Origin of the sequence: Thermoactinomyces sp. DSM 45892, from assembly GCF_900107305.1 — a bacterium.
Taxonomy (GTDB): Bacteria; Bacillota; Bacilli; order Thermoactinomycetales; family Thermoactinomycetaceae; genus Baia.
On the sequence record NZ_FNPL01000019.1, the window covers coordinates 1 to 57,671 of the forward strand.

A 57,671-nucleotide genomic window follows, 5' to 3' on the forward strand; every position below is an offset into this window, starting at 1 on the left:
AACTAAATGCCTTTCGGCTAACGCCGAACCGAAATTCACCACCCACTTAACTAACGTTTGAAGTGGGTGTACTCTTTCAGAAGAGGGATAGAAATAAGGATTTATGCCAACCCATCTGGGTGTCTGGGAAGTAACTTGTAAAACCGTGATGACTCTTGACTTCCTTTGTCATCAAGGAGGATTCCTATTTTTCAAAGAGAAATGATACCTAACAATAAAAATGTTAGGAGGATCTTCATTGATCAATCAAAAGGAATTCCTCACTACTCGAGAAGTTTCAGAACACCTCCAAGTCCATGCGAGGACGATTCGTAAGTGGATTGATGTATTTGAAGACTATATTGGCCCCGATCTAAATGAGCGTGGGCACTATATCTTATCTGAAGATAGTTTAGAACGATTAATCGACATTAAAGAGCGGCTCGCGGTGCCGAATCAATCGATGAAGCAGGTTCGCGAGGATCTTAAATTTGAAGGGAAGTTAGCGATGCCTGCACCTGCAGTCTCTGTTTCACAAGAGGATGTCACTTTTTTGTCAACCGTTACACAAGAGAAGACCATGCAAAAGGTCATGTCGAGCATGAATCAGATGGGAGATTTAATGGAAGAGTTATTTGAGCGAATGGATCGTATGGAAGACCATATGTATACCATATTTGAGACATTTGAAGATATGGAACACAAGTTAGTCTCGCTCAACTTAGATCGTGTTTCGGGGAACGATGTTCATCAGATGTTTGATGAGATCCGGAAAAAGCAAGATCAACTAAAACTCGAACTACGAAATGTTCATTTTACACAGAAATTATCTGCCGCAGCTAGCGAACAACCGGTGGTTCCAAAGAGGCAGAAGAAAGGCAAATTTCTCTTTTTCTTCTAAAGCTTGCAAACTTCAATTCCTACGGTATAATGGGGCAGAATCCACACAGTGAAGGAGATAGCACCATGATGTTGGATGACTTCATGCACCTATACGATGATACGGTACAAACAAATACTCGTTTTGTCGGATTCATGGGTGAAACTGTCCGATTTGATCTCGTCATCATGAGAACAGATCGATTTTATGGAAAAATGGTCGTGATGGATATTCAATCCAGTAAATTTGCCATTATCGGAAAAGATGATTTAGAAGAAGAAGGTTATCTTGAGTTTGCATTTGGTATTAGTAGAGAGGCCGCGGAGGAATTAAAGTTCTTCTTGGAACAAACTTTTTAGATAAAGCAATGATCCGTACGTAGATAGCGTATGGATTTTATTTTTGTAAACAGAGAAAAACCCTCCCGAATGGAAAGGGTTCTCTTCGTCTTTTCTATTTACACCATAGTATCAGTTATGTTCAATTTTGCATCGTCTTGTGTAAATTTTTTTTGCAGAATAAAGTAAGAACAGCCAAAGTTACAGTATTCATTTAAATACTCTTCGAGGTAACTAATGCTTGTATCTGCTGTTGCTCGGATATGATCTTCGTGAAAAAATCCCTTTAAACGCAGTTGACCATATCCCCAATCCCCTACAATAAAATCATATTTACTTAAGATCTCGCTATAACGTTTTTTAAATACCTCTGGATTCCAACCTTCCCTATAGTCCATGACTACTTCAAAGGTAGATCCTTGAATTTCCACGATTTCCATAGAGATCCATCAACCTCAATCTTTTTTTCTGGGTCACCCCAAATATCCTTATTGAGCTAGGCGTTCTTCCGTCGTTTTTTGATGTCCCTTCACTTGCTCGTGAGCATGGTAGGAACTACGTACCAGTGGACCCGATTCCACGTGTGAAAAGCCAAGCCCCATGCCGTACTCTTTCCACTCTGCAAATTCTTCAGGTGTATAGTACTTCTCAATTTTGATATGTTTTTTTGTAGGCTGTAAATATTGACCGATTGTCAAAATGTTTACATCGTGATTACGTAAATCATGCATGGTTTCTTTTACTTCTTCGTACGTCTCGCCCACACCTACCATGATGCTGGATTTCGTTGGGATATCCGGTTGCATTTCTTTGGCACGCTTTAGCAGTTCGAGCGTCCGGTCATATTTTGCCTTGGATCGTACGCGATCAGAACGTCTACGAACGGTCTCAATGTTATGGTTGAGAATATCAGGCCTCGCATCCATCACTACTCGCAGGGCATCCCAATTCCCCATAAAATCAGGAATCAACACTTCTACACTTGTGAGTGGATTTTTAGCACGGACCGCTTTAATCGTAGCAGCAAAGATCCCTGCACCGCCATCCTTGAGATCGTCTCGTGCTACCGATGTGATGACAGCATGGCGTACTCTCATCTGCTGAACAGCTTCTGCTACACGTTCTGGTTCTGCTAAGTCTAATTCCGTAGGGAGTCCTGTTTTCACTGCACAAAAACGGCATGCACGTGTACAGATATCACCCAAAATCATGAAAGTAGCCGTACCGTTGGCCCAGCACTCATAGATATTTGGACAGCGCGCTTCCTCACATACAGTATGGAGTGTCTTACTACGCATCATTCGCTTTAATTCTTGATAGTTCTCACCTGTACTTAATTTTACTTTTAACCACTCGGGCTTACGCTCTTTCCCATCCATACGTTCCGTCGTCACCGACTACTCCTCCTCTATATCAACAGATGCAAAAAAATTCGTTTGGAGATGAAACTTTTCTTATCTCCCTATCTTACCACATTTGCCTTCAAAAAATAGAACCTGCCAAAAGAGGAATGCTTCATTCATGAAAACAACAAGGGACATGTTTAATTTCAGCAAAAAATGACAGACTAACAAACAGACTAATGGCTTAGAAATGGGGTGGTAGAGTGAAGGAAATGACCATAAACAAGAAGGTTGGCTCTCTATGTATTTGGTTCATCATTTTCTCTCTTCTTATTTATCCAATCGAAGGGTTTGCCTATAATCCCGAACCTGAATATGAAAAAAAAATCGCTCTCTTTCGTTCTGTAGAATCTCTAACCGGACTGCCTTGGGAGTATTTAGCTGCTATGGATCAATATGAGCAGAATATCCAAAAGAAAGATACCCAGCCCTTACCCAACCGGATTACTTCTATCCAGATTCTCGATTCCAAATGGTCCGGCTTATCGAATCCAGACTTACATAGCACAAACTCTACTAGCATTCACTTCTTTCAGGGGATGGGGCGCGATGGGAATGGGGATGGGATCGTCGATCCAGAAAACGATCAAGATGTACTCTATTCTGTGGCTCTCTTTCTGAGTAGCTCGGGAAATAGTGAGGATCAAATTCGTGAGCAACTTTGGAAGTATTATCAGCAACCTAGCACGGTTGACGTCATTACCCATATCGCACGCCTCTATCAAAAACATCAAACCCTTCAATTAGATACAAACTCATTTCCCATCCCGCTCCAATACAACTATACATACCGGGGAACGTGGGGTGCTAATCGGGGATGGGGAGGCCGTCGCATCCATGAAGGAACTGATATATTCGCCGGATATGGAACACCCGTTCTCAGTACATGCTACGGATATGTAGAGCTAGTCGGATGGAATGTGTTTGGAGGTTGGCGAATCGGCATTCGAGATGCAAAAAATCGATACCACTACTTTGCCCATCTGAAAGGATTTCGGAAAGGGTTGAAAAAAGGAGATCTTGTCACCCCGGGGGAAATCCTAGGAGCCGTAGGATCTTCTGGTTATGGCCCGCCCGGTACCTCTGGAAAATTTCCGCCTCATCTTCATTACGGAGTTTATAAGTTTAACGGAAGCCGTAATTACTCGTTTGACCCTTTTCCTCTTCTAAAAAAATGGGAGAAAGAGGCACGAATCAAGAAAAAGTCCACTCATAAAAAGAAAAAGCATTAGAAATCAAACGGAGCCCTTCCTTGTTAGTCGATCTAACTAAGGAAGGGCTCCGCACGTTTTAATATCTTCGCCCAAGCATCGATAAGATTGCATCAGGCTGCAAACCTGGAATTGCTTTTCCATTAATAACTGTAACAGGTACTCCAAGGAATCCTAACCTTTTCACTTCATCAATATATTTAGGGTTCTTACTCAAGTCACGAACCACAAAGTCGATCTGATAGTCACGCAAGAAACGTTTTAACACATTGCACTCTGGACAATGTGGCTTCGAATATACGATTATACTCATATAAGAAACTCCTTTTCTCTCTTATGCTAATACTATATCATAGGTACTACATAGAAAAATCATGACAATCAGGAGAGATTCCATTGCATAAAAATCTACGTTCCTTTTTGGATCAACTTCGTCAGGAGAGAGATCTTGTAGAGATTACAGCACCTGTCGATCCAAAACTTGAGCTTGCCGAAATCCATAGACGAGTCATTGATGAAGAAGGACCTGCCTTATTATTTACGAATGTAAAAGGTAGTCAATTCCCTGTCGTCACCAACCTTTTTGGTACCATCCGTAGGGTTCATTTAGCATTTGGAACTCGCCCAGAGGAATTAATGAAAAAAGTGGTGGAACTTACCCATACGATGCTTCCCCCCACTCCATCAGCCCTTTGGAAAGAGCGAAAAGTCCTTCAAGACTTACTAAAAGTCGGATTGAAAACCGTTTCCGAAAGTCAAGCCCCTGCTCTTGCTGCTAAGCAAATGCAGGTAAATCTAAACGAACTACCTGTCCTTACCTCTTGGCAAGAAGACGGGGGTCCTTTTTTTACTTTACCTCTCGTGTACACCGAGCATCCTGAGACGGGGCAACATAATCTAGGGATGTATCGGATGCAAGTGTATGATGCATGTACTACTGGGATGCACTGGCAAATCCATAAAGGGGGTGGGTTCCATCACTTCGAAGCTGAAAAAAGGGACCAGGATCTACCCGTTCGCATGTTCCTAGGTGGTCCTCCAGCATTAATCGCCTCTGCCATCGCACCCGTTCCTGAATTTTTACCTGAATTACTTCTTACTTCATTAATTGTAGGTGAAAAATTACCGGTTGTTCGTCCTGCAGATGGGGGCTATCCGATTATTGCGGAAGCTGAATTCGTACTCTCAGGATTAGTTACAGCTCATGAACGTCGATTAGAAGGGCCCTTTGGGGATCATTATGGATACTACTCATTAGCGCATGACTTCCCAGTCTTCCGCATAAAATCCGTTCATCATCGTACCGATGCTATTTATCCAGCTACTATTGTTGGGAAGCCGAAACAAGAAGATTATTATTTAGGAGACTTCCTCCAACGCCTTCTCTCTCCTGCATTCCCGATGGCCATGCCAGGTGTGCGGGATCTGTGGACATATGCAGAGACAGGCTTCCATCCATTAGCAGCTGCTGTGGTGCGAGAAAGCTATAAGCGAGAAGCTCTAGCAAATGCATTCCGCATCTTGGGCGAAGGACAGTTAACACTGACAAAATTCCTGATTGTCACGGATCAATCCGTAGATCTAGGCAACTTCTCTTCATTATTTGAAGCTGTAATGGAGCGTTTTGACCCACGAACTGATTTGTTCATCTTTAATCATACTTCGATGGATACATTAGACTATACGGGTCGTCGTCTTAATCATGGTAGTAAAGCAGTCTTAGTTGGAACCGGAGATCCTGTTAGAAGTCTGCCATCTGAGTATCACGGACCTGATATGAACGGAGTCCATGATATAGCTGTCTACTGCCGGGGAGCGCTCGTACTCCAAACAGATGCTTATGAGGTAAATCCAGACCTCCCTAACATCCTGCTAAAACACTACGGAGAACAGTTACAGGATTGGTGTTTCCTTTTCCTTGTAGACGACATAAAGGCGGCATCCGATCAAACTTCCTTCTTGTGGACAGCATTTACTCGATTTGATCCAGCATATGATATTTATGCCAAAGCGGAACTTGTCCGACACCATTCGAGCTATCAATGTCCGATTATCATTGATGCGCGAATGAAGCCCGGGTATCCGGATGAACTAGAGACACTACCGGAAATCAAAGAATTAGTTGATACACGTTGGAAAGAGTATTTCCCTTCTAGATAGTACTTTAAGAAAATGAGCATCGATTACATAAATCAATGCTCATTCTTTTTTTCGATAGGCGGTAGAGCAGGCTGGTTTCCAGTATGCTTGCCGTCTTCAGAGTTATAGTAGTAGCTTGGCACTTCACCGACTACCATGGTTTGTGCAATGGGATAGGAGGTGGTAAATTGGATCATTTCTTTATTAAATGGAACAATGATACCTAATTCGGTTTGCACTACCAGATTTACAGTAATGAGAACCATATTAATCCCTTGTGCTTGGAGTTTTGGCTCTAGGCTAATTTTTGCAGATCCTTCCTGCCACATTCGCACAGGAATATCGGGTCCAAAATCGGCAAACATGGTAGATTGCATCACTTGACCTAAGGATATTTCAATCGGTTTATCCTTCAGGTGCGCCATCGATTTTTCAATCTCCTTCGCACTGTTTGTATATATTTTTGCTTGGGTGAGTGGTTCTAATTGAACCGAAACAATCCTGCCGTCCTCTGCTTTTTGAACCTGTATGAGCTGATTTAACTCTTCCCCCATACGAACTTGCTGTTCAATCCCTTTCGTAATCGCAGCTTGAGCTTCCTTCTTCACTTCTGTAACGGCAATGTGCATAAGGACAGGATCAATATTTTGCTCCACCGTCCATAAGATCGGAATGAAGATGAGTAGCACGATGATCACAATGGAAATCCATCTATTTCGTGCAAAATGAGACGAAATATTCCAAGACTTGCGCATCGGACGTTTACGAGGCATCATCCTTCCACCTCTCTAACTACTTATATACATAATAAAATTGGATAATTATATATAGTACCAAGACGTTCATTCTAGTACTGATTGAAAAATAGGTTTTTTCTGTCGAAGAATAGAAGGGTAGGCGTCTAACTCATAGTAGCCGCCTACCCTTCTATTCTTCATCTATTGGATCCTATCCATTCCTCTCTCAATACCCCCATCTTTACAGAATCAAAGTACTTTCCTTCTACTATTCGGGCATTGCGAATTCGTCCCTCTTCCACCATTCCGACCTTTTTTGCTAATCCAATCATTCTTTCATTTCCAGACCATGTAGAGATGCCTACACGCACGATATCCATATTTTCAAATAAGTAATTTGTCCACATCTGAAAAGCCTCTGTACCATAACCACCAGACCAATAGTCTGAATCAAATATGACGATCCCGTTATTCAACCAATTTGTATTTTGATCTACCCAGTACCAACCTACTGTTCCGATAAGCTTATTACCTACTATAATAGCTAACTTTGATCTGACTTGATCCGTTTTTGCGGTATCTAAATGGAGTCGATACTCTTCTTCTATAAATTTTTCTATTGATTTTTCTTCTATAGGATAATAAGGAGCATTCCATTTAAGATGTTCCCGATCATCAGCTACATATCGCCAATAATATATTTTTTCTACATCCTCTATTTTGATATCTCTCAGGGTAACTTTATTTCCTCGTAATATAACCTCATTCTCAGACACTTTATCACCTTATTTCATTATTTAGGGGACCTATCATCGGCCCCCTATTACTTATTTTATATCAAGACGGCTCCTGATCCCAACGAGAAAACAGGCCACCAGTATATTCCATTTCTTCTTCGTTTACATTCAGACTTACTTGTTTTAATGCTTGCTCCTCCATCGGAATACGTAGCAAGACGAGGACTAATATATTAACAAATGTCATCACGATACAAGTTACATAGGCCCCGAAGAGAAGAGGGAACACTAAAAACTCAGCCACCACCGCTACATAGTTAGGATGCCTCATATATCGATAAGGCCCTTTTCGTTCAATAGGTGTATTAGGCATCACCCAGATCCTTGTATTCCAAAATCGCCCCAAAGAACGAATGGACCAGTACCGTAAAGCTTGAACGCCTACAAATAGGGTAAACGGAATCCACCACCAAGTAGGCGAAGTCGCATGGTATAAAAACATTTCAACGAGGATCCCTAGGAAAAACAGTACATGAACTCCTACTAGAATAGGGTAATGCTCTCTCCCTACTTCTTGTCCACCTCGTCTCCTCATCCATTCTCCATTTTGTTTGGCAACCCCAACTTCCCAGATCCTTTGCAACACAACCATCGACCAGAGGATCAGTGTCCATTTCATGTAAGTTCTACCTCCCAATCAGGAAGTTGTCTCTGGTATCGAGGATTCGCGTAAGGGATATGATCTGGTTTTATCAACTGACTCTCTTGCTGAATAGGGAGCCATTCTACTAATAAAAACTCTGCGCTAAATCCAGGACCCATTGCCATTAAGATGCCTTTTTCCTGTGCTAGATGTTGGTTTTGTAACTCATGTTGTAAGACAAACAGGACCGTTACTGAAGACATGTTACCAAAATCACGTAAAATTTCGGACGCGGAAGCAAAGGATTCGGCTGGCAATCCTGTAATCTCCTCATAAGCTTGTAATACTTTTTTGCCACCAGGATGCGCCATCCATCTTTGTATATCTTTGTGTGTTAGACCCTGATTTTGAAGAAAGGATTGTAAAACAGGACCCACTTCTTTTTTGACCAGAGTCGGGATCTCCTTAGAAAAAACGACCTTTAGACCGTCATCCTCTAAATCCCACCCCATTACATCTAAAGAATCAGGGAAAACTCGACTCTGAGATGAATGGTAATGCAAAAATGTGTCTTGAGGAACACGGATCGGTACTTCACTCCCTGTAACTAGAACTGCTGCCGCTCCATCAGCAAATAAGGACGTGGCTACTATATTGCTCTTGGAACGATCATTCTTACGAAAAGTAAGCCCACACAGCTCCACTGCTACCAGCAGTATCTTCTCATCTGGACACGCTCTTGCAAATTCCAAAGCTCGCGTTAAGCCAACTACTCCACCTGCACAGCCTAATCCCCAAATAGGGGTTCTTTTTATATGTGGATTCATGTTTAATCGATGAACGAGATGCGCGTCAATACTAGGAGTCGCCAGTCCTGTGGTCGATACAAATATTAGATGGTCGATTTCACGAGTTTGATACCCACTCTGAGCCAGACATCTAAGAATTGCTTCTTCTCCTAATTTACACGCCATCTCGATATAGATTTGATTCCGTTGTGCGAAGGTATGATCTTCTTGAAACCATTCTAACGGCTGACTCATTCTACGTTGTTGGATAGCCGTATTTTCAAAGATAGATAAGTATCGATCAATGTGCTCCACAGAGTCCGAAAAAGTATGTTCAACATAGGATTTTACGTCTGATTGTCTGAATATATGGGGAGGAACAGCAGTTCCTACAGCAACAATACGTGACACCATATCCCTCCTCAAGTCGTTTTCTATACTATTCCCATTCAAATTGGAAACATGTAGAAAAAATAGAAATGATGAGGGAAAATATGTTGAATCGTTTACAATCACATTTTATCTGCTTTCATCCCGTATCTACGTTCAGGTCGACCAATCGTTCCATATGCTAAATCTGCTCGAAGTCTCTCCGTCGAAACCAAATATTCGAGATAACGCCTCGCTGTCGTTCTACTCGCTCCTAGTTTTCTTCCTACTTGCTCAGCCGTCAATCCAGAGTCCCCATTCCCTAACACAACCCGCTCCACTTTTTCGAGTGTCGTCGGGTCAATCCCTTTCGGAAGTGACATCGTTTGGGATCCCTCTATTTCCCCCCGTACGCCCCGGTGTATGAGATAATCCACTTCGTCTTGGCCCATTACTTTCATTGAATGAATGAACTGAATTCGTTCTTTGTATTTATCCAGACTCTGTCTGAAACGATCCAACGTAATCGGCTTTACTAGATAATCAAAAACGCCACCACGCAAAGCTTCTTGGACAGTCCCCGTTTCTCCAGTAGCTGTCATCATGATAATATCTATGTCTTTATAAGTCTTTCTGATATACCATACTAAATCGCTTCCTGATATGTCTGGAAGATATACATCTAAAAGAACCAACTGTGGTCTCATCACTTCTAGATACTCTTTTGCTTCTTCCCCAGAACTCGCAATCGCTATTAATTTAAATCCTTTCATTTTCTCCAAAAAACGCCGATTAATCTCAGCAACTCGCCGATCATCCTCAATAATTAACACTTCTATCAAGTCTCACATCCCCCTTCAATGGTAGAGTAATGGCAAAGAGAGTCCCATCCCAATCCCCTCTTTCTACCAACACAGTGCCACCATGCTCCTCTACAATCTGTTTTACTTTCCACAATCCAAAACCCCGTTTCTCAGAAGGTGTGATCGGTTTAGTCGAAAACCCTTTTTCAAAGATAAACGGAACAACCTCATCTCGAATCCCAAAACCATTATCTTCCACTTCTAAAACCAATCTATCTTCTACACATTCCATGAAAATCCGTATCTTTCTTTCACCTTGCACCTTTTGCAATTCTTCCATTGCATTTAAGACCAAATTACCTAACAACGAGATAAATGATGTTATATTTAGAATATTAATATGTTCAGGAATATACGTAGCTGGATCAATCTGCAAAGCTACTTTCATTTCCCTTGCATGATTGTAATACCCAATTAAGATGGCAGATATTCTTTTATCTTTCACTTTTTTAGTCCATGCTACTATCTGATCCTGATGAAGCTGAGATTCTTGTTGGATAAGTGATATAGCCTCGTCATATGATTGTAGCTGTATTAAACCAGAAATCGCATAAAGAGTATTTTGAAACTCGTGCGCTTTGACTCTCATCGACTCCATATATTCATGAACTTGGGATAATTCCTTATGCAACTCATTATGAATACGCTTTTTTATGTACTTGGACAATTTGATCGTAGCAAACCATTCGATAGCTAGAATCCCTATAGGAACTCCAAACATCCATCCGATATCGATTTCCCTATGCTCTCGGTACAGAAAGAAGATACCAACCAAGATCGCTAACATGTTTATCATACTAATCCAAAGAATTACCTTTGTCCGCAATGTCCAGCACCGATTCAGCACTAAACGGGTACCTCCTTCATGTAAGTTCGGTCTTCAAGAATAAAAATATTTACAGTATCTAAATAACAACATTCTATTAAATTTACTTGGTAAACATTTTACCTCATATATCAAAAAAATGGCTATCATTTTGACTCTCAATCTATAAAAAAAATCAGGAGCCTATTGCAAGCTCCTGATTTTTATAATGCTAGCTCCATATTTTAAAGCGCATCAGCAAATAGCGAAATCCTCCTACCAGTCCCGCAAATAGAAAAGCATCTAACAACGAAAACTGATCTGATGCCCATATCACCGTAAAAGCTGCCACTCCCCATCCAAGCGGAATGATAAAGGGTCTTATGAAATAACTTATGATACACAAAAAGATAATACTCATGACCGCCACTGCGTTCCCAAAAGCGAATCCCATAAAGTAACTAATAAGAAAGATCTCAAGAAAAGGCCCTATTGTTTTTATTAGCTGTTTCACTCTCCACCACCCCAAACTGATGTCTGTTGAACAGATTTAATCATGGATGTTGTAGTTTTCGGTCATATATTCAGCAATTTGGGGATCAATCTCTTCAATGGGTCGGGCTTCAGCAGACTGCCTCATTATCTCTAATCCCCAATCCAATCCCCATCTCCTAGCAAACCCTAGTTCCTCTGTGCGGTGATCAGCTATTTTTCCATCTGGCAAATAAACAAACGGCGGATCATTTTCAACTACACACACTGTCGTATGACTACGTTGATTTTTCTTGGTCCGTAAATAAACGGCGACATTTCTCTCCTGTAATCGTTCTAAGAAGGTTGTCTTAACGGATCCGCGAGTCAGGCTTTCTACCTCATCGGCCCCCTCATGCTGGGCACAACTTAAAATCATTCCAATATTGCCCTTTATGGCCTGCATAAAATTCTCTTCATGAAATGAGTCAATATCTCTCGTAACCAGTCCGATCCCAAAATTATACTTTGCATCCTCTGATAATAAAGCCGTCACAACAGGGATCTGAACGAGATGAGCTTCTTCCACTAGCATAAGGTGGAATCTAGCACTGTAGTCGCGTTGTTTAGAATACTGATGGTAGAGATGAACGAGATGTCCAACGGTTACTTTCACTTCATTGTCTTGCATATCATACAAATCAAAAAGCACGAGGTGTCCTTCATCCATTGCCTTCTTGTAAGCAAACAATGACTCTTTTTGTAGGAAAATTCTTCGCATAGTCGGATCTTGTAGTAAAGGGTCAATTTGGGCCAAAATCGGTTCAATTTCCAAGTTCATCTGTTGATCAAATTTAGCCCAATACCTTTTTACATAAGGATCTTTTCCATTTTCAAGAACACTTTGACGAAACTTCTCATTACGGAAAAAATCATCGATTCCCAGCACTGTGTGAGTCACATTATCCTCTAGTAAACTATGAATTGCCATAGCTAATAAACGGCGTGTGCGAGCTTGTAAGTCACCTGGAATCTGTTTAAACAATAAGATATCAGCGATCTGTTCCGACAGCTCATTAACAGGAATATCGGGAATGGAATGTAGTAAATTAAGCCCTACTACATGTGTCGTATCAGTACTTAGATTAAAATGGTGTATCTTTTCTTTTGGAATATGGACTCCTGTTCCTTCTAAATAACGCAATCGATTTTCAATTATCGCAATAATTTCTCTAGCAGGATCGATTATGGTAAAGCCAGGGGCTTCTGGATTTTGAATCCAATCATCAATCATCGACTGAATGATTTCAGCTCCTGCACTCGATTTACCCATCCCACTCGCTCCTGTTAAAAGAAAGTGCCTACTAAGGTGCTCATGGGGTACTCTTACTTCTCGTGTGTAGAGAGGATGTTTCACTTTTCCAATCAAGACCCCATCCGTCCACTCATTTTCTGCTAAGGAACGTTGATTTTGAGAAATGTGTAAGAGCTTCCCTCGAGGATCTTCATCATTTAGCTCAGGGTCTTGGTAAATAAAATGAGTGGCAGGTGGCAAGTGAAATAAATTAGCCATCTCTTCTCCTGACCAAATCATGAAGCTACCTGGTAGTGGAGTCGGGATCGGGTTCGCATCCGCCATCGGATTCCAACGAGATTGTAGCCAGAATCGAATCGCACCATCATAATTCATCGTCGTTGTAATCGACTCTGCAGTGGATCGAATCACGGAAACAGCTTGTGGCGAATTCGACCAAATCGATAACCTCATTTTAAAAGGAAGTTCACGTCCTGTTGTACGTTTTATGAGACTAATCTTCCTTTGCTTTTCTTCGGGGTCCAAGTCACTCATTTTTTTATCTTTCAAATCATCATATGCACCTTCAAATCTCTTCTCAAATCTGCTCCATTTTACAGGAGAAAATTGAAGATCGATAAAAGATCCAGGTCGTAAACAGTTTAAGACATCTCCTAACATACTAGCCTTTTTTTGCTCTAGAGAAGCCAACGGCAAGCCCTTTCTCTTTCCCCATCGGTCGGTAAATATTCCGCCTACTCCACCCGCTGTAGGTTGTGGAAATTGGCTTGGTTTTAAATCGTGAATCTCCGCGTTTGGATACGTACCCCGAATCGTATCAATCACACTACTCTTTTTGTCGAGCGGAAATGAAAGATATATGCCGATCTCATTACTGCCAAGTGGCATAGCAAATCGTAATCGGAACCAAGGGGGACCCCATAAAATTCGGTGACGACGATGGCGATGCATCTCTCCAAAAGTACGAGTTAAGACCGTTATTTTTTCAATATCTAAAATCGTATCGTCGGAAGGCAAAATCCGAATATACCTGGCTTGCAGAAGAGCTTGTTGTCGGTAATAACGGTACAATATATAACCTCCAACCGCCCACAATACTGCTCCTATAGCCGCTACCAACAAACCCCAAAATAAAACTTGCAGTGCTACATCCCATAGAGAGCCAGCTGTATCCACTACCACCTTTTTCGTTTCGTTTGCAACAATCTGACCCGTTTTTCTTCCTTCTAACGTTTCTTCTAGATAAGGCCAAACTTGTACTAAGAGCAAAAGAACACCTACTGGTATGACCATATAGAGCAATACAATCCTAGGAATTCCTTTGAGCTGATTATCGCCGCCTTTGGGCTCTTTTAGCCAACTCATACCACGTAACCCCACCTTTTTTGAATCAACCATCACATTGATCCATAATCTTCTGGAAACAAAAGATTCTACCACTATTTACGTCGGATTTTCCCAAGCCTAGTAGAAGTGTTTGAAGCATACTGATTGATCTTATTTAGCATGTTGCGCAAGCCAGGGTCCGCAATCCCCTTGTCTGGCTTCCCAGAAAACGTTGTATTTAATACTCCATACAACTCTTTTCGTTTCCACATAACTCCTACCACTAAAATCAATTGCATAATGATGGTCCATGAGTATCCATAATCCTTAGGCGGAGTTAGGCGATAAAGGAAATTAGAGATCGTAAGTAAGATACTTAAAAAGACGCCTAATATGATTTTGATTAATTGATATCCTAAAAATGTTTTTAACCAATTGACCGCAATACTCGACCATGCAGGATAGAGTGCTAGCAGCAGCGCGATCGGAGCAAATAGAGCAAATATGATAAAGAAAAATTGATAGAGAATCACTGCCCCTGCTGTTAAAAAGAACACGATGCCAATGACAAAGTGGGTAATTCCGAGTAACAATAGAATGCTGAGTCGTTGGAAAGTTCCTTTGGTTGTCATCATGATATTAGGGGGATTTCCATCTGTCCCGAGTACTTCTTGTTTTACAACCTGTTTCCTAGCTTCACTACCAGGCTTTTGGCTTAGTAACTTCTTAGCCCTAGCATAATTAACAGCATCGGAGCCATCCACATTGCCATATTGAAGCATCAAGTAGGGTTCATAAATAAGTAGATGATACACTTGATCTGCTAAGCGAAACGGATAAGTAACAGGAGACGCTTTCACTTCATTTGAGTTTTGTGGTTTTCCAGCACCGTTTCGGATCCCATCTACTACATCATCTTCAGAACTTCCTCCATCGGTTCCCACATCACCTAGATTTAATGAAATCCCCATCAACTCCGTACTGATCCCACTACTAATCGCATTTAGATCCTTCATAATCCCACCAGCATTCGCAAAGAAGGCTAACGATGCCATGAAGATCACCATCATCGTAATAATGCTTGAAACCGCATTTGTCTGATCTCGTTTATATAGTCCTCTGTAAGCAAACCAAGCTCCAGAAATTACGATGACAAATAAGATGAATCCGCCCCATAACCCTTTGCCCGATACGATGGTAGTACCATTAAAGCCAGCAAACTGTTGAATCGTTTTTTCAACCGTTTCAGCAAATTCATTTACAATATCTAATGAAAATGCACTCTGGATAGCAGAAATAACGGTAAAGTCCCAGCTAAGGATTACTTGCCAGATCGTATTATCTAGTTGATACAAGGTATAATGCCCGATGTTTTCAGCCCTTTCGGCTATATCCCACCAGTTTTGTCCATCCGCTTCAAACTCCAAAGTGTACCGGCTCGAATCATATCTGGCATAGTTTACTTCATAACCTGCTTCTTTTGATTTCTTTATCTTTTCTTCCGGGAATCTTGTAAAAACATCAAACAACATATTGTTGCCTTCTGCGCTTTGTGTTTGGACTTCCCCTGTAGCTGTGGAGCTTTCTTGCCCTGTTTCTTCTGCATAGACCAGATCACGGCTACATATGAGGCAGATAAACAGAAGGATGAAGCTCATCGGTAGCCATCTTTTTTTGTTCATCCACTCTACTCCTTTTTTCTAAGAGGTACCAGTCCGCCTAGTGATCCGTTCAATTGTAATTCCTGTTTGAGGCTTCTTATTTGAACCCGGTCTGGTGTCGAATGCATGAAAAATTCGTTCCTCTACTATTTGAATCTCTAGTTCATTGACACGTTTTTCAAGATCCGATAGCAAGCACATTCCTGTTGGTAGATTACGAATTCTCTCCACATTGTACTCATTCGCTTCGATGCCTAAGATATCACAAGCGGCCTCTGCTTCTCGCTGGTCACGACATCGAAAAACAAATCGACAACCTAAATTGGATCGGATCTCTTCCCCTAGTAAATCCTTTGCATTCTGGCTAATTAGATAGATAGCCGCATTTTTACTTCTACCTGTTCGAACTAGCTCCTCTAAAATCGCTCTTCCTTCACGAACCTTCGCTAATCTCCACGATTCGTCAAAAAGAACAAGTTTAAAACCATCACCTGTCTGATGAGAGAATCTCCTTGAAAAGTCCGAGATTGCCATCAACAGAGCAATTCCCATACGTCCAAAATCCGTTTGACTCTCTTCTGGTAGCTGTAGATCCTCAATCTGCAAGATGGTTAGCGGCTTCGATAAATCGATTGCCTCTTGACTACCGTCACCAAACAAAAGCTGTCCTTGACCCGATGTCGCTAAATATTGAAGAACATCTACCATCTCTCCTAAACTCTCTTGCCGTTTCTCTGGTGCTAGTTTATTCGATTCGATCAAAGATTTTAGCACTGCTGTCATCGATGGCCTCGGATCATTTTGTACAACATAGTCCACCGCTTTTCCAATCGAAATCGCTTCATAGGTGCCATCAGCCGCTCTCGATAAAAATTGGAGAATTCGTTTGGCCGTTTCACCCGATGCGGTCAACTCGGTCGGATTATGAGCTCCTGATAAAGGGTCTAATTTCCCTCGATCCTCTATGCTTGCTCGTAGAGTAACCACCCGGGAGATCGGCTTTAACTCAGGTAATACCTCCGGCCAGTGACCTCGCTCATCTTTGGGGTCAAAAATAAGTACTTTTGAGCCATTTAAAAGGGCTTGGTAAGCCAGTAAGTTTGCGCCCAGTGACTTCCCAGCTCCGAGTGATCCTATAAAAGCAGCAGAAGCAGTCGTACTTAACCTAGGATCTTTAGGCCCACGATCATGCTGGAAAAACACCGGCAGGTTTTGTGACATCCCGATAAAGTGCCCTAGGCCATCCCCTAATTGACGCGTTGCACCAAACATCCCTGCCGCTACAGCAGTGGGGTCCATGTGATGAATATAATCCGTAATGTAACGCTTAGAGCCTGGTAAAAATTCATTAAATGCACGCCACTGGTCCCCGTATGGAACTTCAATTTGAACCATCATGTCACTATACAAATCTTTGATCAATTGAATTCGCATATGTAACTCTTCAACCGTTGTAGCAGAAACACATAGCACGATGGATGTCGTTAGTAACGGAAACTTGTCCGTTCGCAGATTGTTCTCTAACTCTAGAGCTTCTTGTCGACTGTTTAAGATATGAAAAGAAGTATCTTCTCCACTCTCAGACGCATGCTCATCTTCTGCTTTTAGCTCTTTTTTCTTATTTTGAACTTGAGCTAATGCCTTACTATACTCAATGGTTTCCGTTCTAACAGAAGCTTCAACGGGAAACGAAAGTTTTTGTAACTGATACAACCATTCAATCCCAGGAAACGGTGCTTTATCCGGGATGTGTGAGATGGTCAAAAAAGCCATGTATCCTTTTCGAGAAACTCCCTGAACAAATTGCTCTACTTCCAAGCGACGCCCCGCAGTAGCAGTAAACGATCCTTCTGCTAAAGTTAGAACATCACGTCCAGGACGGAGTGCTTTTTTTCCTTGTATGTGAACAGGAGTAGCCTCTGGTTTCCAATTTTTTCTCTTGGGAGTCCTAGCTATTCCTCGGTAAAAACTACGTCTAATCAACCACTCAAAATCTTCAGTCATCACTCTTCGTACACGAAAACAACTATTGATTCGAGAGTAAAACAGCTCCTCCTGAGTTCGGTATGTATGAATCTCTTCTTCAAAAATTTCAGGAATTTCAGTTCCCGAACGAGCCAGCAAATATCGCTTAAAATCCTTCCATACATATGTGAGATCTGCAAAAATAGAACCGTTTTTCACTTGGCTTTCCTTTAGCTTGATTCCTAAATAAAAGCGATGCGAATGTACACCCTTCCCCACTAGGTGGTCCATACTCGCCTCAATAAATCCAGCGCCCGCCTTCCCGAGATCAGGAGATAGCTGGTTACGTAGTCCCGATCGATGCTCTTCTAGGCTGTGAAATTCGGGGACGACAAGTGCATGTGTATCAGCTTGTATATTCCAGTAGAGGGTTTCCAGATTTCCAAGAAGATCCAGCTGCTCATCCACCGAGCGGAAATCGTAGTTAAAAGGTTGCAACTCATAATAGGCAGAGACGGTTCCATCAATGCCAAAAATAAGATTTTGCTCAAAGTATTTAATCGGAAAGGGAATGTTCGGCATCATCCGTCACCTCCTCATGTCTGCGATATACAACCGTACCTGTGTAGTGGTAGCTAGCCTTTTTGTCAACTGGGATTTCTTGATATCTAGCAAAATACTTTGGCTGTGATCGGTACTCGAGAAAGCGAATTAAAAATCGATGGGGCGCTTTACCATCTAGCGTTTTTCGGGTAAAAAACCATGCTACTAATAGCGGGATACCGATAAACTTAATTAGATAATAATCGACCCAACTAAACGGGGGAATTTCATTTAGCAGAAACATAAAGAATAAAGTCCCTGCAAAAAAAGCCAACTGTCGATACGAAACCGGAATAGGTAATTGAATCCCTTGAACAGAATAGACGGTCTTCTCAATACGAAACACCTGGTTGTAAACTCGAATTTGTTTCATGGCATCACTTCAAAAACGCTTCAAATAGCCATGAAAATCCATTTTCACCTAAGGATTGCACCAATTCTGGTTTGAAAACAAATACACTGACAAACATAGCAAACAAAGCAAATCCTAAGAAAGCGGTAAACGCACGCTTCCAAAATAACGTCACGCTGACAAAAATAACGATTAGCAAAAAAACAGATCCGATCTCTGCGCCTAAAGATTTCTCTAACTTAGCAGCAGGAGTATCAGCTAAATAAATAGCAAATGGATATAAAAAATCATTCATATTATCTCACTCCTTGCTTCATATTGGTTACATAGAAGCGGTCGCCTTCCTTTACTACTGTTAGCGAGTATTGATAGGATAGCTGGCCCCCACTAGGTAGATCAGTAAACGACACATCACACTTCACTTCTAACTTTCCTTGCTTTTTGGTAACAGCCACATTCTTTACTTCAGGTAAACCAACTAGCCCGGCCAATCCCTTTGAAATAACATTCTTTTCTTTTTCATAATAACCAATTTCATTCGCTGTCCCTGTGGTATACACCTTCCAAAACGTCTTTAAAAAATTCTCGATTTGGACTCGCTCTGCATCTGAAACAGCTTCTCCCAGTTCCGTTTTCACCTCAGGTAGTTCGATTTTGGCGGGGGCTGGTGGTGCCATTAAATAAGGCTTATCTATCACTACAAAAGACTCACCCGATCTCTGAATCGTAACAGCTAGATAACGAATCGCCCTACGCTGATCACTTTCGTTTTTCGTATGAGTTAATACAGTATCTACTGTGACGTATACCTTTTTCATCCCACCTTCGCCATCTTCTATTTTCCAAATTCCAACCGAACGAGGAAATGAATTATAAGTTGCATTTTTCATATCGATCCCAGCTTGTGGATCTACTGTGGAATGCAAATAAGGCTTCAATCGACTCGCTCGAATGGTCTCATTCCCTTGATTCCATGTAAAATATTCCCTTACAAATTGATCCACAAAAGCCGTTTCACTCAAAATGTCCCCCAGCCCACTGGTCTGTACTTGTTGTTTCGCCGCTGTTATGTTTCTGGGACTTGAAGGTACAATCCCAAATTGAATTAGCCATACAGCTGTTGTACTAACTGCCGTGTAGATCAATAGCAACCAAAATCCAAATATCGCAAATTTTCGCTTCGCTAATTGTGACATTGTCTTCCTCCTACTGAATTAATCCGAATTGGTCAATCGCTTCGTTAAATGGGCTTCAATGATATACCGTTCTGGGGCAGGACCAATATAAGAAAACGGATAACACGTAGTAAGAGTGAGGACAGGCTTTTCCCTTGGAACGATAACCGTACGATCGAGTGCATCTGTCGTCCACATCTTCTGAATCACATAGACAAACGTCTCACGAATTGTGACAACACGTAATTCGTCACCTAGTTGCATGTTCCCCATCTGCCTGAAAACGGTGTCACGATGGCCAGACAGTACAGCATTATCTGGTTCACCCGGTAAGACACTTTTCGAATAGTGCCCCACTCCCCGTTCCAGTTCATCTTCATTTGTACCTTCTATAATAGGTATCTTCGCTTCTAATCGAGGGATGACTAAATCTGCAAAATGCTCCCCCTTTTTAGGTCGTTCCATAGTAGGTACGGTACGCCATAAAACATCTTCTGATTTTTCTACATCCCCCTTCTTTGTTTGTAAGGAAGGGGGATGCGTTTGATTCTCCGTTTTCTCCACTACTTGTAATTGAAGAATGTAATTCACACCTGAATAGCTTGCATAGCCAATTCCAGCTGTTAAAAAAAAGATAGCTAGCCACCGATCCCATTTCACTGTGACTGAGCTCTTCTTGTATAAACTAAATACCAACCAGCCATAAGCGCTGTTGCGACGCCCACCATTACACCTTCCACATCATGCCCGGCTGTTTGTGGGAGTGCTCCACCTTGTTCCGTCTTAGGTAGAGGAGCATTTGTACTTACAGCAGGAGCTGAGGTAGAAACTTGTTTTTTAACTTCTGAGGATGCCGATAGTGGCTTCGATTGTTTAGACACTGCATTTTGTTTTTGCTCATTTTTTTTGGAAGAATAGTCAATTTTTTCCTTGTTAAAGCTAACTAAGGGGGCATTTTCCTTTGTTTTCGATTCGGCGATAGCACGTTCTACTTTCTTTTCGTAAGCTGGAGTCGTTTGGTTCGATGTAGATGGTATGGAAGGTGCTACAGGAAGAATCTCCTTCGAATCGGACTCAGAATTCCTTGGGGTTGTATTTCTTTCAAATGTGGATACGTTAGGCTTCACTTCTACCTGCTGAGAAGGCTTCGTACTCCACGGCACTTGATCAATCGCCCCATCATCCATCGATAGAGAACCTTTGGCAAATGCGCTGCCCGCCCCCATGGTCAAACCCGTAGCCACACAAAGCGCTAACAAAGTGGTAAGAGATATCTGTCTTTTGGGAGGAGATAGTGTAGTGGGCTCCAATAATCGATTTTTATCCTTATCAATTTGGAACATTCCCAAAACGAACTTCGGGTTTTTATCCATCATTCAACCTCCTTCTAGTTGAACCAACAAAAACACGTCATTTTCACGTTTATCACCACGGCATAATTTCTAGTTCTTTCCTTATCTTATTACAAATTAACTGTCTTTTTCAACAACTTTTCATATTTTTTGTAGTTTATCGACAACTCCTGTATCGCTTTACAACAAAGGGATTGGGGCCTCGAAAAATGGATATTGCTTTGGCTGAAGATCATTTTTTGTTTGACATAAAGAAACACTCTTTACATACATATGCTTCCGTGTCTATAAAGAGTGTTTCAATTATCAACTATCCAATCTTCACTAATCCTTCGGCACTACGCTTTGTAAAATCCCAGTTATCATAATAAGCGTTCGCCACTAGGATATTAGGGCCTGTACATTTTGCTTGTTCGCAGTAGCAATGATACTTTTTCGCCAACGGATGTTGTAACCATCGTTCAAAGACATCTGATAATCGATCGTGGTGGATGTTTCCTAGAGGTGGAACGTCTCCAAAGTCCGTTACAATGATATCACCCGTAAAACCATTTACATTTAGACGGTTGCGTCCATCGGGATCTTGACGAACGGTAACACTGGGAGTTTCGTGCAACCGTTTGTAAAGAGCACGATGTTCCCGATCATCACTACATGGAAAAAAGGGAAGGGTTCCAAATAAAATCCATGTATTCGGATCACGAACCTCAAGTAGACGATGAATCGCTTCTTCATATTGCTCTAGCGAGATCAGGTCCGCATGACGAGCAAAATCGCTCGGATAAAGAGGGTGAACTTCATGCCGTGCACATCCCATCTCCACCAGATCGTGATGCATTTGATCAATAAATTGAGAAGTAAATGGGCTTAATAAGGACTCTCCAGAGACAAATACACCTGCCTTAGCCAACGCTCGCGAGTTTTCTTTCATTCTCTCAAATAAGGTTTCAGCCGTTTTTAAATCCACTTCCCTATCCATTTTTGCAAAAACAATCCGGTGAAAATCGTGAACATCTCGATAGTTGTAGGAAATATGAAGAACATCTAAATCCTCAATCCAATCTTCATAACGCGAAAGTGGTAGAGTGAGATTGGAGTTTAACTGAGTATAAATCCCTCTCGATTTTGCATACTTCAATAACGGTTGAATGGTTTCCCTGACCACTTTCGGACTTACGATCGGTTCCCCGCCCGTAATACTGATCGTGCGTAACGAATCAATCTCGTCTAGTCTACGGATTAATACTTCAACTGGAATCGCAGCTCCTTCTCTTTCAACTAACTCTTCACCCACCGCACAATGCTCGCAACGTAAATTACATAAATTAGTTACCGTAAATTCGATACTCGTTAACTCATAGCGCCCTTTGGCCTGACGGGTCTGCCACACATCCCAAGGGTCAAACTGAGGCGAAATACGGCTTTTTATCGGAAATTTCTCATGCTGTTCCATCGGCTTCCCTCTCTTTTTTCTAACTCAATATGAAAAACCAGCCCTAAGCTGGTTTCCACATGTTGGTACCTTATTTTTTGCCTTCCGCAATCTTCATTTCTACGTACTCATCATAGGTCATCTGCTTGTCGAAAATCGTGCCATCTGGTTTCACTTCAATAATCCGATTCGCGATGGTTTGAACAAACTCATGATCATGCGAGATAAATAAGATCGTTCCTTGGTAATTGATCAAGCCCTTATTCAGTGCAGTAATGGATTCCAAATCCAAGTGGTTGGTTGGGTCATCCATCAATAAAACATTACCGCCTTTTAGCATCATCCGCGAGAGCATACAACGTACCTTTTCTCCCCCGGAAAGAACACTTGGTTTTTTCAATACTTCATCGCCCGAGAACAACATTCGACCTAGGAATCCACGCAGATAGGTCTCTGTCTGATCTTTCGAGAAAGGACGCAACCAATCGACAAGAGACTCTTCATTTCCTTGGAAATAATTCGACACATCTTTCGGGAAATAAGCTTGGGTTGTCGTAATTCCCCATGTGTACTCTCCAACATCTGGTTCCATCTCGCCCGCTAGAATTTCTAATAAGGCTGATTTCCCTACCTCATTTGTACCGACGATAGCGATTTTATCTCCTTTATTGACAGTAAAGCGTACATCTTTCAATACTTGCTCACCATCAATTGACTTACTTAGACCTTCTACGCGTACTAAATCATTCCCCGCTTCACGCTCTTGTTCAAAGTGAATAAAAGGATAACGACGAGAGGAAGGCTTGATATCTTCCAAGTTTAGCTTCTCTAGCATTTTCTTCCTTGAGGTAGCTTGCTTCGCTTTTGATTTATTGGAGCTAAATCGAGCAATAAAGTTTTCAAGGTCCTTTTTCTTTTCTTCGGCCTTTTTATTTTTCTCTTTCGCTAGTGCTAATGCCAATTGACTGGACTCATACCAAAAATCATAGTTACCTACGTACAATTTAATCTCAGCAAAATCAATATCTACTGTATGAGTACAAACCACATTTAAGAAGTGACGGTCATGGCTTACGACAATAACGGTATTCTCAAAATTAAGAAGAAAATCTTCTAACCAACGAATGGCCTCTAAGTCTAAATGGTTAGTAGGCTCATCGAGTAGTAAGATATCTGGTTTACCAAAAAGTGCTTGAGCTAACAACACTTTTACTTTCTGGCTACCGTCTAATTCACTCATCTTCTTATAATGAAGATCATCTGTGACTCCCAGCCCAGATAATAGGATAGCCGCATTTGACTCTGCTTCCCAGCCATTTAACTCAGCAAATTCACCCTCTAATTCAGCGGCACGCATGCCATCTTCCTCGGAGAAGTCAGCTTTTGCATAGAGAGCATCCTTTTCACTGGTAATCTCAGCTAAGCGCGCATGCCCCATAATAACGGTCTGCAACACTTCAAACTCTTCATATTGGAAATGATCTTGTTTTAAAACAGCAAGCCTTTCCCCTGGAGTCACGATTACCTCCCCTGTGTTCGGTTCAATTTCTCCAGCTAGTATCTTCAAGAAAGTAGATTTCCCAGCACCATTTGCTCCAATTACTCCATAGCAGTTGCCTGGAACAAACTTAATATTTACATCTTCAAAAAGCTTCCGTCCGCCAAAACGTAAGCCTACATTTTGCACCGTGATCATATCGCTAAATTCCTCCGTAACATCAAAATGATTCCAGTCTATTGTACCATGTTTCCTGCTTAACTCAATATTGGACAGGTAAACAGATCTCTTCTTATAAAAATGGAGTGAGCTTCATTTGCAACAAATACGTTGTCGTATGTCATATTTATCACCGTAACATTACACTTACATTACAAATAACCGAAACATGAGACTTGCTTCACTTCACCATGTAGAATACAAGTATCAAATCAAAACGGACGAATTTTTAGGAGGAAACAGCGATGAGAGAAATGACTGGCTTATTAAACGGACTATTACTAAGTATTCCAATGTGGAGCCTGATCGTTCTAGCTGTTCACTTCCTCTTCTAGTAAATAGATAAATATAGCCCTGATAGAAAAAACTCATCCTTGTCGATGAGTTTTTTTATGGGCAGAAAAATAGGAACACATTGCACATTGCTGGGCATTTACGAATAGTCTAGTAAGAAAAATAGACAATGCCTAGTGAGGTGTGGAGATGTCTCAAGCCAATATCCCTAATATTAGCCCTACCATCTCGATTAATCGAGACAATGCGGTCAACTTACTATTAGCCTCAATTGCAATGGAGGAGATAGGGCTTAGTCATATTATTAATGCTGAGGGTGAGAAGATACAGTATGTCTTAGGAAACTTGCCAGGAGCCACTACTCTCCACCCTGCTACCATTAGTGATGTACTTTTCATAAATAAGAGTGTTCGTGATATGATTCGTGAATTAGCGAAAAAAGAATGGGTTCTACTAGAAAAGTTAGAAAGTGTTCTCAGTATAGCGAGCATCCCAAGTCCCCGAACCGGTATAACTAGCACCATAAATACCACAAGCATCATAGAGCAGATCGAGTCAACAAAGCCGACCATATCCATAGAATCGATAGACACATTTACGACAGATAGCACTCTACTCCCAACATCCATACATTCGGATGAAGAAGAAATGGTTTTCATATCTTCAACCCATTCCAACACGGGTGAAACAACAGACGCGACGATAATAGATGAAACAGGCGATGGAATGCCAGAGTCAACAGGCAAAGATAAATCGAAAAAACTTGTGGGAACAGCGAAGATATCAAGAGCCATAAGATCAATCTGGAAAAGACCAGTCAAATCGAAGAAGGTATCGGGTGTAACTGAGACAACTAAGACAACTAGGAACAAAAAATTGTTGGACGAAACCGGACCGACGGAAGACCCAAGAATTCTAGGGCTCTCCGACGCGACGGGGGAATTTGGACCTACAGGAAACACAGGCGCCACTGGACCCCAAGGACCTGCCGGACCCGCTGGAGCTGTCTCTTCTACTGGCGCGACCGGACCAACGGGGGAATTTGGACCTACAGGAAACACAGGCGCCACTGGGCCCCAAGGGCCTGCCGGACCCGCCGGAGCTGCCTCTTCTACTGGCGCAACCGGACCAACGGGGGAATTTGGACCTACAGGAAACACAGGCGCCACTGGGCCCCAAGGGCCTGCCGGACCCGCTGGAGCTGTCTCTTCTACTGGCGCGACCGGACCAACGGGGGAATTTGGACCTGCCGGAAACACAGGCGCCACTGGGCCCCAAGGGCCTGCCGGACCCGCCGGAGCTGCCTCTTCTACTGGCGCGACCGGACCAACGGGGGAATTTGGACCTGCCGGAAACACAGGCGCCACTGGGCCCCAAGGGCCTGCCGGACCCGCCGGAGCTGCCACTGCCACAGGCGCGACCGGACCGACTGGGCCATCAGATTCACCTATATCAACCATATATGTCAGCAATTCTGGTAGTAATAATGTCTCCATCATTGACAGAATGACTCACATGATCGTCTCCACCGTACCGGTAGGCACGAATCCCAAAGGAATAGCAGTTAACACCACCACTAATCGGATCTATGTAGCAAATTTTGACGATAGTACTGTTTCCGTTATTGATGGCAATACTCATACCGTCGTTTCCACGTTTACAGTAGGAGTAGATATATCCGTGCTGAGCGTTGACTCCGCTAGAAATCGCATCTACGGAATTACCCAAACAAAAAATAATCTCTATGTAATCGATGGTGTTACAAATAGCGTATTTGTTAGAGTCCCAGTGGGCACAGGTCCGGAAGGTGTGTGTGTAAATTCTGTAACGAACCAGATCTATGTGGCCAATGCCGTAGATAATACAGTCTCCGTCATCAACGGAATGACCTTTACTGTATCCACGGTGATTCCGGTAGGAAACAGCCCTACACATATGGGAGTCAACTCGCTCTCCAACTGTATCTATGTCCTCAACACACTTGACGATACGATCTCTACAATAGATGGTCATTCCCACACAATCCTCGCCACTATTCCGGTGGGAAGTATGCTATTTTTAGACAGCGCAACCGGGATTGGGGTAAACTCCCATACAAACTGTATCTATATAGCTAACGGGCTTGATAATAATGTATCTGTCATCAGTGGAAACACCCATACTGTTGTTACCACCATTCCCGTAGGCAACAACCCAATCGGAATGAGCGTAGACCTCATTGCGAATCAGATCTTTGCAGTTAATAATGTAGATGACAATGTCTCCGTACTTGATGGAAACTCGCATACAATTATCACCACGATTACTGTAGGATCTGCTCCAACCTCAGTGGGAGTAAGTATAAGTTAATCCGACTCTTCTTTTCTAAACGAAATATTTCTAACAAAAAGCTCATCGAAGGAAAACGGGCTTTTTGTTTTGATGAAAATCACAGTATTCAACGTTTTGAATACTATAACCTAAACGTAGGCAAAGTCAGTGAGGTGCGAATATGTCCCAAGCCAATATCCCTAATATTTCCCCTAATATTTCCATTAATCGAGGAGATGCAATCAACCTTTTATTATCCTCCATTGCCCTAGAAGAGCTAGGTCTAAGCCATATTATCAATGCAGAAGGAGAAAAACTGCAATACGTCCTAGGAACATTGCCTGGAATCTCTGCTCCCCAACCTGCCACTATTAGTGATTTGCTTTTGATCAACAGTAGTGTTCGGGATACCGTACGTGAAATAGCAAAGAAAGAATGGATTTTAAAAGAGAAATTAGAGACGGTTTTAGGTGCAAGTGACAATACAGGACAGGGATCCCTAGGAACTCAAGGAGCCCAAGGACCCCAAGGACCCATCGGGCCAATCGGAGCCACTGGATCATTTGCGACAGGTGGTTTCCTATTTCAAGTCTTAGGAAACTCCGGGACTAGTGGCATAGCCCCGATGCTTTATGGAGATAATGTCAACATTGTATCAGATACGTTATACATCGAAGTCACACCCGGTTCAGCAAGGGTGCGACTAGAGGTGCCCAATAGCAGTTCAGGAGGACTAGGGGCGACCGGGCCTGTGGGACCCACGGGACCAACTGGAGCTACGGGGCCCCAAGGGCCGACTGGGCCAAGTGGGATTGGACCCCCAGGGGACACGGGGCCGACTGGTCTAACTGGAGTAACAGGTCCCGTAGGACCCGCAGGAGCTACGGGACCTCAAGGGCCGACTGGGCCTAGTGGGATTACAGGACCCCCAGGGGGCACAGGGTCGCCGGGCCTAAATGGAGTTACAGGGCCGACTGGTGACACGGGACCCCCAGGGCCAACTGGGCCTCCCGGTTCTGCTTCTGCCACGGGCGCTACTGGGGATACAGGACCCACGGGGAGCACGGGACCTACAGGGCCAACTGGGCCTCCCGGTTCTGCTTCTGCCACGGGCGCTACTGGAATCACGGGGCCGACTGGTAACACGGGACCGACAGGGCCGACTGGGCCTCCCGGCGCTGCTTCTGCCACGGGCGCTACTGGGGATACAGGACCCACGGGGAGCACAGGACCGACAGGGCCAACTGGAATCACGGGAAACACAGGACCCACGGGACCTACAGGGGCTACGGGTCCGCAGGGATCCACAGGACCGACTGGACCTGCTTCTTCTACTGGGGCAACCGGACCGACTGGACCCACGGGGGATATAGGTACAACAGGATCCACGGGACCTACAGGGGCTATCGTCAATACGGCAACCATCTATGTAACCAATTCATTTGATAATACCGTCTCTGTCATTGATGGAAATACTCATACAGTAACTACCATTATTCCAGTAAATGCACCACTTTCCGTCGGAGTTAATTCCGTCACAAATCGGATCTATGTAGCTGGGAATGATGGGAATGTCTCTGTCATAGACGGAGAGACATATACAGTATCTACCATTGTTCCGACAGATCCGGGAAATCCTTTACTAGCGATAGGGGTAAACTCTGCCCGAAACCAGATCTATGCAGTCGGTGAAATAGCTTTAGGAACAAGTCAAGTCTTCGCAATAGATGGAATTTCTAATACAACGTTAGCCACGATTTCATTGCAGGATTCCATACTGGGAGTAGCGGTAAATTCGATCACAAGTCGGACATATCTCCCTGCTAATTTCGAGAATGCGGTTGTGGTGATAGATGGAAAAACAAATTCAATCGTTGCCAGCATTACAGTAGGAAACGCACCCATATACTCCGGGGTAAATCCGAATACCAATCGGATTTATGTAGTAAATACAAATGATAAGACCCTCTCTGTTATAGACGGAGAAACCGATACAGTAATAACAAACATTACGATAGGGAATCAGGCTTATACAAATGGCGCAAATGGCATAGGCGTAAATACCCATACCAATTGTATTTATGTGGTCAATAATACCGATCATACAGTCTCTGCAATCAATGGAAATCTAGATACGGTACTTGCAACGATTACAGTAGGCGAGAATCCAAACGGAGTAGGTGTGGACCCTTTTGCCAATCAAATCTATGTAGCCAATTTAAATGGGAATACCGTCTCTGTCATTGATGGGAGTACGAATACGATTATCACCACCATCTCGGTAGGAATTCTACCAACCTCCGTAGCAGTATATAATTCTCTAACCACATGATCCAGCAAAAATCATAAGGACCCGTATCAGTAGATATTTCAATCAAAAGCTCATCCTTAGTCGATGAGCTTTTGATTGAACAACTATACACATCTAAAAAGTACCATCACACCATTCAATATTTTGCATAATATAACCTGAAAAACATAGGCGAATGTCAGTGAGGTGTGAATATGTCCCAAGCCAATATTCCTAACATAACCCCTACTATTTCCATTAATCGAGAAGATGCAATCAATCTTTTATTATCCTCCATTGCCCTAGAAGAGCTAGGTCTGAGCCATATTATCAATGCAGAGGGAGAAAAAATACAATACATCCTAGGAACATTACCAGGCATCTCTGCTCCCCAAATTGCTACTATTAGCGATTTGCTTTTAGTAAACAATAGTGTTCGGGATACTGTACGTGAAATAGCAAAAAAAGAATGGATTTTACAAGAGAAATTAGAAAAGGTCTTAGGTGCAAGTGATCATACAGGACAGGGAACTCAAGGGCCACAAGGAACTCAAGGACCCACCGGGCCAATTGGAGCCACCGGCGCATTTGCGACAGGTGATTTTTTATTCCAATTATTAGGTAACTCTGGGGCTAGTGGCATTGCTCCAATGCTTGTCGGGGATCATGCAAACTTTGTATCAGATACATTATACATCGAAGTCACACCCGGTTCTGCAAGGGTGCGACTAGAGGCTCCAACTGGAACCGGATCGACGGGAACAACAGGGCCGACGGGCGCTACAGGATCCACTGGACCTCAAGGTCCTTCAGGTTTAGTTGGAAATATAGGGCCTGATGGGGTCACTGGGCCTGATGGGATATCTGGTTTTATGGGACCGACGGGAGCCACAGGATCGACGGGGGAAATGGGAGTTACCGGATCCACTGGACCTAGGGGAGGCACAGGATCGATTGGACCCACAGGGGTCACTGGGCCTAGTGGTCTATCTGGTTTTACAGGTAGTGCTGGGGCTACAGGAATCACGGGACCGATAGGTACTCCAGGTTCCTCTTCTTCCACAGGGGCTAGAGGAGGCACAGGATCTACAGGAAGTGCAGGACCAGCAGGTCCCTCAGGCTTGCCAGGCTCCTCTTCTCTCACAGGGGCTACGGGGACAACAGGGATGGTGGGTGTATCAGGGCCTCCGGGACCTTCTGGATCACCAGGTTCCTCTTCTTTAGCAGGGATCACCGGACCTACGGGAGAAACCGGACCTTCTGGATCATCAGGATTGACAGGAATCAATGGAACCGCAGGGGAGATTGGGCCTACTGGAATCACAGGAACGACGGGACCTATGGGGGAGAACGCTGCCACAGGGGCTACGGGAGGCACAGGATCTACAGGACCAGATGGAACGATAGGTTCAACAGGGGTTACCGGACCCACTGGGCCCGTAAATATATCAAGTATATATGTAGTCAATGTAGATAGTAATAATGTCTCCGTTATAGATGGAACCACGAATACCATATCCACAACCATTACAATAGCGGGTGGCCCAAGAGCACTGGGGATAAACCCTGTTACAAAACAAATTTATATACCTAATGATGGCGTGACAGTCTCTGTAGTAGATGGGAACACAAACATAATCACCAATACATTTACAGCAGCCGTAATAGGAGCACTTGCAGTAAATCCTTCTTGGAACCGGATCTACGTAACCCGTCCGCCCTTTGACATTAGCGATCAAGTTATTGTAATAGATGAAATTACAAATACAATATTGGCAACCATTCCGGCGGGAAATATTGCATCAGGAGTAAGCGTGAATCCCATTACAAATCGGATCTATGCTTCCAACAGTGGTAATAATAACGTCTCTGTCATACATGGAGGCACAAATACTGTACTCACCCTGATTCCTTCAGGATCTTTCCCCACATCCTCAGCAGTAAACCCTAACACAAATACGATTTATGTACTCAACCAAGGCAATAGAACAGTCTCGGTAATAGACGGAATGACCCATACGATAACGGCAACCACTACAGTAGGGTCGTCGTTCTATATTGAAGGATTCGTAGGTGTAGCTGTAAACACACGTACAAATTGTGTCTATGTAGCGAATAGTCTTAGTGATAACGTCTCCGTAATCAACGGAAATTTAAATGTTGTCGTCGCAACGATTCAAGTAGGAGCTCGCCCATCTTCAGTGGCTGTAAACCCTAACATAAATCGAATCTATGTAACCAACGGTGGTGTTGGGAACAATACGGTCTCAGTCATAGATGGAGACACCCATACAATCATTACAACCGTCCCAGTAGGAGTTAGCCCACTGTCAATAGGAGTCTTAAACCTTAGCTCCACGTAACCGATAACCTCATTACAAACCTGCTTTAAGCGCCAATCTAACACAACTCTTTCACAGAAGTCACTTGTTGTCTTTTTATCACCATCCCCTATATAATGAAGCCAGAATCCAAAAAATATGAGAAATCATCTTATTAAATAGAGGTGAGAATCATGATAAGACCCCTCTGGCTTCAATGGGCCTACACCTTGTTTTGGATAGCACTTTTTGGGGTTATGTGTATCGGTGGATATTTTATGTTTCGTAAATTTCTAAAACGATTACCCAAACAAGATGGCCGTTCTGAGCTCGATTGGCAGGAGCACTATATAAACGAAACACTGCATCTCTGGACAGACGAGAAAAAAGCCCTCCTCCGGGATCTAGTTGCACCTGTTCCAGAATTATTCCGCGATGTAGCGAAACAAAAAATTGCTGGCAAAATAGGTGAGATTGCTCTGTCTGAGAAAGCGAAAGAACTAAAGGAAGAATACATCATCCGTGGGTATATACTAGCCACCCCGAAAAGGGATCACAAATGGCTAAAAGAAACCTTACAAAAAAAACAGATTGATTTAAAGCCATATCAGCATTTGTTTTAAATCACATTTTTCTTTTCCTGCTTTTGTTGTTATTTTCCCCGTTGTATGGTAGGATACGTATATTACGTTAAAAAGTGGTTGGGAATCAAGTTTCACCTTGTGTGGCCTCTTGTACGTTGAAACAATAGGTTCATCAATAGGTTTAAATGCTTGACTGTTTGTCCGCTTTTTAATGAAGAAGGAGGCCCCAAGCATGAAGGGTAAAGTAAAATGGTTTAACGCTGATAAAGGTTATGGTTTCCTTGAGCGCGAAGACGGTGGCGATGTATTCGTACACTATAGCGCAATCCAAACCGAAGGTTTCAAAACTCTCGAAGAAGGCGAGCCAGTTGAGTTCGACATCGTTGAGGGAGACCGTGGTCCACAATCCGCTAACGTTCATCGTTTGAACGTTCGTTAATTCGGACTATAAGAAAAAGCACTCTCATAATGAGGGTGCTTTTTCCTTTGTTTTCAAGGGTTTTACAGATTTACATAACAAAGCTTTATCGAGCTTATTACGGGGGAAAAGGGAAAGTGCAAACGAAGTGCAAACCAACGCTATCACTTCGTCTTGTAGTCAAATCTTGAAACGATCATCTTTCCTTCATCGGCTCATAGCCTTGTATGCATTAACCCTACCGTGAGTCCAGTTGTCACCCGTTCCTTGGATTGCATCTGCGGTTTCTTCTAAGGAAGCACGAATTTCATTTGCCTTTTTCCCTTGAGAAGCCAGAAGACCTGCAACCCCTGCTACGAGTGGCGTTGCCATGGATGTTCCGGAAATAGATTCATAACCTGAACCAAGAACTGTTGAGTAAATATCTACTCCAGGCGCTGCCACATCTACCCACTTTCCATAGTTAGAAAAGTCGGCTTTACGATCATTTTGATCCGTTGCTGCTACCGCAATGACATTTTCATAGTAAGCTGGATAGTTGGGAGTAGATGAGTTGTCATTTCCCGCTGCAGCAACAATAGTAGATCCCTTGCTTACTGCGTAATCGACTGCATCTTGTAATGCCTTAGATTCATCTGTACTACCTAGGCTTAAACTAATTACATGAGCACCTAGGTCAGCCGCATGCGTAATCCCGCTTGCCACCCCATCTGCCGTTCCATTCCCCTTTGCATCTAGGACCCTCTCTGCGATAATTTTTACATTTGGTGCCATTCCAACAATACCAACCCTATTGTTCATTGTAGCAGCAGCTACTCCCGCACAATGAGTACCATGTTTATTTTCATCCATAGGATCATCATCATTGTCGATAAAGTCACGTCCCTTCTCTACTTTCCCTTTCAAATCCAGGTGGTTGTAATCTACACCTGTATCCAAAATCGCGATCTTGACTTGACCAGACCCTTTTGTAATATCCCAAGCTTTTTCAGCCTCTACCTTTTGTAGGGCATACTGTTTTGCATAATCAGTATCATTTGGAACCAATGTAGCACGATATACATGATTCGGCTCGACATACAATACATCGGGATTTTTCTGGTATTCTTGAATCGCTTGCTTAACTGATTTCTCAGCTGGAACCTTCACTACTTGAAAACCAAGTGTGCTATTTGTTTTGATCACTTGGCTGTCTGCTTTCGCATGGAGAGAGGAACTTTGGGCTAATGAAGTTCCTGGCTTGAACTTGACAATGATTTCTGAACTACCTTCATTCTCCGAAGCTTGGGTTCCTATTGAATTGGAAAACACCATAGAAACTCCCAATGCCAGAGCAGCTACAACCGAAAGTGAACGTTTATACAAATGAATCACCCCTTAATTGTTTTGTAATCTAAATATTCGATACATAAATGAATTTATCCTTCTAATTTTTTTAAAAAATAAAATTTTCTTTTTATTTATAAAGAGTCGGTCTGGAAGTCAGTGAAATACATAGAACGAGTAAAGAAAAACACTTGATTTTCATACTAAAACGACTCTGAAATATAAGGACGTTTTTCCCTTGAAATCCAAAGTAATAGAATGAATAAAAAATAAATTACGAATAGTTAGATATTTTATTTGTATATGAACGAAGGTTATGGGAAATTATACTATCAATCATATATAGAGGCGGGATAACGTTGAAAAAAAAGTTGCTCTTTCTATTCCTTGTGATGTCTATATTCTTCATCATCATGGGTTGCAACAGCACAAATGAGTTAGTCATTTATCAAGAAAAACAAGCTAACAACACCTTGAGCGAGAAAAAACAGATCTCAGACAAGGAAAAAATCGATCGTATCAACCAATATATTGGTTTGATTAACTGGAAAGCCTCCACACCAGCGAGAACGAAACCGGAAGATGTTCAGCTTTGGTTTTCAAAAAAGAAGAACGAGGATGTATCTAAAGAGAAGAAGTACTACATTTGGTTTAATGAAAACTGGGAAGCAGAAGTGACACTTGACACAAAATATGGTCTACTACCCCTAGCGGAATCTAAGGAGTTAAAAAAGTTATTAGAGTAACTGTGCCTTCACACAACAAAGAAAGAGCTTTTTTTGAACAACATTTATGCTGTTCAAAAAAAGCTCCTTTCTATATGCGTGCATCGATTCATTTCGATTACATCATTCGGATGAGGGCTTCTTCTCCCGCCATCCCAGCAATAATCCCAAAATCTTCAGCCGTGTGAGTCACAGACTCAAGAGGTGCACTCAGCAATTCCTCTAATGTCTTTACCCCTACTGCCCTAGCTGCGATAATTTGACGATCACTTAACCGTTCGTTTAATAAACCTACATCCAACGCACCGCACATAATATACCCTTTTTCTGTGGTAATGACCAGAAGGGTGGTTTTGGGTAATTTCACTTCTATGCCCATTGCGACTGATTCACCAATATGTATTGGCTTCATTTGAATCAAATCAAACACCCCATTTCGGATCTCTTTCTTCATTATATGTCGATCCTGCCCAAAGAGTGCCGATGAATATAAGTTCTCTATCAAAGTTAATGAATGCGTGTTGGAATAACGGGCGCAGGCTTGTACGGTGAGATTTTTCCATCTTGCACCATCTTCATCTTTAACATCTCAACCAGATAAATCCCCATCATCTGATTTACTTCTTCATCACCCATATTTTGAATCAGTTGAATCATATGTTCACGTGATTGATCTTCCAATAGATTTAGGACGATAGTAATCACATCATCTTCATCATCACGAAGCTGATCACGATAAAGTTCATAAATATCATTTACGAAACTCAAGAGGAGTCCTCCTTTTCATCTATCAAAAACATGCTATTTAGTTCATGTCTGTGAGTGTACCACAATCTGTTTCAAAAGAGACATTCGAAAGCCAACGCTTTTCTTTTGCTTTCTCCATTTTGGAGGAATCTTGAATCGCATCCTTCAAGAGATCCCGTAAGAACTCGGGCACATAGTATCTCAGTAACTCACTCTCTTTTAAAGTGACATATCCAGAACCAAAAGTAAACATATCAATCGTGGCTAACTGATATCGATACTCATCTTCTAACTGTTCATTCCCCATATAGATGGCTTGTATGCTCTGCTTCTCGTTAACAGTACGAGTGGTTACCACCTGCAATCCCGATATCGCTAATGAACCCAGTATCTTCCCACGAAATCCATAACCACGGATTTTTTTATTTTGATAAGATGGTTCTAGGGATTGCTCTAATGCCTCGCGAATTGCCCTTCCTGAAATCTCGACTAGTACTGGATTAATCGGATGGGGACAAAGTTTATGTAATTTTTCCCAAGTAACAACCCCTTCAACTAGAGGCCCTAATAATACTCCACTATTGACCAAAGAAAACGGAGCACCTGTCCATGTTCGAAGTTCATCGGCGAGCAAATTAGCAAATATGGATTCCTTATTCCACGAGATGGGCAGTGTTTCCTCTAATTGCGCAATCGGTCTCGTCATAACATGCTCAGCCTCTAGTCGTAAACTATGGATAAAATGAGCCATCTCAACAGAAGGCTCTTCTATCTTCATCATATGGACGCAAGCATCGAAACAGAGGTTATTATTTGTATTTGGATCAACGATAATCTGCACTTCCCCGACATACTCTCCAAACTTCCCTGCCGCTACAATCATCGTAGTACCGATACGTTCTGGCTCTGCTAACAGATGGTGAGTATGCGCTCCTATAATAATGTCCACATCAGGAATCATCATTGCCATCTTACGATCCCAAAATATACCCAAATGGGAGAGAACGACGATCACATCTACCTGTGAACGTAATAACGCTACATCCCTTGCTATACACTCCATCGGATCATCTACATCCCAACCTAGCAACTCATACACCAACGGATATGGTATAGTAGCCCCTAAAAATGCGATGCGTACTCCTCTTATCTCTTTAATCTCCCAAGGCCTAATCCAAGCTGGTAACCCTTGATCTTCTTTCTGACGAACATTACTACTTACCACTGAAAAAGAAGACTGATGATACATCGTAGCCAAATGGATATCCGAAATCGTTAACAACTCATTATTTCCTAACGTTACGATGTCATAGCCTGTATAATCTAAGATCTTACGATTCGCTATCCCCATAGTGCCTTCCGTCTCCATGCGAAACCGATCGGCATGATCGCCCAAATCAACAAGAAGAAACGAGTCATCTCTTAACTCTGCTTCCTCTCTTTTCCGAACCACGAAGCTATGAATTCTCTCCATTTCCTCCATATGGCTATGTAGATCATTTGTATGGTAAAGACGAATTACATGCCTCATATAAAGGTCCTCCTCACAAGGTCAATCCGTCATAGATCATCTTTATCGCAATCACTACTAGTAACGTTTCAAAAGCTCGTAGCAAGTATTTACTCTCTAGACGAGATGAAATCCAAGCTCCTGTTTTGCCTCCCAGCCAAGCTCCAGGAGCTAATAGCAAGACCGCCATCCAATGAATATGTGCTTGAAAAGCCTGAATACCACTACCCAGAATAGACGATAAAAAAATAGCAAACATCGAGGTAGCTGTAGCTACATGCGGAGGGAACCGAAACACGATAAGCATGATCGGAACCATCAAGGCCCCACCACCGATCCCTAAAAGTCCTGAAAGAATCCCGATGGGAAAGGACATCCCCAATACTAGCCATCGATTATATCCGTATGTCCATTTATGTCCGTCTGGATCCGTATGAGTTCTCACCTGAGACCCTGTATATCTCATCCATCTAATTCGATCTTTTATCATGAGAACAAAAGAGATCACCAGCATAAAGATACCAAAACCCATTAGAAAGAGGTTGGATTGTAGATAGCGCGATAAGTATGCACCTATCATCGCACCCGGTCCACATCCGAGAAAAAATAGCCATCCGCTCGTAAAATCAATTCGCTTTTGTTTGTGAAAGCTCAGAGTCGAAGCAAGGGAAGTAATCACAATTAAAAATAAAGAGGTTCCCACAGCTATCGGCGGACTAATCATGCGAAAAGGTGGAAAAAAATGTGCTAAATACAACAGCGCTGGAACAATAATAATACCGCCGCCAAGTCCTACTATACTCCCAATCGTACCTGCTACATAACCAATTAATAATAACGATCCCCATATTACGATATCATCCATGTGATTACTCCATCCAGTCCAGTAAACTTAATTGCCTCGGTGCAAGTCCTTCATAGGAAATACCTAGCTGTTTCATCATCTTCCTCGCACTTTTGACAGCGTGGCCTTGTGAATTATTATTAAATAATACATATACTTCTTGACTACTTGTTGCTAAACTTTGTATTCTGGGAACCCACTCTGAAATTTCTTCCTCTGAGTAGTCGTAGGCATAGCGAATATCACGCCAGTTCGGGTTCCCAGGCTGATCCCAGCCAGCTTTATTCCGTCCATGAAATCTCACTACACTATATGTCGGGTGAGTAGATGTCGCCACGATCGGCACAGAATGAATTCCGGCCTGTGGTTCATCACATACAACATGGACCAGCTTCTCATCGGTTAAGAACCGTAGGGTTTGGTCACACATCGATTCACTAAACCAGCTTTGGTTGCGAAACTCGATGGCCAAACGATATTCAGAAAATGCTTCTTTTACTTTTCGTATGTATCGAACATGCTTTTGTGAACAATCATACCAAGGAGGAAATTGAAAAAGCATCAATTCACATTTCCCTGCTATCCGCATAGGCTCAAAAGATTCTTTTACTGCCTTCACAATCTCTTCCCACGGTCTCTCAGGGAATTGACTGGGTCGTCCGTGACCCGTAAGCTCTCGATACGGCTTCACTAGAAAGCGAAATGTCTCGGGCGTCTGCTCTACCCATTTCGCTACGCGGTCTACATTCGCAATCGCGTGAAACGTACTATCTAACTCCACAATAGGAAAGTGGCTTGTATAATCCACTAATTTATCTTTTATCTTAGACGCTTGCGTACTAAAAACATGGTCTCCCCAACCACAAACTCCTATTCGGACTTGGTTCATTCGATTATTACGCCCCACTTCTATCTATGTATGTTTCTTATTGTAGCATAGTAAATACAGCCATATAGAGGAGCGAGAACAGCATGAAACACAATTTTGCTTCGGCCCTGCACACAGATCAGTACCAAATTACGATGATGTTTGCCCATTGGAAACAAGGAAATCATACCAAAAGGCGTGCATTTGATCTTTACTTCCGCACCCTTCCCTTCGGCAATGGATATGCTGTTTTTGCAGGGTTAGAGCGGGCTATTACTTACTTGCAAAATGTCCGATTCACCGAAGAAGACCTTTCCTACATACAATCTTTATCTCCATCCTATAATGCCCCATTTTTAGAATATCTCCGCCAATTTCGCTTTACAGGAGATTTGTATGCATTTCGTGAAGGCTCGCTCATCTTTCCAAACGAGCCGGTCATGCGCTTAGAGGGAAATGTGAATGAACTTCATCTCATTGAGACGGCTTTATTAAACTTTACAGGCTTTCAGACGCTAGTAGCTACCAAGGCAGCTCGTATTCGTCATATCGTCGGGGAGCAAGATACATTGATGGAATTTGGAACCCGTCGTGCTCAAGAAGCAGATGCCGCAGTCTGGGGAGCACGATCCGCCTATATCTCTGGCTTTAACGCCACTTCTAATGTACTGGCAGGGAAAACATTTGGTATCCCAACTAGCGGTACACATGCTCATGCTTGGGTGCAAGATTTCTCTAGTGAATTAGAAGCGTTTCGTGCCTATGCAGATGCATTTCCCGATCAAGCCGTCTTACTGGTTGATACCTATGACACGCTAAAGAGTGGTGTTCCCCATGCAATTCAAGTTGGGCTGGAGTTACGGGAGAAAGGTTATACCTTAAAAGGAATTCGATTAGATAGCGGAGATTTAGCATATCTTTCTAAACAAGCCCGCAGAATGCTGGATGAAGCAGGATTAACAGATACAAAGATTGTCGCTTCAAATGATCTAGATGAACAAACCATTCTAAATCTAAAAGCCCAAGGGGCCCGAATCGACAGTTGGGGTGTTGGAACCAAACTCATTACCGCTCACGATCAACCATCTCTCGGTTGTGTTTATAAGATGGTCTCGCGATTAGAAGAAAACCAGTGGACACCTACGCTTAAAATTTCATCTAATCCGATCAAAGTATCAACTCCCGGCCGAAAAAAAATCGTCCGAATCATCGATTTAAAAACAAACAAAGCGCAGGCAGACTACATCATGGAAGTAAACGAGGAGCTAAATCCAGCCGAACCTCTCTTGTTAATTCACCCTGTTCACTCATTTAAGAAGAAAACAATCCGGAATTATCGAATTGAACCGCTCCATGTACCTATTTTTCAGGAAGGAAATCTTGTCTATTCATTACCAAAACTAGATGAGATCCGTCAATTCCATCAACAACAGATGGATCAGTTTTGGGAAGAGTATCTCCGCATCTTAAATCCAGAAGAATATGCTGTAAACCTCTCTGATACGCTTTGGGAAACGAAGAAGCAACTTCTGGATGAAATCCAAGAGCAAGTGCAAGATCTTTCGGAGCGGTGACGGCAAGGTAAGGTCTATTTACAGATACAAATTGATTGTAGCGGGTTGCCTAGAAGTGGATAGGCAACCCTTTTCATTGAGCCTTGAAATGGGGCACTATTTTTACTGAGGGGAGCTTATTATTTTCTGATACCTCGCATCTTTTTACAAATTATTTCCTTTTCAACAATTTTTCTATATAATCTAACTATAGTGAAAAATGTCGTTTTTTAAGGAGCAAGAGGTAGATGAAACTAAGTAAATTTCAATTTTGGTTACTGATTGGCTTTACAGCCATCCTCATTTTTATTTTTATTAGTAGAATCCCTTTTGAAACAGAACAGCCAGCGGCCCAATCAGCATCTGAGAAGAATAAGCCACCTACCTTGATTCCTACCACACCGCCCCAAGATATAGAAGAAACGAAAAAAAAAGATCAACAAGATCCTGAAGCAAAACAAATATTAGAAAACCAGCAGAAACGGGAATCACAAGTAGAACCATTTCTCACTACATTTTTTAAAGATTTCTACCAATATGATACCAAACAACCAACCGCACATGTAGAACGGGTAAAAAACCGCTTAGATTCCTCTCTCTACGAAATGTTAAAAGCTCAATATAAGGAGCCGTTTGCAGACACGAAGAAAATGGAATTCCGAGATTTTAAAATCGAGTCGAGAGCTACCGAGGATACACAAGATATTCGTCTAGAGCTAATCGCCCATATTACCTTTACTGGCTCTGATAACAAAGCTGTAACCGAACCTCAATTCATCTCAATCCTATTAAAGCCCAGTGGCGATACATGGAAGGTAAGGTGGTTAGAAAGTGCCAATGCTGCCGACTAACCTAAACAACAGAAAAGATCGAGATTCCCTTATGGCCCTTTTTATTGGAATGGGCACGCTCCCTAGCATTTTGATCCTTCTACTCATCACCTTTACGATCTTTATGGTGATCCCCTTTCTAAATAAACCGGAAGCCTTACCTGAAGATGGCACGACCACCACTATGTCTATCTTTCGCGACTATTACGAAGAAGCCGCCGCAAAATACAACATGCCTTGGGAAATCCTAGCGGCAATTCATGCGAAAAGCCCTCCATACTCTTCACATGCTTCTAAAGTAAGTGGAGCGGTTCCTGATGTAAAGTATAAAGAGTATATCGAGTCGGCCCTTCATCGTTGGAACAAAGATCGAAAATATCAAGTTACACCTGCTTTAGTTGCCGCCGTGATGGAGCAAGAGAGTAATTTTAATCCAAATGTCGTTTCTTCTGCTGGAGCTGTTGGCTTAATGCAACTCATGCCCTCTAACTGTGAGGCTCGTCAGTGGAGTATTCAAGATTGCAAAATCCCGGTTAATAATATCGATCGCGGCGTCCAGCTTCTAGTGAACCATCTAAATCATTACAATGGAAACATAAAATACACACTAGCTGCTTATAATGCTGGAGCGGGAAATGTAAAGCGTTATGGTGGAGTTCCACCGTTTCAAGAGACACAAAATTATGTAAAAAAAGTCCCCGAACGAATGGGCAAATTTGCTGGAGAAGCAAACCTTGCACCCGTTAAAGATTACATTTTCGACTTGGCCCAAACGTTAAAAGAAGAAGCCGATACACAAAAAGGAATTTGTAAAAAGGATGCAACCCATCAGTTAGGAGAACAAACCGTTAACACCTACGGTGACAACGTCATCTGTGGCATTTACAAACTAGATTCAAAATTTGCAGGTGATGGTGGCTGGGATTATGTAAATGAGGTAGCCTCTCAGGCGAATGTCTTTACAGGTAGAGTTACGATTGATGGGAATGTGAAATATACTGGAGGAACACTTGTCTGGCCCGTAGCCAACTGCCCAATTACAGGAAGATGGAATGAACGTAGACCTGGACACTTTCATCGTGGACTTGATCTAGCTTGTGCCGAAAATACCTTAGTCCGTGCAGCCGGTGATGGCGTGATCTATATAGATAAAGATAATCCAGGTGGTTTTGGCCATTACTTAGGCATCAAGCATACTAATGGACTCATTTCTTGGTACGGACATACCATCCCCTACGGAAACATCCATGTCGGTACAAAGGTAACCAAAGGCCAATATATCGCTCAAATCAAGCAAATCGGCCGCTCAACTGGTCCCCATCTTCACTTTGAGGTGCACGTCGGCTCAAATCCCTCTTCCGATGCCCGAGATCCGCTATTATTTCTGCAAAAAAAATAACCTAGGCTATGTGCTAGGTTATTTTTTTGCAAGTAAAGTCTATGACTCCTCATCACAACTAGTAGAAAACAAAATAGAAACTTCGCAAATTTGATTTCTTAAAACATCTTGAAATACATTTGCAGCAACTCCAGTAAAAGTATTACATAGATTTGAGATATCATCATTAAAAAACTGAATGACTTCTGGCTTGAAAACAGGGTAGACAGCGTCTGGTTCATCGGGTAGTTGAGGTTGTACGACAACTTCTTGGAAGAAGTCATTACCGGTTAATGCAGTCTGAAAGATGCTTGCGATTTCGAAAGCATCTAAAGGACAAGGTAAGGGAGTAATCAGTTCTCCATGCGTATTAATAACGACAACTAAGACTTCGACATTTCCGAAGGTTTTCGTAGGGTGGAGGAGCGTAGCGATGGCCTTCGCTTTTTCATTGTCTGATACTATGACAATGATAAGATAAACATCTACAACCGGAATAAGGGGGCCTACTGTTACACTAGGATCCGCACCCACTGAGTACTTGATTTCATTAAAATATGTGACCCACGGCGGGGAAAGCTCCACATTTTTCGTCTCGATCATATTCATAGAAGAAGGCCTCCCATATTGTTTTCTTTCATATAATATGTGGAGATTAAGAGAAGTGACTCTTATACAAATCTATTTAATTCATATATGGATGAATCGAGATTGTTTACGCTCTAGGGAAATCATAAATGTACGGATACGACTTTATCGGATTGACCTCGCCGTATCCGATCAATCACTTATGTATCCCAAGCGACCGATCCTGTCTCCTTAGCGCATACAAACGATACGCATGTACCACGATCACCTTCGACACAGCATAGGTAGGAACCGCCAGCAACAGCCCCAGGAACCCCCCTAAGCTACCTGCCACTAATAACACCAAAATAATCGTCAATGGATGAATCTGTAAACTTTTCCCCATCACATAAGGTGAGATGAGATTGCCTTCGAGTTGCTGTGCGATGACAGCGACAATGACTACTTGGTACACCATATCAGGCGAGGTAATCAATGCCACGATGAGCGCTGGAATCGTTCCTAATAAAGGGCCGATAAATGGGATCACATTGGTAAACATTGCGATAATCGCCAGTAGGAGCGAGTAATCGATTCCGATGATGAGATAACCGATGTACAACAATGCTCCAATCGACATGCTGACAATCACTTGACCTTTGATATACGAGCTAAGCGCTTGATCTAAGTCACGTAATATCGCCATTCCTTGCTTCCTCTCCCACTCGGGGAACAGTTGCAAGAAATAATCGGGCGTTTTATGTCCTTCCCGTAACATGTAATACAAGATAAATGGAACCGTAACCAGAACCGTGATGATGTTGGTAACGACACTAATGAAATTAGCAATGTTATTACCGATTACAGCGTAACTCGTTTTCAGATAGCCTACTACCGTTTGAGATATCTCATTCCAATCGACATACGGCTCAATCCAAGGATGATGTGACATTTTGACAAACTGTACTTGTGCCACATCCATCATCGTCGGGAGATTTTTGATTAATTTCTCGACTTGATCGCTCAGTGGGGGACCGATTAAAAATCCAAATAGGACCATCAATCCGATCCCGATTAGATAAATGGTTAAAATAGCAAGAGATCGTGGAAATCGAAGTTTCATTAGGGTATCCACGACGGGACGAAGCAAATAAAACAAGACCCCTGATATGAGAAATGGGAAAAATAAAGTTTGGAAAAAAATAACAACCGGATGAAAGATAAAGCTAATTTGACTTCCGAGCAGTATAATTAAAAACAATATAACGATCCCATAACCAAACAAAAACCACTTTGATTGGGGCATTCGATTCACCCGCTTTCCTGTTTACTGTCCTTCATTCTGTCCAGAATCTGACAAAGGGTGGCGTTAAACATCCCGCCTATAATTAAAATGAGCGCGCTTAAATAGAACCAACCCAATAACACCATCCAAGCTCCTAAATTCCCATACACTAATGAGTAATTGCCAAATCTCCCTACATAGATCGCAAAAAAGTATGAGCTGATTTGCCAACCAAATGTAGCAAATAATGCCCCAGGGAGTGCATCCCGATATCCGACGTGGGTGTGAGGAGCAAATACATATAGGAAGAAAAAAACGATAAATAAAATCATACTCCCTGCCGACCAACGTAGAAGCAACCATATATCAATAAAGCCTGATGTTGCCCCGAGCCAAGGGAATAGGGTATGCGCCAACACTTCCCCAAATATAGAAACAACTAGCGAAACAATCAACCCTATTAAAATACCTACCATCAAGAAAAAGCCGACCCATAACTGCTTCCAAAAAGTACGTTCTTGCTTTACTTGATACGCATTATTTAATATACGTATAATAGAGTGGAATGCGAGTGAGGCGATATAGATGGTTGCCACCAAGCTGATCGAAAGTGCTTTACCATTCTTTTGATCCATAATACCATACAAATTGGTACGAATAAGTTCATAAGTAGAGGGTGGCGCATAAGGATGGATTGTTTCAAGAAGCTCTGTACCTGAAATCGGAAGATATCCAATGATCGTGAAAGCTAACATTAAAAATGGAAATAATGAAAGCAACAGATAATATGCCAATTGAGCCGCTAAGTCCCCCATCCGATCTTCAAAATAGCGATGTGTAATTGTAATGATTACCTCTTTGCATATTTTCCATATGTATAACAACTCCTTTCCCCTTTCCGTTTTAGCGTTTAATCTATTTATAGCCTTTTTTTTTGATATACAATCTTACATAAAAAACCGAGGTGAACCAACATGACCCTAATCTCACTTCATGAAATGGGCGAAGTAATCCGCAGAGTAAGAAAAGAACGTGGATTAAGACTGGAAGACTTGGCAGACGAAAATATCTCCCCTGCCACTGTTAGTAATATTGAGCGTGGTGTAGCGCATGTAAGTCCAGAAAAAGTAACCTATTTGCTAGATAAATTAGATATCCCTGTCCAAAAGCTACCTGAAATTCTAGAAAAAGAACAACAAGAATTACAAGAGTTATTTGTTCAGCTACAAATCGTTAGTACTCTTCGCGAGATCGGAAAATTTGATGAAGCTTTACAAACCCTAGACAGCATGCCTGTTGATGATCATCATCCGTTAATTCCTCAAGTTTACTACTCCAAAGGTAGATGTTATTTTTCGAAAAAGAAGTATCGCCAAGCAGAGCGCGCTTTTCATAATGCGATTCGCAGTGCCCAACAAGGAGAAAACCGAGAAAATAACATTGAATCGGCTGGTTACCTCATGTTAGGTGTGATCTGTTATCTCCAAAACAGCCTTTCTCAAGCCCTCACCTATGCAAATCAGGGCTTAAACGTCTGGGTACAGGGGGGAGAGCGCCTTCATATTCGGCATCTCCTACTGAGAAACAAAGGGGTCTGCCTACAGCGTTTAGGTCGTATTACAGAAGGGATGCAATTAATCCAAGAGATATGGGACGAAGTAGAGCAAGTGGATCGAATTGAAACAAAACTAATGTTCTATTGGCTCCGAGCTGATTTTTCGAAACGCTCCGGTTTCCTTGATGAAGCAATCCAGTTTACCTTACAAGGAATTACCCTTGCGAGAAGAAATGGGAAGCTCGTCTCCCTATTCGAACTCTGGACACTTCTTGGCTCCATCTACCTAGAGCAGAAGAAATATCACTTAGCCGAACAAGCTCTCGAGACAGCCCAAAAGCTACGCGGATCTTTCCCAGATGGCGCGCGATTAGCCAGCGTCTATACCCAATTCGGCCTTCTATCTATGGTAAATGAAGAACTAGACAAGTCCTACGAATATTTTCTGGAGGCCATTACGATTTCCAAGAAATATCAAGATGCAGCACGCCTGATTTCGAATCTATCTGTCATGGGTGAGATTTGCCGTAAACGAGGGCAGACAGCGGAAGCCATCGAGCATTTACAGCAAGCGGTAGCTCTAGCAGAAAAGCATGAGTATAAAGAAAGAGAAGCAAAACTATGGATGCAACTAGCTAGCTGCTATGAGGGAATCGATGATAAGGAATTTATCCATTGTATGCGGAAGACGTATTCTCTTCAGCAAACGAAACAAGAGTCCTATATCGTTCACAACGATATTATCTAATCTTTAGTACCCAAATCGAGTGTGCTATACTTTAACAAGTTAGCTGTATTTTTTAGAATGCCAAAGGGGATGAACACCTATGAAACTGATGGATGCGAATCAGATCATTGACTTTATCAAGAACAGCGAGAAAAAAACTCCTGTAAAAGTATACATAAAAGGACAGTTAGAAAGTGTATCCTTTGGAGAAAATATAAAATCATTTATTAACGGCAATGTAGGCACCCTTTTTGGTGATTGGAAAGACATCAAGCCACTCTTACAGGCACATGAGTCTCAGATCGAAGACTTCGTGATAGAAAACGATCGGCGCAACTCTGCTATTCCGCTTCTTGAAAACAAACATATCCATGCTCGTATCGAACCAGGAGCTATTATTCGTGATCAAGTCGAAATCGGGGCAAACGCAGTCATCATGATGGGAGCTGTCATTAATATCGGCTCTGTGATCGGGGAAGGAACCATGGTCGACATGAATGCAGTGATCGGCGGACGTGGTACCGTGGGTAAAAATTGTCACATCGGAGCAGGCGTTGTGATCGCAGGGGTGATCGAGCCACCGTCCGCTACTCCAGTCATCGTAGAAGATAATGTATTAATCGGAGCAAATGCGGTGGTCTTAGAAGGGGTCCGTATTGGAGAGGGTTCCGTCGTAGCCGCTGGAGCCGTTGTGGTAGACGACGTTCCGCCAAATGTGGTGGTAGCGGGTACTCCTGCTCGGATCATCAAAGAGATCGATGAAAAAACCCGCTCTAAAACTGAAATCAAACAAGAATTACGCCAATTGTAGCAGAGAGGGCCCTTCGGGGCTCCTTTTCATATTTCAAACTCGTGTGAGGTGACGCTTCATGAAATCGACTCAGGAACTAGATGAAACCTTTATCATGCATACGGTAAAACGCCTTCCCATCGCCATTGATCACGCCCATGGCAATTATCTACATGATATGGAAGGCAATACATACTTAGACCTTTTCACAGGTCTTGGGGTCAATACACTCGGCCACTCCCACCCTCGTCTCATGGAAACATTAGTGGAACAAGGAAAACGTTTTCTACATATTAGCAACCTTTTCTTAAACTCCCCTGCTATTTCGCTAGCGCAAAGGCTTGTCGAGAATACTGTCCAAGATGGAAAAGTATACTTCTGCAACTCTGGTGCCGAAGCAACAGAAGCTGCTATTAAACTCATACACAAATGGAGTAAGACATATGCTCCTGATCGACACGGCATAATCGTGTATACAAATGGCTTTCACGGCCGAACACTAGGTGCAGTCCGTCTCACACGTCAATCTCATATTTATCAAGATTTTCCAGAGTTAAACTACCCTGTGTTTGAAGCAACAACCATCGAACAACTAGAAGACATTTGCCATGCCGAAAAGCCCGCCGCTGCCCTATTCGAACCGATTCTTGGCGCTGGCGGCGTTCATGCCCTATCACACAACTTTCTGCTCCGTGCCCAAGAATTATGCCAAGAACACGGAATGCTATTTGCTCTCGATGAGATTCAAACCGGCATCGGACGTACAGGCTCTCTATTTGCCTATCAACATGAAGACTTACCGGGACTCCATCCTGATCTTATCCTATTTGCTAAAGGGATTGGTGGCGGACTTCCACTTGGCGGAATCATCGCAAATCACAAAGCAGCCGACGTATTCGGGTACGGCGATCATGGAACCACCTTTGCCCCCTCCCCTCTCAGCGCGGCCCTAGGAAATACCGTCCTAGATCTATTGCTAGAAGAAGGATTATTAGAAAAAGGACGTCTCGCCGCACAAGAACTTTGGGCTGGCTTACACATGCTACAAGGGCAATTCCCCGAACAAATCACCACCATCCAAGGTCGTGGTATGATGATCGGAATTCGCACCCAGCTCACAGCAGAACAAGTCACTCATATCCAAAGTGAACTCCTGAAACACGGTATCCTAGTAGACATCGCTGCCAAAACCGTCATCAGACTTCTCCCACCTCTAACCCTACAAAAGAGCGAAACCAAACATTTCCTCACTACTATAAGGGAAGTCTTACTACAGTTAGCCTAATCATCGTCAACCCTGAAAGGAGAACCACACCGATGAAGCCTGACCTAGTCCACATCCGCCGCGATCTCCACCAAATTCCCGAACCCGGATTCGAAGAGTTTCAAACCCAAGCATATATCCTATCGTTTCTCAAGTTCCTACCACAAGATCGCTTCGAACTGCAAACATGGCGAACTGGAATACTGGTGCGGATCACAGGAAGAAAACCACGTCAAACCATCGCCTATCGGACAGACATGGACGGTTTGCCACTCACTGAGCAAACGACCCTTCCCTTCCCTTCGAAGCATCAAGGGTATATGCATGCTTGTGGCCACGATGTACATATGACCATTGCACTCGGTCTCATTCATCACTTCATTCATCATCCCGTCGATGATCACTTGCTATTCCTCTTCCAACCTGCCGAAGAGGGACCCGGCGGTGCAGAGCCCATGCTCCAAAGTGAAGAATTTCAGCGCTGGAAACCCGATCAGATCTATGCGCTTCACATCGCACCCGAATACCCAGTTGGTACCATTGCCACCCGCCCCGGGATCTTATTCGCCAATACGCAAGAAATCTTTATCCATCTGCAAGGAAAAAGTGGCCATGCTGCCTATCCCCATCTCGCCCATGACATGGTGGTCGCCGCATCACAGCTGGTCGGTCAACTACAAACCGTCGTAGCTCGTAATATGAATCCCCTCGATTCAGCCATTATTACCATCGGGAAACTACATGCCGGTACGAAAGAAAACATCATTGCAGGAGAAGCACTTCTTGAAGGAACGATTCGCACTTTATCTGCCGAATCCATGGAACTGATAAAAGAACGATGTCAATCCATCATCCGGGGCATCGAAGAATCGTTTCAATGCAAAGGAACCCTCACATGGGGATCAAACTATTGCCAAGTATATAACCACCACCAACTTACCCAAGAATTTATGAACTGGACCCGTACAGAAACAGCATTTCAGCTTATTGAATGCAAGGAAGCTCTCACAGGCGAAGACTTCGGATACTTCCTTGAACAAATCCCTGGGATGATGTTCTGGTTAGGCGTCGACACCCCCTACGGACTCCATCATCCACAGATTGAGCCAAGCGAAGATGCTATTTCTGTTGCGGTTGAGTTGATGAGTCGTTATCTAACACATGTAGCCTCGTTCAACGAACGATATTCGCCTCGACGATGAGATCTTATAAAAAACAAAAACACGTCAGAGCTTCTAGTCTCTAACGTGTTTTTGTATATATGGATTAACCAATCGAGCCTTCCATCTCAAACTTGATCAGACGGTTCATCTCAACTGCATATTCCATTGGTAACTCTTTCGTAAACGGTTCAATAAAGCCCATAATAATCATCTGGGTTGCTTCATTTTCCGAAAGTCCACGACTCATCAAGTAGAAAAGTTGATCCTCGGACACTTTCGATACCGTCGCTTCATGCTCCAGCATAATGTTATCGTTTTGGATTTCATTATACGGAATCGTATCCGAAGTAGACTGGTCATCCAAGATGAGGGTGTCACATTTCACATTTGCCTTCGATCCCTCGGATTTCTTACCAAATTTGGTTAGACCACGATAGGTAACTTTCCCACCCTGTTTACTAATCGACTTCGAAATAATCGTAGCCGTACAGTTAGGGGCCAGCATCGTTACTTTCGCACCCGCATCTTGATGTTGTTCTTTTCCGGCTACAGCAATGGAAAGAATATCTGCCTTCCCGCCTTCACCTTTCATCACCACAGCTGGATACTTCATGGTAAGTTTGGAACCAATGTTACCATCTACCCATTCCATGTGTCCGCCTGCTTCACAAACAGCGCGCTTCGTCACAAGGTTGTAGATGTTTGGAGCCCAGTTTTGGATGGTGGTATAACGAACACGAGCATTTTTCTTTACCACAATCTCAACGACCGCACTATGAAGGGAATCTGTGCTGTAGATCGGAGCCGTACAACCCTCTACATAGTGAACAAAGCTTCCTTCATCCGCAATGATGAGAGTGCGCTCAAATTGTCCCATATTCTCTGAGTTAATGCGGAAATAAGCTTGTAATGGCACTTCGCATTTCACACCAGGTGGTACATAGATGAAAGATCCACCAGACCATACCGCACTATTTAGCGCAGAAAACTTATTATCTGCCGTCGGAATAACCGTTCCAAAGTATTCTTGGAAGATTTCTGGATGCTCACGAAGAGCCGTATCCGTATCGCAGAAGATCACACCTTGATCTTCCAGTTCCTTTTGCATGCTGTGATAGACTACTTCAGATTCATACTGAGCCGATACACCTGCTAAGAATTTTTGCTCTGCCTCTGGAATTCCCAGCTTGTCAAATGTCTGCTTAATCTCGTCTGGTACCTCTTCCCATGTCTTACCTTGTCGTTCAGAAGGCTTCACATAGTAAGTGATGTTATCGAAGTCCAATTCACTTAGATCACCTGGTAGCAAGGAAAACCATTTGCTATTCAGATCATCCGGCATGGGCATCTTTTCAAATTGCTCGAGTGCCTTGAGACGAAACTGCAACATCCAGTCCGACTCACCCTTCATACGAGAAATTTCCTCTACGATCTGACGGTTAAGACCCCGTTTTGAACGGAACACCGATACATCTTTATCGCGAAATCCGTATTTATAATCGGAGATTTCAGGTACATCACTGTAATCAGGTACATTTTGTGCCATGTTTCTCTCCTCCTTCAACTATTTATGTTCATTTACCCCTTTTTCTAGAGCTTTCCATGCCAGCGTTGCACATTTGATACGGGCGGGAAATTTTGCCACTCCAGTCAGAGCTTCAATATCTTCTAATGGAAATTTTTCCATGTCAATCTCTTCACCCTGCATCATACGAGAAAATAGATCAACAAGTTCTAGAGCTTGTTCGTACGTTAGCCCTTTTACTGCTTCTGTCATCATAGAGGCGGAAGATAGGCTGATCGAGCAACCTTCACCCGTAAACATCGCCTTCGTAATCTTACCCTTTTCTAAGTGGAGTTGTAGGGAAATACGATCTCCACATGTAGGATTGTTCAGCTCAATTGAGACCGTTCCATCTTCAAACGTCCCTTTATTACGCGGATGTTGATAATGATCCATGATGACGCGACGATAAAGATCATCTAAAGACATGTCCGAAGTACTCCTTTGTCTTTTTTAATCCTTTTACAAGGGCGTCTATGTCTGATTCGTCATTATAGAGATAAAAGCTCGCACGCGCTGTAGCAGATGCTTTTAACCATCTCATCAACGGTTGACAACAATGATGCCCAGCACGAACGGCAATTCCCTCTGCATCAAGCACCGTAGCCACATCATGTGGGTGAACATCACCTAGGTTAAATGTGACAAGGCCGGTACGGTGTGATTTAGGACCATAAATCGTAAGCCCCTCGATCTGACTCATCTGCTCGGCTGCATACGTAGCCAGTTTGCGATCGTGCTCCTCTATTATATCCATTCCTACGGACTCTAGATAGTCGATAGCAGCACCGAGGCCAATCGCCCCTGCGATGATCGGAGTCCCACCTTCAAACTTCCAAGGTAGCTCTTTCCAAGTAGAATCATGCAAGTCGACAAAGTCGATCATCTCTCCACCAAATTCAATCGGTTCCATCTGTTCGAGCAAGGATTTTTTCCCGTACAGTACCCCGATTCCCGTAGGCCCCATCATTTTATGACCCGAAAATTGATAGAAGTCTACATCCAAGTCTTGAACGTCCACTTTCATATGCGGCGCCGCTTGAGCCCCATCTACAGAGATGACACCGCCCACCGCATGAACCATCTGTGCAAGTTCTTTAATCGGTTGTACCGTCCCCATCACATTGGATAAATGATGGATCGCTACCATCTTCGTTTGCGGTGTGATCATCTCAGCTACTTTCTCTAAATCCAGTGTTCCATCTGCTTCTAGCGGAAAGAAAGTAAAAGTAGCTCCTGTCGCTTTAGCCGCCTGTTGCCAAGGGATGAAATTACTATGATGTTCCGCAACTGTGGTGATAATCTCATCACCCGGCTTTAGATTCGCTCTGGCATAACTAGAGGCAACTAGATTGATCGCCGTTGTCGTACCCCGAGTAAAAATAATCTCTTGGACCGACTTAGCATGAATGAATTTGCGTACCTTTTCACGAGCACCTTCAAATCCATCTGTTGCCCTTGTACCTAAAGTATGAACGCCCCGGTGAACATTTGAGTTATAACCCTCATAATACTGGGTCATTGCTTCGATAACGGGATACGGTTTCTGAGAAGTTGCTCCACTATCCAAATAAACTAACGGGTGACCGTTTACCTGTTGGTGTAGGATCGGAAAATCCTTTTTCCATGGGTTGGTCATCGTAGTTTCCTCTCGATTAGCTGATGAATCGTTTTACGCAAGCTATCCGAAGGGATTTCCGAAACAACTGCATCCAAGAATCCGCGAACAACGAGACGCTCTGCCTCTACACGCGAAATTCCACGAGACATTAGATAATACAACTGATTTTCATCCACCCGGCCAACCGAAGCCGCATGACCCGCTGTTACGTCATTTTCATCAATGAGCAAAATGGGGTTTGAATCGCCACGAGACTGGTCACTAAGCATTAGCACTTTACTCGATTGTTGACCATCCGCTTTACTAGCGCCCTTCTCGATCTTCGTAATACTGTTTGTAATGCTAGAAGCGTTATCTTTCATCACCGCGCGCGCATTTACGTCACTCGCAGTATGTGTACCCCAATGGTACGCTGAGGAAGTAATATTGGCTCTCATATCTCCAGAACCAAGGGCTACGGATTTTACGTTTGCGATACCGCCTGATTCATTCAGATGACTTGTACTATCAGAAATGATGCGACCTTCGCTAAGATCGGCAATAATATATTCTACTTCTGCATCCCGGCCGATATTAGCACGTCGATATAACACATCAACTGTCGAAGCCCCCATGTGACTAACCGTAGCAAGCCGCACCTTTGCATTTTGCTTCGCAACGACTTCAATCACGGCATTAGAGAGTGCTACCTCCCCTTTGGAAGTAAAATTTGCCACAAATTCTACACGGCTATTCTCCTCTGCGACAATCACTACATGTGGGAAAATCGCAACTTGTTCCCCTTCGGCATAGAAGAGGCCTTGGAATGGGATTTCCACCTCTACATTGCGTGGTACATAGAGAAAGATCCCTCCTGTAGCCAGTGCGCCGTGTTGAGCCGCCAAACGGTGTGCATCCTTCGTAACCAGAGTCATAAAGGTTTGCTTGACCAAATCTTCGTGTTTACTACTAGCTGTATGCAGATCCGTAAAAATAACACCTTTAGCTTGTAACTCATCTTGGAGTTGCTTATAAACCACAGATGAATTTTTCTGCACCAAGACGTTTTTTTCATCAAACAAAAGCGCTTGTACCTCTCCCGGCAGTTCACTTAAACTTTGTAGTGGAGCCGCTTCTGTATAAGGAGTAAAACGATCAAAGTTCCATTTACTTAGATTGGTTTTCTCTAATTTCGGTAGAGGAAGCTCATTTATTTTTTGAAAAGCGGCCAAACGATGCTCTAACATCCAAGCAGGCTCCCTAAGATCCTGAGACAGCTTGGCTATAAACTGATCATCAAACTGCAATTTTGTTTCTAAGCTCATCGCCAACACCATCCTTACCCTTTTCCTACGGTTTCGTCTTCAATACCCAACTCTTCTTTTACCCAATCGTAACCTTCTGCCTCAAGACGTTCAGCTAGTTCTGGCCCGCCTGATTTCACGATACGTCCCTGCATAAATACATGAACAAAGTCTGGTTTAATATAATTCAACAAACGTTGATAGTGCGTAATAATAAGGCACCCAAACTCATCATTGCGCATCGAGTTTACACCCTCTGCTACTACTTTTAACGCATCAATATCAAGGCCTGAGTCAATCTCATCTAAGATCGCAATGCCTGGCTTAAGCATCATCATTTGTAGGATCTCGTTACGCTTTTTTTCTCCACCTGAGAAACCTTCATTTAGATAACGAGTAGCAAACTTTTGATCCATCTCGAGTACGTCCATCTTAGTGTCCATCTCACGGATAAACTTCATAAGAGAGATTTCATTTCCTTCACCACGCTTCGCATTCACTGCACTACGAAGGAAATCAGAGTTCGTAACACCGCTTATCTCAGATGGATATTGCATAGCTAGAAAAAGACCCGCACGAGCACGCTCGTCTACTTCCATTTCCAATAAGTCTTCTCCATTTAGATGTGCTTCTCCACCTGTGATTTCATACTTAGGATGACCCATTAGAGCAGAAGCGAGTGTGGACTTACCTGTTCCATTTGGCCCCATGATGGCATGGATTTCCCCACCCTTGATCTCAAGATTGACACCCTTTAAAATTTCTCGCCCTTCGATCTCTACTTTTATATCTTTGAGCGTTAGATTCGGTTTATTTGACATTCTATTCCCTCCATGAAATCAAAATCGACATCTGTATATTCTCGTAATCATAAAGGCCAAATGCCATTCATAAAATTAGCGTTAGCCATTCTCTCTAAATCATAGGGTATGATATGATGAAATCAAAATCTAGATTAGAGTGATTATCAAGTGATTCTCATTTTATTCTACTCGACCTCTCGAAGGAGTTCAAGAAATGTTTCCGAAATGAATTTTTTTAACGCTATTATGACCTTCACTCCTACACCGTACCCATGTTATTTCAGTACAATCAAATATTTTTATTCTTCAGCAAAGAGGTGCAAATCATGAGCCAACCCGTTCGCTGTATTGAGTGTTATAAAAACCGTCCCGGTGGAAGGTGTGATTTCTGTCCTCTGCACAAGAAAAACAGACATCATTACTTACCACTCGAAAACGGTTGGTTTTCTTTAAGGAAAGAACAAGAACCAAAATCGCAAACTAAAAATAACAGGATTTAATAAAATTTTTCTCTATTTTCTAATATATCGCACACTTTTTTTCGTATCTTTTTCTCTGCGAATTCGATAAAATAGATTTGTGTCTATTATTTCTATCGATTTCCTCCTTTATCTTCAACCTTATTTTTCAAAACACATCAATCATTCAATCTTTCTACACACTCATTACTAATAGAACATCCATCATTCATGTACAATAGAAGTAGATATAGAATCCTCTTTAGAAAGTAGCTTTTATCCCATTTTTTCTCTTTCTTATTTTCGCTAGGAGGCAGATTTTATGAAGAAAATTCGCACTCGTAATCAAGATTTCAACCTCGCCCATGAAAATGTTTTTCCTTTATTATTGAATAGAACGATTGAAAAAAAACGTTGGCCTATGGCTTATGAGCAAAAATCAAATTATCAACCCTCTTCCACTGAATCAATCGGAGTCAAGACCTACAGATACAGCCTCAGTAAAAAAAGGCTACTAAAATTTTGGGAGCAACAACGTAAAGAGGTTCGAATCGCCCCCTTTCTCCCTGAAATTATTCAAGAAATCGTTTTTAAAAATGTCTATGACGATATAAAGGAAATGCTTGCAAATTGCTATTACGAGGATTTTCATCTCCCACTTATGGAAATCACACTACAAAGCTGGCTGCTCCATCAAAAAAACACCTCAATTGAATTAGATCGAAATCAGGATACACTCTATTGGGAAGAAGTTATTCAATTTCTCCATACTTGTTCCAAACGCAAACTATTACAAGACCTTCAACAACAAGGTAGTCGCCCCTCTTCTAAACATTTCATTTAATTTAAACGTCAGAAGCCGCCTTAGAGAGGTTTCCCTAAAGCGGCTCATTTGTTTTCTCTATTATGTTCCCCAGCACATCATACCTCATTATGAAGACTATACAGGGTCTGCTAATGTCTGCAAGTATTCACCATGAAAATATTCAATTACTTTTTCCATCATCACCCTGCGAGTCAAAATCCCTAAAAATTGGTTCCGTATATCAATAATAGGAATATAGGATCGGTTCACTAGGATTTCAAAAGCAAAGGAAAAGATTGAGTTTGATAAGATTCCACTGTGATTTAAATCCATTGCTTCATGAACTTGAAATTGATTTAGCTTTGAAAAATCAAGTTCATTTTCTTTTTCACGGCTTAGCTCATATAGATGATCTAAGATATTCGTTTTGCTAATGACTCCTTCAATTTGGTTCTCATCATTAATAACAGGAACCGAATTCTGCCCACGACGCGTGAGAACTAGTAAAGCACGATCTAATGTCCAATCAGGCTTTACAACCGTTACCTGTTCTTTCGGGATAATGAAAGGGGCGACTTCCTTTGAAAATAATAGAGTTTCAGCATTTCCTTTCATACTAAAAACTCCCTACATTACAAATTTTATATGTGTGATGTGTGTGCATAGATGTTTCATCTTATACATCCAGCCTCTCTCTTATTTTACCACCCTTTTTGAATGGAGATAAGAGTTGCTAGCAAAACGTCATGGAAAAAATAAACTTTAACCACAATAAAGACTTATTTTGTACATAGGGATCCACTTCCGGTTCCGTTTACTCGTGGTACATATATGCTTGTTGCAACAACTGAAATGCTTCCTCTCCCTGTCCTTGAGCCAGAAATTTTTGTGCCTCTTCGATCATAATAGGATTGGTTTCCATCGCATATTTCTCTGATTGCCTCATCGTGGAGCAAGCTTCCTCCCACTTCCCTTCCTCTGCATAAAACAGAGCAAGTTGATGAATCGCATAACAAAGCCCTGGACCTACTAACGCTACACCATCTCGATCTGGATAACTTGAAAATCGATTCTGTTCTCGATCAATTATTCTTCTTAATTCCTCATTCGCTAATGCATGTTTTCCTGCTTGGAAGCGATAATATTGGAGATATACTTCCAAATGAACCTTACTCATCATATAGCCCATCGAATCAGGGTACTGAACTAATGCCTCTGCCATCTCTTCTTCTGCTAGCGCATATCGGCCTCTCTCAGCATCCATCTCCGCCATCTCAATCAAGCTTCTTACATAAGCAAAATGCTGGTTTGCATTCTCCTGTGGGCCTTCCTGCGCATTCACTGCAAATAGACGGTATGCGAGATCCTTTGCCCCTTTTCTCATACACGTGACCGCTACCAACATTCGAGCGGTTAGTTCTTGATCAAAATGGTAAAACGTATCATGAGGGAGCATTCTCCCTACCTCTTCATAAGCCTCTGCTTTTAATTGTGTTAAGTCGTTTACCATAAAAACTCCTCCGAAGG

General features: G+C 42.6%; 53 protein-coding genes and 1 pseudogene. 18 read left to right on the top strand and 36 right to left on the bottom strand.

Annotation, left to right across the window (positions count from 1 at the left end; translation table 11 throughout):
* The first annotated feature begins 238 nt into the window (after positions 1-238).
* Together BLU58_RS14080 and BLU58_RS14085 are read left to right on the top strand one after the other, a co-directional pair.
* Entirely contained in the window at positions 239-880 is a 642-nt protein-coding gene (locus BLU58_RS14080) for a MerR family transcriptional regulator (RefSeq protein ID WP_176786699.1), read from the top strand.
* 68 nt (positions 881-948) lie between these two features.
* Entirely contained in the window at positions 949-1,218 is a 270-nt protein-coding gene (locus tag BLU58_RS14085; RefSeq protein WP_093293241.1) for a DUF3055 domain-containing protein, read from the top strand.
* A 98-nt stretch (positions 1,219-1,316) separates the two neighbouring features.
* Here the strand turns inward: BLU58_RS14085 and BLU58_RS14090 are convergent, their stop codons facing one another.
* Together BLU58_RS14090 and lipA are read right to left on the bottom strand one after the other, a co-directional pair.
* The gene (locus BLU58_RS14090; protein ID WP_255404730.1) at positions 1,317-1,637 is read right to left on the bottom strand and encodes a YutD family protein; all 321 of its coding nucleotides are present in this window, start codon (positions 1,635-1,637) and stop codon (positions 1,317-1,319) included.
* Between the two features lie 48 nt (positions 1,638-1,685).
* Entirely contained in the window at positions 1,686-2,576 is an 891-nt protein-coding gene (gene lipA / locus BLU58_RS14095; RefSeq protein WP_093293245.1) for a lipoyl synthase, read from the bottom strand.
* Positions 2,577-2,812: 236 nt separating this feature from the next.
* Here lipA and BLU58_RS14100 point away from each other — a divergent pair, with 236 nt between their 5' ends.
* Entirely contained in the window at positions 2,813-3,832 is a 1,020-nt protein-coding gene (locus tag BLU58_RS14100) for a M23 family metallopeptidase (RefSeq protein ID WP_093293247.1), read from the top strand.
* A 58-nt stretch (positions 3,833-3,890) separates the two neighbouring features.
* On the opposite strand, the gene BLU58_RS14105 is transcribed toward BLU58_RS14100, so the two are convergent.
* Positions 3,891-4,124 carry a glutaredoxin family protein gene (locus BLU58_RS14105; protein ID WP_093293150.1) on the bottom strand — a complete coding sequence of 78 codons (234 nt, stop codon included), beginning with the start codon at positions 4,122-4,124 and terminating at the stop codon, positions 3,891-3,893.
* An 83-nt stretch (positions 4,125-4,207) separates the two neighbouring features.
* On the opposite strand from BLU58_RS14105, the gene BLU58_RS14110 reads away from it, so the two are divergent.
* Positions 4,208-5,971, top strand: coding sequence for a menaquinone biosynthesis decarboxylase (locus BLU58_RS14110; protein WP_093293152.1), 1,764 nt, complete (start codon positions 4,208-4,210; stop codon positions 5,969-5,971).
* A 32-nt stretch (positions 5,972-6,003) separates the two neighbouring features.
* Here the strand turns inward: BLU58_RS14110 and yunB are convergent, their stop codons facing one another.
* The 17 genes from yunB to BLU58_RS14195 form a co-directional block, all read right to left on the bottom strand.
* On the bottom strand, positions 6,004-6,723 hold the full coding sequence (yunB, locus tag BLU58_RS14115) for a sporulation protein YunB (protein WP_176786700.1): 720 nt from the start codon (positions 6,721-6,723) through the stop codon (positions 6,004-6,006).
* Between the two features lie 161 nt (positions 6,724-6,884).
* A complete protein-coding gene (locus BLU58_RS14120; RefSeq protein ID WP_093293157.1) occupies positions 6,885-7,463 on the bottom strand; it encodes a GNAT family N-acetyltransferase in 579 nt (192 codons plus the stop codon).
* Positions 7,464-7,524: 61 nt separating this feature from the next.
* On the bottom strand, positions 7,525-8,103 hold the full coding sequence (locus tag BLU58_RS14125; RefSeq protein WP_093293159.1) for an isoprenylcysteine carboxyl methyltransferase family protein: 579 nt from the start codon (positions 8,101-8,103) through the stop codon (positions 7,525-7,527).
* Positions 8,100-9,266, bottom strand: a complete 1,167-nt coding sequence (locus BLU58_RS14130; protein WP_255404731.1) for a type III polyketide synthase — start codon at positions 9,264-9,266, stop codon at positions 8,100-8,102. Before BLU58_RS14130 ends, BLU58_RS14125 begins: the two co-directional genes overlap by 4 nt.
* 101 nt (positions 9,267-9,367) lie before the next feature.
* Positions 9,368-10,066, bottom strand: coding sequence for a response regulator (locus BLU58_RS14135; protein WP_255404732.1), 699 nt, complete (start codon positions 10,064-10,066; stop codon positions 9,368-9,370).
* Positions 10,044-10,934: a sensor histidine kinase gene (locus BLU58_RS14140; protein ID WP_093293163.1), complete on the bottom strand. Its 891-nt coding sequence runs from the start codon at positions 10,932-10,934 to the stop codon at positions 10,044-10,046. The genes BLU58_RS14135 and BLU58_RS14140 overlap by 23 nt, the downstream gene beginning before the upstream one ends.
* Before the next feature lie 190 nt (positions 10,935-11,124).
* Positions 11,125-11,406 (bottom strand): hypothetical protein, encoded by a 282-nt coding sequence (locus tag BLU58_RS14145; protein ID WP_093293165.1) that lies wholly within the window; start codon positions 11,404-11,406, stop codon positions 11,125-11,127.
* Positions 11,407-11,442: 36 nt separating this feature from the next.
* Positions 11,443-14,043 (bottom strand): type IV secretory system conjugative DNA transfer family protein, encoded by a 2,601-nt coding sequence (locus tag BLU58_RS14150; RefSeq protein WP_093293167.1) that lies wholly within the window; start codon positions 14,041-14,043, stop codon positions 11,443-11,445.
* Between the two features lie 74 nt (positions 14,044-14,117).
* Positions 14,118-15,686: a CD3337/EF1877 family mobilome membrane protein gene (locus BLU58_RS14155; RefSeq protein WP_093293169.1), complete on the bottom strand. Its 1,569-nt coding sequence runs from the start codon at positions 15,684-15,686 to the stop codon at positions 14,118-14,120.
* A gap of 18 nt (positions 15,687-15,704) precedes the next feature.
* The gene (locus BLU58_RS14160) at positions 15,705-18,215 is read right to left on the bottom strand and encodes an ATP-binding protein (RefSeq protein WP_093293171.1); all 2,511 of its coding nucleotides are present in this window, start codon (positions 18,213-18,215) and stop codon (positions 15,705-15,707) included.
* Positions 18,187-18,606, bottom strand: coding sequence for a TcpE family conjugal transfer membrane protein (locus BLU58_RS14165; RefSeq protein ID WP_093293173.1), 420 nt, complete (start codon positions 18,604-18,606; stop codon positions 18,187-18,189). The genes BLU58_RS14160 and BLU58_RS14165 overlap by 29 nt, the downstream gene beginning before the upstream one ends.
* 4 nt (positions 18,607-18,610) lie before the next feature.
* The gene (locus tag BLU58_RS14170) at positions 18,611-18,880 is read right to left on the bottom strand and encodes a hypothetical protein (protein WP_093293175.1); all 270 of its coding nucleotides are present in this window, start codon (positions 18,878-18,880) and stop codon (positions 18,611-18,613) included.
* Between the two features lies 1 nt (position 18,881).
* Positions 18,882-19,781 (bottom strand): conjugal transfer protein, encoded by a 900-nt coding sequence (locus BLU58_RS14175; RefSeq protein WP_093293177.1) that lies wholly within the window; start codon positions 19,779-19,781, stop codon positions 18,882-18,884.
* 18 nt (positions 19,782-19,799) lie between these two features.
* On the bottom strand, positions 19,800-20,420 hold the full coding sequence (locus tag BLU58_RS14180; protein ID WP_255404733.1) for a class D sortase: 621 nt from the start codon (positions 20,418-20,420) through the stop codon (positions 19,800-19,802).
* The gene (locus BLU58_RS14185) at positions 20,417-21,133 is read right to left on the bottom strand and encodes a hypothetical protein (protein ID WP_093293179.1); all 717 of its coding nucleotides are present in this window, start codon (positions 21,131-21,133) and stop codon (positions 20,417-20,419) included. Before BLU58_RS14185 ends, BLU58_RS14180 begins: the two co-directional genes overlap by 4 nt.
* A 289-nt stretch (positions 21,134-21,422) precedes the next feature.
* Positions 21,423-22,565, bottom strand: coding sequence for a radical SAM/CxCxxxxC motif protein YfkAB (gene yfkAB, locus BLU58_RS14190; RefSeq protein WP_093293181.1), 1,143 nt, complete (start codon positions 22,563-22,565; stop codon positions 21,423-21,425).
* A 70-nt stretch (positions 22,566-22,635) separates the two neighbouring features.
* Positions 22,636-24,240 (bottom strand): ABC-F family ATP-binding cassette domain-containing protein, encoded by a 1,605-nt coding sequence (locus BLU58_RS14195; RefSeq protein ID WP_093293183.1) that lies wholly within the window; start codon positions 24,238-24,240, stop codon positions 22,636-22,638.
* Positions 24,241-24,744: 504 nt separating this feature from the next.
* On the opposite strand from BLU58_RS14195, the gene BLU58_RS17200 reads away from it, so the two are divergent.
* From BLU58_RS17200 to BLU58_RS14220, 5 genes are all read left to right on the top strand, one after another.
* Complete coding sequence (locus BLU58_RS17200) at positions 24,745-26,904, top strand: alpha-helical endospore appendage domain-containing protein (RefSeq protein ID WP_093293185.1); 2,160 nt, start codon at positions 24,745-24,747, stop codon at positions 26,902-26,904.
* 142 nt (positions 26,905-27,046) lie between these two features.
* The gene (locus tag BLU58_RS17330; protein WP_093293187.1) at positions 27,047-29,197 is read left to right on the top strand and encodes an alpha-helical endospore appendage domain-containing protein; all 2,151 of its coding nucleotides are present in this window, start codon (positions 27,047-27,049) and stop codon (positions 29,195-29,197) included.
* A 173-nt stretch (positions 29,198-29,370) separates the two neighbouring features.
* A complete protein-coding gene (locus BLU58_RS14210) occupies positions 29,371-31,518 on the top strand; it encodes an alpha-helical endospore appendage domain-containing protein (RefSeq protein ID WP_093293189.1) in 2,148 nt (715 codons plus the stop codon).
* Between the two features lie 152 nt (positions 31,519-31,670).
* Positions 31,671-32,099 (top strand): DUF2621 family protein, encoded by a 429-nt coding sequence (locus tag BLU58_RS14215; RefSeq protein WP_093293191.1) that lies wholly within the window; start codon positions 31,671-31,673, stop codon positions 32,097-32,099.
* Between the two features lie 193 nt (positions 32,100-32,292).
* Positions 32,293-32,499, top strand: a complete 207-nt coding sequence (locus BLU58_RS14220; protein WP_072333201.1) for a cold shock domain-containing protein — start codon at positions 32,293-32,295, stop codon at positions 32,497-32,499.
* A gap of 186 nt (positions 32,500-32,685) precedes the next feature.
* On the opposite strand, the gene BLU58_RS14225 is transcribed toward BLU58_RS14220, so the two are convergent.
* Positions 32,686-33,792 carry a S8 family serine peptidase gene (locus BLU58_RS14225; RefSeq protein ID WP_369813805.1) on the bottom strand — a complete coding sequence of 369 codons (1,107 nt, stop codon included), beginning with the start codon at positions 33,790-33,792 and terminating at the stop codon, positions 32,686-32,688.
* Between the two features lie 371 nt (positions 33,793-34,163).
* Here BLU58_RS14225 and BLU58_RS14230 point away from each other — a divergent pair, with 371 nt between their 5' ends.
* Positions 34,164-34,550, top strand: coding sequence for a hypothetical protein (locus tag BLU58_RS14230; RefSeq protein WP_093293196.1), 387 nt, complete (start codon positions 34,164-34,166; stop codon positions 34,548-34,550).
* Between the two features lie 97 nt (positions 34,551-34,647).
* Here the strand turns inward: BLU58_RS14230 and BLU58_RS14235 are convergent, their stop codons facing one another.
* The 5 genes from BLU58_RS14235 to BLU58_RS14255 form a co-directional block, all read right to left on the bottom strand.
* The gene (locus BLU58_RS14235; protein WP_369813807.1) at positions 34,648-34,941 is read right to left on the bottom strand and encodes a YunC family protein; all 294 of its coding nucleotides are present in this window, start codon (positions 34,939-34,941) and stop codon (positions 34,648-34,650) included.
* 95 nt (positions 34,942-35,036) lie between these two features.
* A complete protein-coding gene (locus BLU58_RS14240; protein WP_093293198.1) occupies positions 35,037-35,297 on the bottom strand; it encodes a DUF6154 family protein in 261 nt (86 codons plus the stop codon).
* A 37-nt stretch (positions 35,298-35,334) separates the two neighbouring features.
* On the bottom strand, positions 35,335-36,807 hold the full coding sequence (locus BLU58_RS14245; protein ID WP_093293200.1) for a bifunctional metallophosphatase/5'-nucleotidase: 1,473 nt from the start codon (positions 36,805-36,807) through the stop codon (positions 35,335-35,337).
* A gap of 13 nt (positions 36,808-36,820) precedes the next feature.
* On the bottom strand, positions 36,821-37,651 hold the full coding sequence (locus BLU58_RS14250) for a sulfite exporter TauE/SafE family protein (RefSeq protein ID WP_093293202.1): 831 nt from the start codon (positions 37,649-37,651) through the stop codon (positions 36,821-36,823).
* Between the two features lie 4 nt (positions 37,652-37,655).
* Positions 37,656-38,519, bottom strand: coding sequence for a DUF72 domain-containing protein (locus BLU58_RS14255; protein ID WP_093293205.1), 864 nt, complete (start codon positions 38,517-38,519; stop codon positions 37,656-37,658).
* A gap of 83 nt (positions 38,520-38,602) precedes the next feature.
* Here BLU58_RS14255 and BLU58_RS14260 point away from each other — a divergent pair, with 83 nt between their 5' ends.
* The 3 genes from BLU58_RS14260 (at position 38,603) to BLU58_RS14270 (ending at position 42,280) form a co-directional block, all read left to right on the top strand.
* Complete coding sequence (locus BLU58_RS14260) at positions 38,603-40,072, top strand: nicotinate phosphoribosyltransferase (RefSeq protein WP_093293207.1); 1,470 nt, start codon at positions 38,603-38,605, stop codon at positions 40,070-40,072.
* A gap of 227 nt (positions 40,073-40,299) precedes the next feature.
* Complete coding sequence (locus BLU58_RS14265) at positions 40,300-40,902, top strand: hypothetical protein (protein ID WP_093293209.1); 603 nt, start codon at positions 40,300-40,302, stop codon at positions 40,900-40,902.
* The gene (locus BLU58_RS14270; protein ID WP_093293211.1) at positions 40,889-42,280 is read left to right on the top strand and encodes a transglycosylase SLT domain-containing protein; all 1,392 of its coding nucleotides are present in this window, start codon (positions 40,889-40,891) and stop codon (positions 42,278-42,280) included. Before BLU58_RS14265 ends, BLU58_RS14270 begins: the two co-directional genes overlap by 14 nt.
* On the opposite strand, the pseudogene BLU58_RS14275 reads toward BLU58_RS14270, so the two are convergent.
* The 3 genes and pseudogenes from BLU58_RS14275 to BLU58_RS14285 form a co-directional block, all read right to left on the bottom strand.
* Positions 42,205-42,862: pseudogene (locus BLU58_RS14275) on the bottom strand (hypothetical protein). The gene BLU58_RS14270 and the pseudogene BLU58_RS14275 sit on opposite strands and share 76 nt — an antisense overlap.
* Positions 42,863-43,043: 181 nt before the next feature.
* Entirely contained in the window at positions 43,044-44,132 is a 1,089-nt protein-coding gene (locus BLU58_RS14280) for an AI-2E family transporter (RefSeq protein WP_093293213.1), read from the bottom strand.
* A gap of 5 nt (positions 44,133-44,137) precedes the next feature.
* Positions 44,138-44,995, bottom strand: coding sequence for a YihY/virulence factor BrkB family protein (locus BLU58_RS14285; RefSeq protein ID WP_093293215.1), 858 nt, complete (start codon positions 44,993-44,995; stop codon positions 44,138-44,140).
* A gap of 90 nt (positions 44,996-45,085) precedes the next feature.
* Between BLU58_RS14285 and BLU58_RS14290 the strand changes: the two genes are divergently transcribed.
* From BLU58_RS14290 to BLU58_RS14305, 4 genes are all read left to right on the top strand, one after another.
* Positions 45,086-46,414, top strand: coding sequence for a helix-turn-helix domain-containing protein (locus BLU58_RS14290; protein WP_093293217.1), 1,329 nt, complete (start codon positions 45,086-45,088; stop codon positions 46,412-46,414).
* Positions 46,415-46,493: 79 nt separating this feature from the next.
* Positions 46,494-47,204, top strand: coding sequence for a 2,3,4,5-tetrahydropyridine-2,6-dicarboxylate N-acetyltransferase (dapD, locus tag BLU58_RS14295; protein WP_093293219.1), 711 nt, complete (start codon positions 46,494-46,496; stop codon positions 47,202-47,204).
* 58 nt (positions 47,205-47,262) lie between these two features.
* On the top strand, positions 47,263-48,468 hold the full coding sequence (locus tag BLU58_RS14300; protein ID WP_093293221.1) for an aspartate aminotransferase family protein: 1,206 nt from the start codon (positions 47,263-47,265) through the stop codon (positions 48,466-48,468).
* A 32-nt stretch (positions 48,469-48,500) separates the two neighbouring features.
* Positions 48,501-49,649 carry an N-acetyldiaminopimelate deacetylase gene (locus BLU58_RS14305; protein ID WP_093293223.1) on the top strand — a complete coding sequence of 383 codons (1,149 nt, stop codon included), beginning with the start codon at positions 48,501-48,503 and terminating at the stop codon, positions 49,647-49,649.
* 64 nt (positions 49,650-49,713) lie between these two features.
* On the opposite strand, the gene sufB is transcribed toward BLU58_RS14305, so the two are convergent.
* Genes sufB through sufC form a run of 5 tightly spaced genes read right to left on the bottom strand, consistent with a single transcriptional unit; the run spans position 49,714 to position 54,899 of the window.
* Positions 49,714-51,156 carry a Fe-S cluster assembly protein SufB gene (gene sufB / locus BLU58_RS14310; RefSeq protein ID WP_093293225.1) on the bottom strand — a complete coding sequence of 481 codons (1,443 nt, stop codon included), beginning with the start codon at positions 51,154-51,156 and terminating at the stop codon, positions 49,714-49,716.
* A gap of 18 nt (positions 51,157-51,174) precedes the next feature.
* Positions 51,175-51,603: a Fe-S cluster assembly sulfur transfer protein SufU gene (sufU, locus tag BLU58_RS14315; RefSeq protein ID WP_093293227.1), complete on the bottom strand. Its 429-nt coding sequence runs from the start codon at positions 51,601-51,603 to the stop codon at positions 51,175-51,177.
* Positions 51,590-52,813, bottom strand: a complete 1,224-nt coding sequence (locus BLU58_RS14320) for a cysteine desulfurase (RefSeq protein ID WP_093293229.1) — start codon at positions 52,811-52,813, stop codon at positions 51,590-51,592. Before BLU58_RS14320 ends, sufU begins: the two co-directional genes overlap by 14 nt.
* A complete protein-coding gene (sufD, locus tag BLU58_RS14325) occupies positions 52,810-54,099 on the bottom strand; it encodes a Fe-S cluster assembly protein SufD (RefSeq protein WP_093293255.1) in 1,290 nt (429 codons plus the stop codon). The genes BLU58_RS14320 and sufD overlap by 4 nt, the downstream gene beginning before the upstream one ends.
* Before the next feature lie 14 nt (positions 54,100-54,113).
* Entirely contained in the window at positions 54,114-54,899 is a 786-nt protein-coding gene (gene sufC, locus BLU58_RS14330) for a Fe-S cluster assembly ATPase SufC (RefSeq protein WP_093293231.1), read from the bottom strand.
* A 762-nt stretch (positions 54,900-55,661) separates the two neighbouring features.
* Here sufC and BLU58_RS14335 point away from each other — a divergent pair.
* Entirely contained in the window at positions 55,662-56,183 is a 522-nt protein-coding gene (locus BLU58_RS14335; protein WP_093293233.1) for a hypothetical protein, read from the top strand.
* 96 nt (positions 56,184-56,279) lie between these two features.
* Here BLU58_RS14335 and BLU58_RS14340 read toward each other — a convergent pair whose 3' ends face one another.
* Both BLU58_RS14340 and BLU58_RS14345 read right to left on the bottom strand, forming a co-directional pair.
* Positions 56,280-56,759: a CBS domain-containing protein gene (locus BLU58_RS14340; RefSeq protein ID WP_093293235.1), complete on the bottom strand. Its 480-nt coding sequence runs from the start codon at positions 56,757-56,759 to the stop codon at positions 56,280-56,282.
* A 199-nt stretch (positions 56,760-56,958) separates the two neighbouring features.
* The gene (locus BLU58_RS14345; protein ID WP_093293237.1) at positions 56,959-57,654 is read right to left on the bottom strand and encodes a tetratricopeptide repeat protein; all 696 of its coding nucleotides are present in this window, start codon (positions 57,652-57,654) and stop codon (positions 56,959-56,961) included.
* Positions 57,655-57,671: the final 17 nt, after the last annotated feature.

Coding starts and splice junctions, on each gene's coding strand:
- BLU58_RS14085 (WP_093293241.1), top strand. CDS start 949: ATGTTGGATGACTTCATGCACCTATACGATGATACGGTACAAACAAAT.
- BLU58_RS14090 (WP_255404730.1), bottom strand. CDS start 1,637: ATGGAAATCGTGGAAATTCAAGGATCTACCTTTGAAGTAGTCATGGAC.
- lipA (WP_093293245.1), bottom strand. CDS start 2,576: ATGGATGGGAAAGAGCGTAAGCCCGAGTGGTTAAAAGTAAAATTAAGT.
- BLU58_RS14100 (WP_093293247.1), top strand. CDS start 2,813: ATGACCATAAACAAGAAGGTTGGCTCTCTATGTATTTGGTTCATCATT.
- BLU58_RS14105 (WP_093293150.1), bottom strand. CDS start 4,124: ATGAGTATAATCGTATATTCGAAGCCACATTGTCCAGAGTGCAATGTG.
- yunB (WP_176786700.1), bottom strand. CDS start 6,723: ATGCCTCGTAAACGTCCGATGCGCAAGTCTTGGAATATTTCGTCTCAT.
- BLU58_RS14125 (WP_093293159.1), bottom strand. CDS start 8,103: ATGAAATGGACACTGATCCTCTGGTCGATGGTTGTGTTGCAAAGGATC.
- BLU58_RS14150 (WP_093293167.1), bottom strand. CDS start 14,043: ATGAGTTGGCTAAAAGAGCCCAAAGGCGGCGATAATCAGCTCAAAGGA.
- BLU58_RS14155 (WP_093293169.1), bottom strand. CDS start 15,686: ATGAACAAAAAAAGATGGCTACCGATGAGCTTCATCCTTCTGTTTATC.
- BLU58_RS14160 (WP_093293171.1), bottom strand. CDS start 18,215: ATGATGCCGAACATTCCCTTTCCGATTAAATACTTTGAGCAAAATCTT.
- BLU58_RS14165 (WP_093293173.1), bottom strand. CDS start 18,606: ATGAAACAAATTCGAGTTTACAACCAGGTGTTTCGTATTGAGAAGACC.
- BLU58_RS14170 (WP_093293175.1), bottom strand. CDS start 18,880: ATGAATGATTTTTTATATCCATTTGCTATTTATTTAGCTGATACTCCT.
- BLU58_RS14175 (WP_093293177.1), bottom strand. CDS start 19,781: ATGTCACAATTAGCGAAGCGAAAATTTGCGATATTTGGATTTTGGTTG.
- BLU58_RS14185 (WP_093293179.1), bottom strand. CDS start 21,133: ATGGATAAAAACCCGAAGTTCGTTTTGGGAATGTTCCAAATTGATAAG.
- yfkAB (WP_093293181.1), bottom strand. CDS start 22,565: ATGGAACAGCATGAGAAATTTCCGATAAAAAGCCGTATTTCGCCTCAG.
- BLU58_RS14195 (WP_093293183.1), bottom strand. CDS start 24,240: ATGATCACGGTGCAAAATGTAGGCTTACGTTTTGGCGGACGGAAGCTT.
- BLU58_RS17200 (WP_093293185.1), top strand. CDS start 24,745: ATGTCTCAAGCCAATATCCCTAATATTAGCCCTACCATCTCGATTAAT.
- BLU58_RS17330 (WP_093293187.1), top strand. CDS start 27,047: ATGTCCCAAGCCAATATCCCTAATATTTCCCCTAATATTTCCATTAAT.
- BLU58_RS14210 (WP_093293189.1), top strand. CDS start 29,371: ATGTCCCAAGCCAATATTCCTAACATAACCCCTACTATTTCCATTAAT.
- BLU58_RS14215 (WP_093293191.1), top strand. CDS start 31,671: ATGATAAGACCCCTCTGGCTTCAATGGGCCTACACCTTGTTTTGGATA.
- BLU58_RS14220 (WP_072333201.1), top strand. CDS start 32,293: ATGAAGGGTAAAGTAAAATGGTTTAACGCTGATAAAGGTTATGGTTTC.
- BLU58_RS14225 (WP_369813805.1), bottom strand. CDS start 33,792: ATGGTGTTTTCCAATTCAATAGGAACCCAAGCTTCGGAGAATGAAGGT.
- BLU58_RS14235 (WP_369813807.1), bottom strand. CDS start 34,941: ATGAAGCCAATACATATTGGTGAATCAGTCGCAATGGGCATAGAAGTG.
- BLU58_RS14245 (WP_093293200.1), bottom strand. CDS start 36,807: ATGAGGCATGTAATTCGTCTTTACCATACAAATGATCTACATAGCCAT.
- BLU58_RS14250 (WP_093293202.1), bottom strand. CDS start 37,651: ATGGATGATATCGTAATATGGGGATCGTTATTATTAATTGGTTATGTA.
- BLU58_RS14255 (WP_093293205.1), bottom strand. CDS start 38,519: ATGAACCAAGTCCGAATAGGAGTTTGTGGTTGGGGAGACCATGTTTTT.
- BLU58_RS14260 (WP_093293207.1), top strand. CDS start 38,603: ATGAAACACAATTTTGCTTCGGCCCTGCACACAGATCAGTACCAAATT.
- BLU58_RS14265 (WP_093293209.1), top strand. CDS start 40,300: ATGAAACTAAGTAAATTTCAATTTTGGTTACTGATTGGCTTTACAGCC.
- BLU58_RS14270 (WP_093293211.1), top strand. CDS start 40,889: ATGCTGCCGACTAACCTAAACAACAGAAAAGATCGAGATTCCCTTATG.
- BLU58_RS14280 (WP_093293213.1), bottom strand. CDS start 44,132: ATGCCCCAATCAAAGTGGTTTTTGTTTGGTTATGGGATCGTTATATTG.
- BLU58_RS14290 (WP_093293217.1), top strand. CDS start 45,086: ATGACCCTAATCTCACTTCATGAAATGGGCGAAGTAATCCGCAGAGTA.
- dapD (WP_093293219.1), top strand. CDS start 46,494: ATGAAACTGATGGATGCGAATCAGATCATTGACTTTATCAAGAACAGC.
- BLU58_RS14300 (WP_093293221.1), top strand. CDS start 47,263: ATGAAATCGACTCAGGAACTAGATGAAACCTTTATCATGCATACGGTA.
- BLU58_RS14305 (WP_093293223.1), top strand. CDS start 48,501: ATGAAGCCTGACCTAGTCCACATCCGCCGCGATCTCCACCAAATTCCC.
- sufB (WP_093293225.1), bottom strand. CDS start 51,156: ATGGCACAAAATGTACCTGATTACAGTGATGTACCTGAAATCTCCGAT.
- sufU (WP_093293227.1), bottom strand. CDS start 51,603: ATGTCTTTAGATGATCTTTATCGTCGCGTCATCATGGATCATTATCAA.
- BLU58_RS14320 (WP_093293229.1), bottom strand. CDS start 52,813: ATGACCAACCCATGGAAAAAGGATTTTCCGATCCTACACCAACAGGTA.
- sufD (WP_093293255.1), bottom strand. CDS start 54,099: ATGAGCTTAGAAACAAAATTGCAGTTTGATGATCAGTTTATAGCCAAG.
- sufC (WP_093293231.1), bottom strand. CDS start 54,899: ATGTCAAATAAACCGAATCTAACGCTCAAAGATATAAAAGTAGAGATC.
- BLU58_RS14335 (WP_093293233.1), top strand. CDS start 55,662: ATGAAGAAAATTCGCACTCGTAATCAAGATTTCAACCTCGCCCATGAA.
- BLU58_RS14340 (WP_093293235.1), bottom strand. CDS start 56,759: ATGAAAGGAAATGCTGAAACTCTATTATTTTCAAAGGAAGTCGCCCCT.
- BLU58_RS14345 (WP_093293237.1), bottom strand. CDS start 57,654: ATGGTAAACGACTTAACACAATTAAAAGCAGAGGCTTATGAAGAGGTA.